At 62.4% G+C, this 48,453-nt stretch carries 44 protein-coding genes; 19 read left to right on the top strand and 25 right to left on the bottom strand.

Annotation, left to right across the window (positions count from 1 at the left end):
• The first annotated feature begins 316 nt into the window (after positions 1 to 316).
• Positions 317 to 1,231, top strand: coding sequence for a glutaminase (locus KFO72_RS26450; RefSeq protein ID WP_054931839.1), 915 nt, complete (start codon positions 317 to 319; stop codon positions 1,229 to 1,231).
• Between the two features lie 266 nt (positions 1,232 to 1,497).
• Complete coding sequence (locus KFO72_RS26445; protein ID WP_060607392.1) at positions 1,498 to 2,157, top strand: DUF6675 family protein; 660 nt, start codon at positions 1,498 to 1,500, stop codon at positions 2,155 to 2,157.
• 219 nt (positions 2,158 to 2,376) lie between these two features.
• Here KFO72_RS26445 and KFO72_RS26440 read toward each other — a convergent pair whose 3' ends face one another.
• The 5 genes from KFO72_RS26440 to KFO72_RS26420 form a co-directional block, all read right to left on the bottom strand.
• On the bottom strand, positions 2,377 to 3,102 hold the full coding sequence (locus tag KFO72_RS26440) for a DUF1223 domain-containing protein (protein WP_225033394.1): 726 nt from the start codon (positions 3,100 to 3,102) through the stop codon (positions 2,377 to 2,379).
• 54 nt (positions 3,103 to 3,156) lie between these two features.
• The gene (locus KFO72_RS26435; RefSeq protein ID WP_225033393.1) at positions 3,157 to 3,774 is read right to left on the bottom strand and encodes a YkgJ family cysteine cluster protein; all 618 of its coding nucleotides are present in this window, start codon (positions 3,772 to 3,774) and stop codon (positions 3,157 to 3,159) included.
• Positions 3,775 to 3,951: 177 nt separating this feature from the next.
• The gene (locus tag KFO72_RS26430; RefSeq protein WP_054931843.1) at positions 3,952 to 4,818 is read right to left on the bottom strand and encodes a formate/nitrite transporter family protein; all 867 of its coding nucleotides are present in this window, start codon (positions 4,816 to 4,818) and stop codon (positions 3,952 to 3,954) included.
• Positions 4,819 to 5,116: 298 nt separating this feature from the next.
• The gene (locus tag KFO72_RS26425) at positions 5,117 to 5,689 is read right to left on the bottom strand and encodes a hemerythrin domain-containing protein (RefSeq protein ID WP_062917757.1); all 573 of its coding nucleotides are present in this window, start codon (positions 5,687 to 5,689) and stop codon (positions 5,117 to 5,119) included.
• A 111-nt stretch (positions 5,690 to 5,800) separates the two neighbouring features.
• Positions 5,801 to 8,083, bottom strand: a complete 2,283-nt coding sequence (locus KFO72_RS26420) for an FdhF/YdeP family oxidoreductase (RefSeq protein WP_225033392.1) — start codon at positions 8,081 to 8,083, stop codon at positions 5,801 to 5,803.
• 181 nt (positions 8,084 to 8,264) lie between these two features.
• Here KFO72_RS26420 and KFO72_RS26415 point away from each other — a divergent pair, with 181 nt between their 5' ends.
• Both KFO72_RS26415 and cydB read left to right on the top strand, forming a co-directional pair.
• Positions 8,265 to 9,668, top strand: coding sequence for a cytochrome ubiquinol oxidase subunit I (locus KFO72_RS26415; RefSeq protein WP_225033391.1), 1,404 nt, complete (start codon positions 8,265 to 8,267; stop codon positions 9,666 to 9,668).
• The gene (gene cydB, locus KFO72_RS26410) at positions 9,665 to 10,693 is read left to right on the top strand and encodes a cytochrome d ubiquinol oxidase subunit II (RefSeq protein ID WP_225033390.1); all 1,029 of its coding nucleotides are present in this window, start codon (positions 9,665 to 9,667) and stop codon (positions 10,691 to 10,693) included. Before KFO72_RS26415 ends, cydB begins: the two co-directional genes overlap by 4 nt.
• Before the next feature lie 164 nt (positions 10,694 to 10,857).
• On the opposite strand, the gene KFO72_RS26405 is transcribed toward cydB, so the two are convergent.
• From KFO72_RS26405 to KFO72_RS26385, 5 genes are all read right to left on the bottom strand, one after another.
• Positions 10,858 to 11,094 (bottom strand): hypothetical protein, encoded by a 237-nt coding sequence (locus tag KFO72_RS26405; RefSeq protein ID WP_146174452.1) that lies wholly within the window; start codon positions 11,092 to 11,094, stop codon positions 10,858 to 10,860.
• 167 nt (positions 11,095 to 11,261) lie between these two features.
• A complete protein-coding gene (locus KFO72_RS26400; RefSeq protein ID WP_225033389.1) occupies positions 11,262 to 11,777 on the bottom strand; it encodes a hypothetical protein in 516 nt (171 codons plus the stop codon).
• Complete coding sequence (locus tag KFO72_RS26395) at positions 11,777 to 11,965, bottom strand: hypothetical protein (protein ID WP_225033388.1); 189 nt, start codon at positions 11,963 to 11,965, stop codon at positions 11,777 to 11,779. The genes KFO72_RS26400 and KFO72_RS26395 overlap by 1 nt, the downstream gene beginning before the upstream one ends.
• A 139-nt stretch (positions 11,966 to 12,104) precedes the next feature.
• Complete coding sequence (locus KFO72_RS26390) at positions 12,105 to 12,617, bottom strand: hypothetical protein (RefSeq protein WP_225033387.1); 513 nt, start codon at positions 12,615 to 12,617, stop codon at positions 12,105 to 12,107.
• 358 nt (positions 12,618 to 12,975) lie between these two features.
• On the bottom strand, positions 12,976 to 13,935 hold the full coding sequence (locus KFO72_RS26385; RefSeq protein WP_060607421.1) for a helix-turn-helix domain-containing protein: 960 nt from the start codon (positions 13,933 to 13,935) through the stop codon (positions 12,976 to 12,978).
• A 284-nt stretch (positions 13,936 to 14,219) separates the two neighbouring features.
• Here KFO72_RS26385 and KFO72_RS26380 point away from each other — a divergent pair, with 284 nt between their 5' ends.
• The 4 genes from KFO72_RS26380 to KFO72_RS26365 all read left to right on the top strand — a co-directional run bounded on the left by KFO72_RS26380 (position 14,220) and on the right by KFO72_RS26365 (position 19,921).
• The gene (locus KFO72_RS26380; protein WP_060610344.1) at positions 14,220 to 15,464 is read left to right on the top strand and encodes a DUF1479 domain-containing protein; all 1,245 of its coding nucleotides are present in this window, start codon (positions 14,220 to 14,222) and stop codon (positions 15,462 to 15,464) included.
• A gap of 78 nt (positions 15,465 to 15,542) precedes the next feature.
• Positions 15,543 to 16,790, top strand: a complete 1,248-nt coding sequence (locus KFO72_RS26375) for an ABC transporter substrate-binding protein (RefSeq protein WP_054931852.1) — start codon at positions 15,543 to 15,545, stop codon at positions 16,788 to 16,790.
• Between the two features lie 55 nt (positions 16,791 to 16,845).
• Positions 16,846 to 17,862, top strand: coding sequence for an aldo/keto reductase (locus KFO72_RS26370; protein WP_318248519.1), 1,017 nt, complete (start codon positions 16,846 to 16,848; stop codon positions 17,860 to 17,862).
• Between the two features lie 166 nt (positions 17,863 to 18,028).
• Positions 18,029 to 19,921, top strand: coding sequence for a beta-galactosidase (locus KFO72_RS26365; RefSeq protein WP_225033395.1), 1,893 nt, complete (start codon positions 18,029 to 18,031; stop codon positions 19,919 to 19,921).
• Here the strand turns inward: KFO72_RS26365 and KFO72_RS26360 are convergent.
• The 11 genes from KFO72_RS26360 to KFO72_RS26310 form a co-directional block, all read right to left on the bottom strand.
• On the bottom strand, positions 19,916 to 21,856 hold the full coding sequence (locus KFO72_RS26360; RefSeq protein ID WP_225033385.1) for an enterotoxin: 1,941 nt from the start codon (positions 21,854 to 21,856) through the stop codon (positions 19,916 to 19,918). The genes KFO72_RS26365 and KFO72_RS26360 overlap by 6 nt on opposite strands.
• A gap of 15 nt (positions 21,857 to 21,871) precedes the next feature.
• Positions 21,872 to 22,186 carry an antibiotic biosynthesis monooxygenase family protein gene (locus KFO72_RS26355; protein WP_054931856.1) on the bottom strand — a complete coding sequence of 105 codons (315 nt, stop codon included), beginning with the start codon at positions 22,184 to 22,186 and terminating at the stop codon, positions 21,872 to 21,874.
• A 110-nt stretch (positions 22,187 to 22,296) separates the two neighbouring features.
• Positions 22,297 to 23,559 carry an MFS transporter gene (locus tag KFO72_RS26350; protein ID WP_054931857.1) on the bottom strand — a complete coding sequence of 421 codons (1,263 nt, stop codon included), beginning with the start codon at positions 23,557 to 23,559 and terminating at the stop codon, positions 22,297 to 22,299.
• A gap of 36 nt (positions 23,560 to 23,595) precedes the next feature.
• On the bottom strand, positions 23,596 to 24,810 hold the full coding sequence (locus KFO72_RS26345) for a YbfB/YjiJ family MFS transporter (RefSeq protein ID WP_225033384.1): 1,215 nt from the start codon (positions 24,808 to 24,810) through the stop codon (positions 23,596 to 23,598).
• Positions 24,811 to 24,937: 127 nt separating this feature from the next.
• Positions 24,938 to 25,648 (bottom strand): SDR family NAD(P)-dependent oxidoreductase, encoded by a 711-nt coding sequence (locus tag KFO72_RS26340; protein ID WP_054931859.1) that lies wholly within the window; start codon positions 25,646 to 25,648, stop codon positions 24,938 to 24,940.
• A 117-nt stretch (positions 25,649 to 25,765) separates the two neighbouring features.
• The gene (locus tag KFO72_RS26335) at positions 25,766 to 26,692 is read right to left on the bottom strand and encodes a LysR family transcriptional regulator (protein ID WP_225033383.1); all 927 of its coding nucleotides are present in this window, start codon (positions 26,690 to 26,692) and stop codon (positions 25,766 to 25,768) included.
• Between the two features lie 94 nt (positions 26,693 to 26,786).
• Complete coding sequence (locus tag KFO72_RS26330; RefSeq protein WP_082433879.1) at positions 26,787 to 27,614, bottom strand: serine hydrolase; 828 nt, start codon at positions 27,612 to 27,614, stop codon at positions 26,787 to 26,789.
• 40 nt (positions 27,615 to 27,654) lie between these two features.
• Entirely contained in the window at positions 27,655 to 28,677 is a 1,023-nt protein-coding gene (locus KFO72_RS26325) for a M23 family metallopeptidase (RefSeq protein ID WP_225033382.1), read from the bottom strand.
• A 299-nt stretch (positions 28,678 to 28,976) separates the two neighbouring features.
• Complete coding sequence (gene petA, locus KFO72_RS26320) at positions 28,977 to 29,597, bottom strand: ubiquinol-cytochrome c reductase iron-sulfur subunit (protein ID WP_225033381.1); 621 nt, start codon at positions 29,595 to 29,597, stop codon at positions 28,977 to 28,979.
• The gene (locus KFO72_RS26315) at positions 29,594 to 30,049 is read right to left on the bottom strand and encodes a carboxypeptidase-like regulatory domain-containing protein (RefSeq protein ID WP_054931862.1); all 456 of its coding nucleotides are present in this window, start codon (positions 30,047 to 30,049) and stop codon (positions 29,594 to 29,596) included. The genes petA and KFO72_RS26315 overlap by 4 nt, the downstream gene beginning before the upstream one ends.
• A 303-nt stretch (positions 30,050 to 30,352) precedes the next feature.
• Positions 30,353 to 30,571 (bottom strand): DUF3563 family protein, encoded by a 219-nt coding sequence (locus KFO72_RS26310; protein ID WP_225033380.1) that lies wholly within the window; start codon positions 30,569 to 30,571, stop codon positions 30,353 to 30,355.
• Positions 30,572 to 30,839: 268 nt separating this feature from the next.
• Between KFO72_RS26310 and KFO72_RS26305 the strand changes: the two genes are divergently transcribed.
• The 3 genes from KFO72_RS26305 (at position 30,840) to KFO72_RS26295 (ending at position 35,110) form a co-directional block, all read left to right on the top strand.
• Positions 30,840 to 32,564: a serine hydrolase gene (locus tag KFO72_RS26305; protein WP_225033379.1), complete on the top strand. Its 1,725-nt coding sequence runs from the start codon at positions 30,840 to 30,842 to the stop codon at positions 32,562 to 32,564.
• A 7-nt stretch (positions 32,565 to 32,571) separates the two neighbouring features.
• Complete coding sequence (locus KFO72_RS26300; RefSeq protein WP_225033378.1) at positions 32,572 to 33,810, top strand: MFS transporter; 1,239 nt, start codon at positions 32,572 to 32,574, stop codon at positions 33,808 to 33,810.
• Positions 33,811 to 34,291: 481 nt separating this feature from the next.
• Positions 34,292 to 35,110, top strand: coding sequence for a flagellin domain-containing protein (locus KFO72_RS26295; protein WP_035995499.1), 819 nt, complete (start codon positions 34,292 to 34,294; stop codon positions 35,108 to 35,110).
• A gap of 186 nt (positions 35,111 to 35,296) precedes the next feature.
• Here KFO72_RS26295 and KFO72_RS26290 read toward each other — a convergent pair whose 3' ends face one another.
• Entirely contained in the window at positions 35,297 to 35,893 is a 597-nt protein-coding gene (locus tag KFO72_RS26290; protein WP_054931866.1) for a nitroreductase family protein, read from the bottom strand.
• Between the two features lie 261 nt (positions 35,894 to 36,154).
• Here KFO72_RS26290 and KFO72_RS26285 point away from each other — a divergent pair, with 261 nt between their 5' ends.
• The 4 genes from KFO72_RS26285 (at position 36,155) to KFO72_RS26270 (ending at position 39,966) form a co-directional block, all read left to right on the top strand.
• Positions 36,155 to 37,651: an MFS transporter gene (locus KFO72_RS26285; protein WP_225033377.1), complete on the top strand. Its 1,497-nt coding sequence runs from the start codon at positions 36,155 to 36,157 to the stop codon at positions 37,649 to 37,651.
• Between the two features lie 113 nt (positions 37,652 to 37,764).
• Entirely contained in the window at positions 37,765 to 38,010 is a 246-nt protein-coding gene (locus KFO72_RS26280; protein ID WP_224100553.1) for a hypothetical protein, read from the top strand.
• A gap of 31 nt (positions 38,011 to 38,041) precedes the next feature.
• Positions 38,042 to 38,872: a CmcJ/NvfI family oxidoreductase gene (locus tag KFO72_RS26275; RefSeq protein ID WP_054931868.1), complete on the top strand. Its 831-nt coding sequence runs from the start codon at positions 38,042 to 38,044 to the stop codon at positions 38,870 to 38,872.
• 182 nt (positions 38,873 to 39,054) lie between these two features.
• A complete protein-coding gene (locus KFO72_RS26270) occupies positions 39,055 to 39,966 on the top strand; it encodes an alpha/beta fold hydrolase (protein ID WP_225033376.1) in 912 nt (303 codons plus the stop codon).
• A gap of 104 nt (positions 39,967 to 40,070) precedes the next feature.
• Here KFO72_RS26270 and KFO72_RS26265 read toward each other — a convergent pair whose 3' ends face one another.
• From KFO72_RS26265 to KFO72_RS26255, 3 genes are read right to left on the bottom strand one after another with little or no spacing between them, the layout of a single operon-like run.
• Complete coding sequence (locus KFO72_RS26265; protein WP_225033375.1) at positions 40,071 to 40,826, bottom strand: ABC transporter ATP-binding protein; 756 nt, start codon at positions 40,824 to 40,826, stop codon at positions 40,071 to 40,073.
• Positions 40,823 to 41,689, bottom strand: coding sequence for an ABC transporter permease (locus KFO72_RS26260; RefSeq protein ID WP_225033374.1), 867 nt, complete (start codon positions 41,687 to 41,689; stop codon positions 40,823 to 40,825). Before KFO72_RS26260 ends, KFO72_RS26265 begins: the two co-directional genes overlap by 4 nt.
• Before the next feature lie 53 nt (positions 41,690 to 41,742).
• Positions 41,743 to 42,774: an aliphatic sulfonate ABC transporter substrate-binding protein gene (locus KFO72_RS26255; protein WP_225033373.1), complete on the bottom strand. Its 1,032-nt coding sequence runs from the start codon at positions 42,772 to 42,774 to the stop codon at positions 41,743 to 41,745.
• 264 nt (positions 42,775 to 43,038) lie between these two features.
• Between KFO72_RS26255 and KFO72_RS26250 the strand changes: the two genes are divergently transcribed.
• From KFO72_RS26250 to KFO72_RS26235, 4 genes are all read left to right on the top strand, one after another.
• Positions 43,039 to 44,223, top strand: a complete 1,185-nt coding sequence (locus KFO72_RS26250; RefSeq protein ID WP_225033372.1) for an acyl-CoA dehydrogenase family protein — start codon at positions 43,039 to 43,041, stop codon at positions 44,221 to 44,223.
• 172 nt (positions 44,224 to 44,395) lie between these two features.
• Positions 44,396 to 45,646 (top strand): SfnB family sulfur acquisition oxidoreductase, encoded by a 1,251-nt coding sequence (locus KFO72_RS26245; protein ID WP_062917783.1) that lies wholly within the window; start codon positions 44,396 to 44,398, stop codon positions 45,644 to 45,646.
• Positions 45,647 to 45,649: 3 nt separating this feature from the next.
• Entirely contained in the window at positions 45,650 to 46,888 is a 1,239-nt protein-coding gene (locus tag KFO72_RS26240; protein WP_060607485.1) for an SfnB family sulfur acquisition oxidoreductase, read from the top strand.
• Positions 46,888 to 48,249, top strand: coding sequence for an LLM class flavin-dependent oxidoreductase (locus KFO72_RS26235; RefSeq protein ID WP_054931876.1), 1,362 nt, complete (start codon positions 46,888 to 46,890; stop codon positions 48,247 to 48,249). The genes KFO72_RS26240 and KFO72_RS26235 overlap by 1 nt, the downstream gene beginning before the upstream one ends.
• The last annotated feature ends 204 nt before the right edge of the window (positions 48,250 to 48,453 follow it).

The raw sequence follows: 48,453 nt of genomic DNA, 5'->3' as shown, positions 1-48,453 counted from the left end.
CGTCATCGTGTTCTCGCTGATCTTCTACTACTGGGGCGTGCATACGGGCTATCGCTCGGCGTATCTCGACGAGCGCAATGCGGCCCACGATAGCGAAGCGTCCGAATACGCGACGAGCGGTTTGCACGGCGAGGAGCGGATGCCGGCGCGCTAAAGCGCACGGCTGAAATATTTTCAGTGCAGAATAGGGCGCGCTTCGTTTCGCCGCTCTGTGCGCAGACCGTGAGAGCGGATCACGCGTGCCGTGATCCGCTTTGCGTTTGCTGAGCCGTCGATGCGTACGACATCGTATGGATTTCACTCACCGACAGCCTCGATGGACTATTCCCGCATCCTCGAACTGATTCACGCCGACTTGCAGCCCTGGCTCGATAAGGGGCGTATAGCCGATTACATCCCCGAACTGGCGAATGTGCCCGCGAACAGCTTCGGCATGGCCGTCGTCACGACGTCTGGCGACGTCTATCGCGTGGGACAGGCCGATACGCGCTTTTCGATTCAAAGCATCTCCAAGCTGTTTGCGTGCACCATGGCCTTCAGGCTGCTCGGCGACGACTTGTGGCACCGCGTCGGCCGTGAGCCGTCGGGTACGGCATTCAATTCGCTGGTGCAACTGGAATCGGAGCGAGGCAAGCCGCGCAATCCGTTCATCAATGCAGGCGCGCTCGTCATCACCGACGTGTTGAGCCGCCGCTTCGTGAAAGCGGAGACGGCGCTCGTCGAGTTCATGCGGCGGGTCACGGGCGAAGCGTCGATCGACTATGACATGCGCGTCGCGCAGTCCGAATTGCAGCACGCACATCGCAATCGCGCGATGGCGCATTTCATGGCGAGCTTCGGCAATATGGAGATGCCGCCCGAAGTCGTCGTCGATGCGTATTGCCGTCAGTGCGCGATTTCGATGAGTTGTGTCGAGCTTGCACAAGCAGCGCTTTATCTGAGCAACGGCGGCGTCGTGCCGTCGACGGGCGAACGCATTCTCGATGCGAGTTCGGCCAAGCGATTGTCGGCGCTGATGCTGACATGCGGAACCTACGATGCAGCGGGCGACTTCGTCTATCGCGTCGGCTTGCCTGCGAAGAGCGGCGTCGGCGGTGGGATCGTCGCGTTGTTGCCGGGTGAAATGGCCGTGTGCGTGTGGTCGCCGGGGCTAGATAGCAATGGCAATTCGCTGGCGGGGGTGATGGCGTTGGAGTGGCTCACCACGTACACGGGGCGTTCGATCTTCTAACGCTCGTCTGCGGACCGGCTTTGGATACAATCCTCCGTCCGCCTCTGCACAGAGGTAGCGGCCTGACGATCGCGATAGAAAGCAATGCGGGTCGGTCTATGAGAATTCGCTGCTGTGAGAAAACTGTGCGTCTTCGGCGTCTGTACTGGCTGAGGGCAGCCGCTCTCTGTACGCCGCTCGCGATGGGCACCGGGTTCGCCGTCGCGACCCCGTTGCCAACGCCACCGTGCGGGACATCACCGGTACCCGCATACGCGTCGTTGGGCGTGCAACCCGCGATCGCGATCCTCGATGCGGAAGAACTTGATGCCAATGCGTGGCGGCCGTCCTCGTGCACTGGATGGCCTGCCAGCTCACGCTCCAGGGTTGTGGTCGCGATCGCAGGTTTGGTCCGCGCCGCTGGGGGGGCCGAGACGCTTTTGGCACGTGCCGGGGCAATCTCCTCTCTGCACACCATGCGCTACTGGTCCACGACGGATCAGCAGTGGCGTCCCTTGTTTCTGGATGCCGCAGCGCTGGCCGGACCTGCCGAGGGCGAGCAACGGCGGGGTGATTTCCGCCCGTCGGAACTGATGGCTGGCCGAACAGCTTACTTCTGGGCAAACGACAGCCGCTCCGGCTCCGTGGTGTACGGGATGCGGGTGCTGGAGCGCAGCCCGCAGCGGATAGTGCTGGGCGAGGAAAATGTGTCGCCGGTCCGTGCCTTGGGACTGACAGTGTTCCGGCCAACTGCGCTGCAGACGGTCGTGTTTGCGCAGCGCCAGACTAACGACGTATGGGGTCTGTATATTCTCGCGCGTATTGATCGACAAGCCAGCAGTTTCGTTGCGAGCGGGCACGAGGCCTCCACGGCGAATCGGGCGCTGGCACTTTTCCGGTATCTGGCTGACATTCCGACCGACGCGGAACCACCGGCTGCGCGATGATCCGGATCGCCACGCAAAGGCACCTCGCAGAACTATCGCAAAGCCTGCGCGAATCGCATCCACGCCATCCCTCGACGTCCGAGCGAACCGGTCGTGATCTATCTAATCGCATGTTCGTGGGCAAGCGCGGCGATGAGGCGAAGCAGGTAAGTGTCATGCCCGCCACCATGATGCCGGTGAAAGTTCGTGTCCACTCACTGGCGAGCAACGACCCATCACTCATCGAGCAGGCGCTTCGCCTGAATCGACAACGCGTGCGGCGCCGACAATTGCGCCGTCATTGTCCTCGAGAAGAACCACTTGATGTTCGCCGGCGTCGGCGTCGGCGTCGGCGCGCAACTCGAGCGCCGTGCCGTACCACTGACCGATTGCCACAATGCTACGCACGACGTTCGATTCAGTGAGCGTATGGCCTGCGTTCTCGCCGCGCCCGATCGCCGTGACGTGACGGGCGTCGTAGCCGACAAGCAGCACATGCGCGCGGCCGGTGCCCGGGCCAATGGATACCGAAACACCGCCGTCCACATGTGTAGCGTGAACCGTAGCGGCCGTCACACCGGCGGACCTGGCGTGGTCGATGGCCGCGCTGGCTGCAGTGCGATTTGAGCCCACCACCTCGGCCTTGCCGTCGATCACCATTTCCGGCGTGTACGCGAAGTCGCGAAACCGTTGGGCGTACCGGGCCTGACGCGCATCGGCGCCGTCGAATGAATACGGGTCTTTCCAGCCGAGCTGATTCCAGTATGTGACATGAAACGCCAGGGGCAGAACGTCGGTGCGTGAGTCGCTCAACTCGGACAGAAAGCGATCCGCCGGCGGGCACGACGAACAGCCCTGCGATGTGAACAGTTCAACGACAACCGGGCGCGGCGCAGCAGCGAACGCATGCGAGGCGAGCAACGCCATAGCGCTCGCAATGATGGCAGTGAGAGAACGGGGCAGCATGTTCAGACTCCAGATAACGACTGTCATGGTAATTTGCTCGCCAGCACGAGCGGGTTACCGTTGAGGCGGACCCGGCGCGCGCGGTGAATCCGTTCGATCCCCATCGCCGATGTCCTCGTCGAAGAAGCCCAGGTACGCCGGGGCCTGTGCCGGACCGGATGGATCTTCAGCCCGCCCAGCGCTCGCACCGATTGACTGCAGCGTCGCGAGTGTCGTCGAGCGATTCGTAATGAAGTGCCAGGGGTGCGATGAGCGCGGCTCCGCATCGTCAAGCGTCGCACCGGGTTGTTGCGCCGCCCGCAGTGCAGCTTCGAGGCGAGGGCGTGCGGGCGCATAGACCGCGAAACCTTCGTTGGCGAGAGCAGCGGTGTCGTATCCGAGCAGCGCACACAGATAGGTCTTGGCGACGCGGTCGCGCTCGTCGGCTTCACGCGACTGTGCGATGAGTGCCGCCGTGTCGGCATTTGCGATCCGACCCGCGCGCATGAGTACCGGACCCGCGTCGGACCACGCATCGGAAGGACAAACCTTCGCAGCCGGATCGAGCGGTAAGAACGGATTGACCTCAGCGGGATAGATGCGGCACACACGCGGACGCCGTTGGTAGGCGCCGCAGGACATGTCCGGGCGAAGGCATCGGCCGCACATGGTGCAGGAAAAGTGAATCGACATTAGCAGGATCGGCGAACGGGTATTGACTGGTCAAGTTAGTTCGTCGGCCAGGGGGTGCCGGTTACACGTCGATAGCCTGCTAGGTGAAAATATTCTTCGCTTTGGCCGTATGGCATTGGGTTGTTCACAGCTGTGCCGCATGGGCGATCTGAAACACGTATCCCGATCTGGCTGCGCCTAGTGACCGCCCGTCATCTCGGGCGCGATGGAAGCGTGGTTGAGCAGGCCGACGAGGGCAATCCCGCCGATCACATTTCCAAGCAGCGTCGGTGCAAAAAATCGCAGCAGATAGTCCTGTATGGCAGCGTGGCCGCGAAGCACGACATACGCAGCTTCCACGGAGCCCGCAATGATGTGTGAAAGCTCGCATACCGCCACCACGTACGTCAGCACGGCGACGATCAGCACCGCCGCGGATCGCGCGCTCGGCAGCAGCCAGACCATCAGCGCAATGAGCCATCCTGCGAGGACAGCCTTGAGCGCCGTGCTGACCAGGGACGAGCCGAGCGATGTTTGCGCGAGCTCGTCCAGCGTGGGGGCAAGGGCGTGTGTGAAGGACGAAGGAGAGGCGAGGATCGCCGCGAATATCCAGGTGCCGGCGAGGTTGGCGGCGAGGACGATCACCCAGAGCCGCAATGCGGCAACAGTCGTGCGTAGGTCTTTGCGTGTCAGCACGGGAAGCACGACAGTCAGCGTGCTTTCGGTGAACAGTTGCTGCCTGCCCAGTACGACGATGATGAAGCCCACGCAATATCCGGCGGGCGCAATCAGCGCAGCGCCCTCGGCCCCGCCAGACGCCTTGCTCTTCAACACTGCTTGCGTCAGAAACGAAAACCCCATCGACAGGCCGGCCGCGAGCGCGGACCACAGTAGCGCAAGCGGTTTGCGTTGGAGCGCGGTTTCCCCCTCCTCCCGGATGATTTCATGGATGACGAGGGCTTGCGGCGAGCTATGGGCGGATGCCTGATCGCGTTCCTTTTCATCGAGGTGCGGCGACGCGTCGCCAGCCGCATTGTTGTCGGTCGTTTCCGGTTCGCTCGCCATCGGACGCTCTCACTGTGGTGCCGCGGCGTCGCGGCGAAGGGCTGATTCGAGGTGCGCAACGAAGGTGCGCGGCGTGGCGGCAGGCGTTCGACGCCCGGATCGTTGCCGGACAATCTGCTCCTCCGGCGCAATCACGGCGGTCCCGCCGGTGCGACGGTGTGGAAAAGACAGCGTCGATGAAAGTGCGCGCCGGGCTCTCGCCGTATCGCAATGCTTCCTTCTCCGACAGAAAGTCGAATTGCTCGGGGAAGGTCGCCATTTTCCGCTCGGGATGGTCGGGAAAAGCGATCGTGCATCGTCACGCCATCCGTGCCGGCCGCCGATTGCCGCCGACGAGCCGCGCCACGCCGCATGCGAGCAAACCCACGAGCACGGCAGTCGCGACGGGGAACGTTCCGGCCGTATTCACCGCGACTTCGACGGGATGTTCGCCAAGCAGCTGGATGCGCCGGCGCGTCATGTCTGCGCCCAAGGTGCGCAGCTCGGGTCCGAGCGCGCGTTCCGCGAGGGGCAGGAGCCTTGTTTCTTCATCGGCGACATGGTGCAGGGTGTCGCGCATCAACTCCATGAACAGCGAGTCATAGGCCGCATTTTCGGGGCCCATTCCGCGCAGCTTCGCGATCACTTCACGCAGTTCGTCATGCTCGGGCCGACTCTTCTTCAGGGTCTCGTCAGTCGGTGCGATGCGCGCGAGGGCTGGGTAGAAAATCTCTTCTTCGAGCTGGGCATGAATTTCAAGCGCTCGGCAAACAGAGTTGACGATCGCACGTTTGCGCCACCATGCGGTCTCGCTGCCGTAACGATGAAAGGCTGCAACGACGTGCGTGTGATCCAGACGAATCATCGTCGTGATGGTGGGTACGTAAGGCATGGTATGGACCTCTCATGATTGCGGACGCGGGCAATGGACCGTTCCCTGTACCGGCAGCATGTCCTGTTCCCGCGTGCGTCTTCGGTAGCGCTTGTGCATGCTGGCGATCACTCACTGGACGATCCTCACGGGGATCGACTTCGCACCCGGTACCTTGCTTTCCTTTGCGTAATGCCAAAGCGGCAGCAGTACATTGCATTCCGGGAAGTAGCCGCCGATACAACCTTCCGGTATTTCATACGCCTTGATTTCGAGTCCTTCGAGGCGCCGATCGATTCCGTCGTCGGCGATCGTCTGGAGCGTCACCTTCTGCCCTTCGTGCAGACGGCGCTTTTCGATGTCCGCTTTATTCATCAGGATGACCATGCGCGTATCTTTTACGCCCCGGAAACGGTCTTCGATGTGGTAGATCGTGGTATTGAACTGGCTATCGCTGCGCAGCGTCATCAGGCGCAGTGCTTCGGGCACTTTCTCCGGCATGTCGGGATCTTCGCCCAACGAATGCGGCGTGAGAAACTCCGCCTTGCCTGATTGCGTTTTCCACTCGCGATGTCGCGCAGGAATGGGCCGGTGGAAGCCGCCCGGCTGCCACATCCGTTCATCGAAGTCGTGGAAGATGTCCGGATACGTCGTCGCGATTTCGCCGCGCACCAGCGAATAATCGTCGCGCCATGCATCCCAGTCGACGGTGGAGCGCTCGCCGAGCGTCGCTTTAGCGATGCCTGCCACAATGTACGGCTCCGCGCGGGCCTTCTCGCTGGCGGGTTCGGCGGCGCCTTTCGAGCCATGCATGCAGCCCGTGCTGTCTTCCATCGAAACGGCCTGGTCGCCGAGTGGCGTACGGTGAATTTCGATCCGGCTCAGGCACGGTAGTACATACGACACTTCGCCGTGAACGAGATGGCTGCGATTGAGCTTGGTCGCCACGTTGACGGTGAGTCGCAGGCGCGCCCACGCGGGCTCCGTTTGCAGCCGGTCCGGCACGGACCGTACCAGATTGCCGCCCAGATTGACGACGGCTTTCACGGTGCCTTTTACCATCGCTTCGAATGCTTCGACGGTGTTCAGGCCTTTCTTTCTCGGAGGCTCGAACGAGAACTGCTTTGCGAGCTGATCGAGCGGGGCGAGTTCCGGCTTCTCGGTGATGCCCACCGTGCGCTGGCCCTGAACGTTGGAATGTCCGCGCACGGGCGAAGGACCGGCGCCTGGCTTGCCGATGTTCCCGCGCAATAGCAAGAGGTTGACGAGCATGCGCACGTTCTGCACGCCCAGCCGATGCTGTGTCAGTCCCATTCCATAGTGCGCCATCACCGCGTTGGCCCGCATATATTCACCCGCGGCATCGAGCAGCGCAGCGCGCGTCAGGCCGCTGACACGCTCGATCTCGGTCCACTCCGTTGCGCGCGCGCAGGCGGCGAACTCTTCGAAACCGCTCGTGTGCTGGTCGACGAACGCCACATCGATGACACGAGGCAAGCCTTGGGCTTTTGCATGATCGTCGGCTTCGATGACCGCCTTGCACATGCCGAGGATCGCGGCCGTGTCGCCGCCCGTCTTGACCTGATGATATTGCGTGCTGATCTGGGTCTCGGCGGGCGTCAGCATCTGCACGGGTGACTGCGGGTTCGCGAACGAAACGAGACCGGGCTCGCGCAGCGGATTGAAGGTAATGATGGGCACGCCGCGCTTGCGTGCGTCCTGCAGCTGATGGAGCATCCGCGGACTATTGGTGCCGACGTTTTGTCCGAAGAAAAACATCAGGTCGGTTTTTTCGAAGTCTTCGAGTGTGATCGTTCCGACGCCTACGCCGATGGCTTCCTTCAGTCCGACGCTGGTGCTTTCATGGCACATGTTGGAGCTGTCGGGCAGGTTGTTGCAGCCGTACATCCGCACGAAAAGCTGATACATGTACGACGTTTCGAGCGACGCCCGCCCTGACGCATAAAAGACGACGCTTTCGGGATCGAGCGCGCGCAGTTCCCGGCCTATCTCACGGAACGCCTCCTCCCAACCGACCTCGATGTATCTGTCCGTCGCGGCGTCGTATTTCATCGGTGCGGTGAGCCTGCCTGCTTCCTCCAGATCATGATCGTGCCAGTTCAGGAGCGACGTCACGGTGTTGAGTTCGAAGAACTCTGGCGTCATGCGCTTCGCAGTCGTGTCCCATGCGGTCGCTTTCGCGCCGCTTTCGCAGAACTCGAATGTATGAGGGTCGGCTGGCTTGGCCCACGAACAGCTCACGCACATGAAGCCGTCCGGCTTGTTCTGCTTGAGCAGAATCGTGCTGTCTTTCAACGCGACCTTTTCCTGCGCCAGTATCGTCGTGACGGACTTCAACGATCCCCACCCACCGGACGCGAACGGGTAGGACGGGTTCTTGCTGATCTTGCTCATGGCGAGTTGCTCCAGGGAAATAGCACGATGTGATATAGCCAGCAAGCCTCATTCCCCGCCGCCGCTTGTTTTGCGGCAAGCGCGAGTGGCCAGGCGCGGCTGGTGGCGGAAAGCGGAATGACGCTTGCTAGAGACCGGGCAGCGGACGGCCGCTGTGGCGCGTCACTCCCTGGAGCGGCCAATGGAAGCAGGTATTGATCTGGCGCGATCGCAGTTCGGATTCACGATCGGGCTGCATATCGTGCTAGCGGCCTTTTCGATCGGACTCGCCAATTATCTGATGGTCCTCGAGGCGCTATGGCTATGGACAGGGCGGCAAGTCTACATCGACATCTACAACTACTGGCTGAAGCCATTTGCGCTGACCTTCGCGGTCGGCGCGGTGTCGGGCATCGTGATGGAATATCAGTTCGGCACCAACTGGGGAGCCTTCGCGGTGCGCACCGGGCCGGTTATCGGTCCAATGATGATGTACGAGATCGTGGTCGCGTTTTTCCTTGAGAGCGGCTTTCTTGGCGTGATGCTGTTCGGCATGAAAAAGGTGGGGCGGAAGTGGCATTTCGGCGCCACCGTCCTCGTCGCGATCGGGTCGATACTCAGCGCGTTCTGGATTCTCTCGGCAAATTCGTGGATGCACACGCCCGCTGGCTACGAGATGGGCGCAGATGGCCGCTTTCTTCCCGTGGACTGGTGGGCCATCGTATTCAATCCGTCGTTCCCCTATCGCCTCGTGCATATGACACTCGCTGCGTTTTTGTCCACGGCGTTCTTCGTCGGCGGGGTCGCAGCATGGCATCTGCTGCGCGACCGCCATGCACATGGCGCGCGCGCCATGCTGTCGATGTCGCTATGGATGGCACTGTTCGCTGCACCGTTGCAGCTGCTGGCCGGGGACAAACACGGCGAAAACACACTCGAGCACCAGCCGCAGAAAGTCGCCGCGATGGAAGGCGATTGGGACGCTCGCGCGCCGGGGAGCGGGGAACCGATGGTGCTCTTCGCCGTTCCCGACATGCGCGAGCGCCGCAACCACTACGAAGTTTCTATTCCGCGCGTCGCGTCGCTCTATCTGCGCCACGATCTGTCAGGCACGATACGCGGCCTGAAAGAGTTTCCACCGTCCGATATTCCGCCCGTGCCGACCGTGTTCTTCGCGTTCCGTGCGATGGTCGGGCTCGGGTTGCTGATGATTGCGGCCGGCATTGCGGGGCTCGTGCTGAGATGGAAACGCCGTCTGTACGATGCGACATGGCTTCACCGCGCGATGGTAGCGATGAGCCCCGCAGGCTTTGTCGCGATGCTTGCTGGGTGGACGGTTACCGAGGTCGGACGTCAGCCTTGGACCGTTTACGGCGCATTGCGTACCTCGCAAAGCATCTCGCCGCAAATCGGCTGGCAAACCGTCGCGTGGTCGCTCGCGGCGACGGTTGCGCTCTACGTCATGATGTTCGGCGTCGGGCTTTACTACCTGGTCCGTCTGCTGGCGCGGCCGCCTGAGGAGGGCGAGCAGGGCCCTCATCCGTCGCTGGTCCAGCACATCCGGCCGCGTGCTGGGACAGCGCCGGCGCACGGGGCGGGCAAATGATGAACGCGCTCGTCCACACCAGCTGGCTGTCGCTCGCGGCCGCGGGAACGCTGGCCTTTGCCGTGCTGATGTATGTGCTGCTCGACGGCACCGACCTGGGCGTAGGCGTGCTGTTCGTCAGCGAGCGGAACCCGGAGCATCGGGAGATCATGATCGATACGATCTTGCCCGTCTGGGACGGAAACGAAACGTGGATCGTGCTTGGCGGTGGCGGGCTCATTGCGATGTTCCCGCCCGTCTACAGTGCGCTGCTCACCGCCATGTACCCCGTGATTTTCGCGATGCTGTTTGCGCTGATTCTGCGCGGCGTCGCGATTGGGTTTCGAGGCGAGGCGACGGCGCGGGCGAAGGCGCGTTGGGACGCGGTCATGCTGACAGGGTCCACGATGGCCGCATTCTGCCAGGGCGTTCTCGTCGGTTCGCTCGTGCAGGGCATCCGTACGGCCCGAGGCACATATCAGGGCGGACCTTGGGACTGGCTCGGCGCATTCGCGCTCTTTTGCGGCGTCGCATTGGCGCTCGGTTATGCGTGGCTGGGTGCAAGCTGGCTGATATGGCGCACCGAAGGCAGCCTGCAGCAGCGCGCGAGGCGCGCAAGTCTCGCGCTTGGGACTGCGACGGCGGCATCTACCGCGATTGTTTCGCTGTGGACGCTGCATCTGAACGACTACTATGCGCGTCGGTGGACGGATGACTCTGGAGGAGTGGCGTTGCCCGTCGCAGTGTTCGTATTTGCGTCGTTGGCTGCGGGCTTCGTCTACGGCATTGCCAGACGGCGCGCGTTCGCGCCGCTCGTGTTCGCGCTGATCTGGTTCGTGTTCGCACTGTTTTGCGTGCTGTACACGATATTCCCTTTAGTGTTGCCGCCGTCTATCACCATCGCGCAAGGCAGTTCCCCGCCGCGTACCCAGGCGTTCGTGCTTGGCGGAACGTCAGTGCTCGTACCCGCCGTGCTCATTTACAGCACCTTTGCTTTCTGGGTCTTTCGGGGGAAGGTGACCTCCGCCCGTCGACCAGACCAGTAGGCATGCGCAGGGCGAGCCCCGAGGTTACTCGCTGCTTCCCCGTTGATGCGGACGTGTGCCCGCTGCTGTCGCGCCGCCTCGAGGAGGCGGCGACGAATGTAGCGAGGCAGGTAGTGTTATTTCCGGGTTCGCGTGACCTGAAACTGGCCGGCCAGGCGAATGCGTCAGGCGACCATGGCAGGAAGTTCATCGGCCGGCAGCGCTTTCTTCAAACGCTCGATACGCGCAAGATGATCGGCAACGGCGGCCTGCCGCGATAACCCCGCGACTCTCGCTTCCCAGTAGGCGGGCGGAAATTGCGCAGCAGCGCCCATGTGCAAGATAAGCTGTTCAAGATGGGATAGCTCCCACTCGACGAAGTGCGTATGGTTCATCGCGTTTTTATGAGCGGTTACCGTCATTGCTGACATCCGCCTTGTTAGTTGTCGGTAAAGGGCTGGCCGTCGGCAAGTCGCCGTGGTCGCCAGCACGCGGCCCTCGTCTCGGCCGTGAGCGGCGTCTTACGAGCGGGCGAGCGCCAAGGCGAACCAGCAATGCGCGTGCCTGGCGGCGGCGAGAGGCGCGTGCGTCAGCGCTTGCGAGGAAGCTGCGCGTTCACCAGCGGATTGAAGCCTGTCGAAACGGCGGAAGCGACTGGCGGCGCCGCGGCGCGCTTGCGCTCAGGTGCTTTGCCCGTACGGCGCTTTGGACGGCTTGCGGCGTGAAGCTGCTCGACCAGCGCTTCATCGTCGCCCGACGGTTCTTCACGGTCGCGACGGGTTTGACGTTTCGTCGGCGCAGTGCCCGCATCGGAGGACGGGGCGCCCGTCGCTTCGCCAGCCGCCAACTGCGCGATGATTCGCGCAAAATCGCGCGCGGCATCTGTCGGGGTATGCGCTGGCATCAGCGTCGACACCACGATCTCATGAAAAGTACGGCCGTCGACGGATCGAATGTCGACTGCCGTATCCCACTTCACCCTCGCATCGGCAAATGCGCCCAGCACGCGCTGAAGGACGGCTGGCGACAGCACGCCGCCGTCGTACAGCGCCACCACGGCGCGTTCGGCGACGCGAAACAGCAGCGAGGCCTCGCGTGCGGCCATTATCCGCGGCCCGCGCGAGCATCGAGCCTGACGGAGCGCAGGCCGTTTTCTTCTTCCGGTTCGGCCGTGGTTGCGAGCGGGTCCATGTCCGGCGGCAAGCCGGGCGCAGGACGAGGTTGTTGCCCAGCATCGTCGACAGGCTGCTTGACCGGGTCCGCGACCGGGTCGATTGTCGGGTCGGTTTGCATCGCGTGATTTCCTTTCGCAAATGGAAAAGCGCGCCTCGCTCGATCTGTCTGCGGATCGAAACTGCGGGCATCGCCCGGCGTGCTTCGCCGCGACCTGCTGGCATAACCTGCGGCATGCAGCGGCGTAGGCGCCCGGATGCTATCCCCGCACTACGGCTTGTCCTCTTGCGGCGGACAGCGCCGCACCCGTCATTTCCGACGGAGGGCGGGGAAATCCGCTGCGAGTGGTGTAGTCTCGCGACGTACGCGTGTGGCCGGAATTGCGCTCGCTATCGGTACGCTTTACTGCGCGTGCTGCCGCATATGCATCGACTGCCGCGATGCCCGCGAGCCCAATGCCTGTGAGCAAGGCACGCGAGCGACGACGCCGTCGATCGTGCGCCACCGCGACGGTAAGGAGGTCGAGCATGTCGCCGCCCGTGCGCGCCAGCAGGAACGGTGCGGGATTTTTCGAAGAGAGCAGTCCGACGCCGCATGCGAGTTCGCGGGCGCCATAGGCGCGTACGAGCGTGTCTCTTCGCTCAACGCCCGCTAATTTCGCCGCTGATCGCGGCGCGAGAACTTCGACAACGCCGAGTGCAAGGCTAAACCAGCCGAGCGCACGCGCGGCCGAGTCCAGATGCGACGACGCACGTTCCGATCGAGTCTTCATGGCGTTCACCTATTCCATGTGATGTTGCTGACCCAGGGGCGTCCGGGCGCCTGTGAGTTCGGCAGTGGGTGCCAGTCGGGTTGAGCAAACGGTGTTCCGTGCAGGGCTCATATGCGTTCCGCAGAGATCACCGCGCTCACAAATCGCCGGATGAGCACGCCCCTCACCTGGGCCTTGACGGCGTTGCGAAGCACCGCGCGTTGGGCCGAGAGTCGTTCGATTGACCTCGGTGCTCTTTCTGCAGTTTGCCGATCGCAGACGATTCGTTTGAAAGCATCGCCTGCAAAACAGCAGGCGAATTCACATCTGAAGATCAGGTTGATACTCAAATCGCCTTGTAGCGCCCGGTCCATCAAGGTTACGTGGGAGAGCGGCTGCGTTGTTTCGACACGCGTTGCTTCGAATCAAGAGAAGGTGATCGCTCTGTGAGCGACGGTGAAGCATCGTTCTTCGTTCCGGAAAACTGCTTCCTATAAACGACTGGAGTCATCTGTTTCGCCATCTTGAACTGGCGGTTAAAGTTTGCCAGATTGGGAAATCCCGATCGACTGGCGACTACCGATATTGGCAACGCGGTATCTGCCAACATCCGACACGCGTGACCGATGCGCACGCGAGCAATGTATGCGCTTACGCTTTCCCCGAGGTGTTGAGTAAAGTGCCTCGTCAGCGTTCGTTCAGACATCCCGGCGGCCTTCGCGAGGGTCCCGAGTTTCAGTGGATGCGTAAATTGCGTGTCGATCAACGACAGCACGCGGTTGAGCCGGTCCGGCCCGTATGCCGAAGTCGTGCCTGCGCGCGCGTCGAAGGCGCTCGGCGACGTTAGCGCTTCGCCTGGAAAGTCCGCGAGCAGCATGAGAACATCGAGCACGGCGGTCAGCCGTTCTCGTGCGTTGGCCGAGAGCAACCGGTCAAGTTGCGCACGCATCTGCGTACCGGCGCCTTGCTGGAAACTCAGCCCGCAAGTGGCGCGCCGGAGAAGGTTGCGCAGGTCGGCGTACTCCGGGCACAGGTCGGTCAGTCGTTGTACCCACGTGCCATCGAACCATACGACGATAGCCACTTGCGGCTGTAACGGGTCGATAGAGCGGTTCGACGACCATGTGTGAGGCAAATCTGGCGGGACCAGCACCAAATCGTCGTCGCCATAGACCGCGACCGAGTCTCCGATGTAGCGCTTGCCTTGGCTGTTCATCGTCAGAGTCAGCTCGTACTCGGGATGGTGGTGCCGCTCAAATGGAATTCGAGGCAAGCGGCGGTTATACACCCTGACTGAACAGCTTGCACCGAAATCAACGTGTTCGTAGATGGCTTTCATGGACGGAAGTGCAGCTGCAATTGACCGTCGTTATGAGAGGCAGCGTGTCTCAGCCTGTTAATTTGCGATTGGAGCCTGCCTGGAGGCTGTAGCGCCACAGGATTTCTGTACATTTGCTCCCTCTCGCTCCGATGGTAAACCCGGACCGAACAGCCCTCGTCAAACTCGACATGTTCGCAGGCTGGTTTCATGGCCGAAAACGCAAATGAATTGCCTGAATAGTATCACTACGTCTTGCGTGCGCGGCATATGCTACCGGACACGAATTGCAAACGGAGACGATCATGGCGCTGGAAATCGAAGACTTGCCGGGCGCAATCCGGCAGGCAAAAAAGGAACTGCGCGCGGCATTGCCGAATTACCGGGAGGTCTTTGCCGAAGTCGAAGCGGCGATCGGCGAAGAGGCGAAGCGCATTGCAAGCGAGCGCGATCGCGGGGAAAACGTCATTCCTGAGATTCAGTTCGCCGACATTACCGCAGGACATGTGACGGCCGAGCAGATCGCACTCGTCAAGGCACGCGGCGCATGTGTGATTCGTAATGTGTTCCCACGCGCGCAGGTGCAGCGTTGGGACGACGATATCGCCGAATATGTCGAACGAAACAACCTCGACAAGCGCCTCGAAAATCGCGCCGAGGACAAATATTTTGGCCAGCTGGCCTCGAGCAAGCCGCAGATCTACGGCGTGTACTGGTCGAAGCCCCAAGTGCTGGCCCGTCAGTCGGAAGCGCTGACGGCGGCCCGTGTATTCCTCAACAAACTCTGGCGAAACGAGAGCGACGGACGCGTTCACTTCGATCCGGAGCAGGTGCCCGTCTACGCTGACCGTCTGCGTCGGCGGCCGCCTGGCTCGGCGTCGCTTGGCTTGTCGGCGCATTGCGACGGCGGGTCGGTCGAGCGTTGGATCGAAAGCAATTTTCGCAAGGTGTACCGCCACGTGTTTGCCGGCAACTGGCGCGACTATGATCCTTTCGACGCCGCGTTCCGGCCTGACGTGGAAGAGATCGCGTCGCCCGCTGTCTGTTCGATGTTCCGCACCTTCCAGGGCTGGACAGCGTTGACGCCGCAGGGGCCGGGTGACGGCACGCTGCAACTCGTACCCATCGCCAATTCGATGGTGTACATCCTGCTGCGCGCACTTCAGGACGACGTCGCCGAAGACGACCTTTGCGGGGCCATGCCCGGTCGGGCACTCTCGATCAAGCCGGAATTTCATGCGCCATTGTTCGAGGCGTTGTCGTCGATTCCCAAAATGGAAGCGGGCGACACGGTGTTCTGGCACAGCGACGTCATTCATGCCGTCGAAGACGAACATAAGGGCACGGGGTACAGCAATGTGATGTATATCGCCTCGGTGCCGGCGTGCGCCAAAAACGACGCTTATCTGAAACGCCAGTTGCCGAGCTTCCTGAAGGGCGAGAGCCCGCCTGATTTCCCGACTGATCATTTTGAAGTCGATTTCACCGGCCGTGCAACAACCGACGACCTGACGCCGCTTGGCAAGGCACAACTCGGGTTTGATCTGTAATTGAATCGGGCACGCATGCACAGTCGCTCTGATTGCGAATGCGTTGCGCCAACCATAAAGAAAAATTCGGAGACTGCAATGAAACGATCACTGACATCGGTGGCGACGGCTGCCGCGCTGCTTATCACCGGTACTCACGCCGCACTTGCTGCCGAACAGATTTCGGTATTGCACTGGTGGACCTCGGGCGGCGAGTCGAAAGCCATCCGGGTGCTCAAGGACGACATGAGCAAACAGGGCTACGAGTGGAAAGACTTCGCTATCGCGGGAGGTGCGGGCGCGGCGGCCATGACGGCGCTGAAGACGCAGGTGATCTCGGGTAACGCGCCGTCGGCAGCACAGATCAAAGGGCCGCTGATTCAGGATTGGGCGGAGCAGGGATCGCTGGTCACGATCGATCAGGCCGCGACCGACTGGAAAGCGCATACGCCTGCGCGAATCGACAGTGCCGTGAAGGCGGGCGGGCACTACGTGGCCGCGCCGTTCTCCGTGCATCGCATCAACTGGCTGTGGATCAACAAGGCGGACCTGGACAAAGTGGGCGGCAAGCCGCCGACGACCTGGCCGGAGTTCTTTGCGCTCGCCGACAAGTTTCGCGCCGCGGGCATCACGCCTGTCGCGCATGGCGGTCAACCCTGGCAGGATATGACCATCTGGGAGACCGTCGTGCTGTCGCAGGGCACGGACTTTTATCGCAAGGCACTCATCGATCTCGATCAGAAAACGCTGACCTCGCCGCAGATGGTGCAGGTGTTCGAGACGGTCCAGAAGATCCGCACTTACTTCGACAAGGGCTACCACGGCCGCGACTGGAATCTCGCTACGGCGATGGTGATTTCCGGCTCGGGCGGCATGCAGTTCATGGGCGACTGGGCGAAGGGCGAGTTCACCAACGCGAACAAAAAGGCGGACGTCGACTATGTCTGCGCGGCGGCGCCCGGCACGTCGAATGCCTACACATACACAGCCGATACCTTCGTGTTCTATCAGCAGAACGGCAAGAAGGATGCGACGCCAGGACAGATTGCACTTGCCAAAACGATCATGTCCGTTGATTTTCAGCAGCAGTTCAGCCTCTACAAGGGTTCCATTCCAGTCAGGCTGGATGTACCCATGGACAAGTTCGATAGCTGTGCCAAAAAATCACGCGCAGACGAGCAGGCGACGATTCAATCCGGCGGGTTCCTGCCTTCGTTGGCTTTCGGTGAACTTCAGTCGCCCGTCACAGCGGGTGCCATTAGCGACGTCGTGACGAATTTCATGAACTCGAATGAGGACGCGAAAGAGGGTGTACGCAAGCTTGCAGCTGCTGCAAAGGTCAAGTGAAGATGCGACTGGACCATCACATGACACGCGACTCCACCCATGAGAAAGGGCAAAAATGAATCCCATAGCAAAGCGTAAATGGCCACGTTCAGGGCTTGAGACAACCATGATGGGATTCGGCGCGGCGCCGATCGGCAACATCTTCAGGCCGATCAGCGAGGAGGATTCGGCTACCCTGATCAAGGCGGCGTGGGACGCGGGCGTACGCTACTTCGATACCGCCCCGATGTATGGTCATGGTTTGAGCGAGGCGCGGTGCGGACAGGGGCTGCGCTGGTATCCGCGCGACCAGTACGTGCTGTCCACCAAGGTAGGGCGCATTCTGAAGCCGCGCAGGCGCGCCGAAATCAACTTCGAACCGTGGGTCGACGGGCTGCCGTTTGAACTCGTCTTCGACTATAGCTACGACGGCACGATGCGCTCGATCGAGGACAGTCTGCAGCGTCTCGCGCTGGAGCACATCGATATCGCGTTGATCCACGACATCGATGTGTTCACGCACGGAGCGCGTCAGCCCGAGATGTTCGAGGCTGCGATGGCGGGTGCGTCGAAAGCACTGTTGAAGCTGCGTGACGAAGGCATCGTGAAGGCGGTGGGGCTCGGCGTCAACGAGTGGCAGGTCGCGCACGAAGCCATCCGCAGGCAGGATTTCGACTGCCTGCTGCTGGCCGGCCGCTACACGCTGCTCGAGCAGGACGCGCTGGACGGTTTTCTGCCGCTCTGCGCAGCGAAGCAGGTGTCGGTTATTCTGGGCGGCGGCTACAACAGCGGCATTCTCGCGACGGGTGCGGTGCCCGGCGCGAAATACAACTACGCCCCGGCGCCGGAATCGATTCTGGAACGCGTGCGCAAGATGGAGCAGGTGTGCCGGGATTATTCTGTGCCGCTCAAGGCCGCCGCACTGCAATTCGTCCTCGCGCATCCCGCGATTCCCACCAGCATTCCGGGTGTGCGCACGGTGGCACAACTCGAAGACAATCTTCAAACCTTCCGCACCGAGATCCCCGCGGAGTTCTGGGTCGAACTGAAGCGCCGCCAGCTGATTCGCGAGGATGCGCCGACGCCTCGATAGCATTCGTGCCAGAAGGACCGGCTCGTCTTCCCGGCCGGTTCTATCATTGACGTGCACGGATTTGCGCTATCTGGCTTTTACAGATCCAGTACAGCCGTTGCGGAGTCGTTTATCCTTATACGCAGTTCAAATATTCTCAGCCTTCCGTCTGCGGAGCAGCGCGCACATGAAAAAGCGAGCGTCCAGGCAAGCGCCCAACACGGTCGAACCGACTGGCCCGCATGTGTTCAGTTTCGCTGCGAATGGCGATGGCTTTCTGCTCGACGGCAAACCGTTTCAGATCCGAAGCGGTGAATTGCACCCGGCGCGTATTCCCGTCGACTACTGGCGGCATCGCATCCAGATGGCGAAGGCAATGGGGATGAACACCATTGCGTTGTACGTGATGTGGAATTATCACGAGCCAACCGAGGGTACGTTCGACTTTCATACGGACAATCGCGACATCGAGGCATTCATCCGTCTTTGCCAGGCGGAGAGCATGTGGGTGCTATTCAGGCCAGGTCCTTATGTGTGCGCGGAATGGGATCTCGGCGGCATTCCGTGCTGGCTGCTGAGGTATCCGGATATCCGGCTGCGCACGGATCGCGCTAACGATCCGCGCTACATGCACGCCGTCGAGCGCTACATCGCCGAACTCTTGCCACGCGTCAAGCCCTTGATGGCTGAAAGCGGCGGTCCGATTCTGATGATCCAGATCGAGAATGAGTTTGGATCATTCGACAGCAATCAAGCCTATCTGGAGGAGATCAGGGAGATCTGGATTCGCGGCGGGATCGATGGGCCGTTCTATACGGAAGATGGTCTCGTTCAATTGCAGCAGAGCCAGTCGTATGTCGCCGGCGGCGCGATAGCCTTGAGCAACGGCAACGCGGCGCAGATCGAAGCCGTGCGCAAGGCGTTTCCGTCCGTGCCTGCGATGGCGGGAGAGGTGTATCCAGGTTGGCTCACGCATTGGGGCGAGCGTGCTTTTCAAGGCACCTCAGTCGATCTTTGCGCGACGCTCGATGAATTGATGCGCAAGAACCTGTCGTTCAATCTCTATGTCATTCACGGCGGGACGAGTTTTGGCTTTTATGCGGGCGCGAACGTGGATGCCGACTCGGGCGAGTATCAGCCCGACATCACGAGCTATGACTATGCCGCGCCTGTCAGCGAGCAAGGTGTGGCCACACAACGCTATATGCAGTACCGCAGCATCATTGCCGGATATCTGTCGACACCTCTGCCGCCAGTGCCTTTGCCAATCGATACGCTTACAGCGAAGGACGCAAATGGTACTCGCCGGTTGATGCCGCAACGCTACGCGTCCATTTGGGACAATCTTCCTGCCGCACTTCCTTCGGCGCAAACAACGCATCCGCAGCCATTCGAAATGTACGGGCAGGGGTTTGGCTTCGTGCTGTATCGGAAGAGACTTGGGCGCTATGAAAGCGGTTCGCTGGATATAGCCAATGTTCACGACTACGCGACCGTGTTCATCGGCGACCAATATGCGGGCGGCGTGTCGCGCGCACGTATGCCGGAAGAACGCGCATTGCCGCTGAACGTGGTGCATCGCAAGCCGTTGGCGCTGCCTGGTGCCTCGTCGGTTCAGGATGATGCGCAAGTGCTGGAGATCCTTGTCGAAGGCATGGGACGCGTGAATTACGGGCATTCGATGATCGACCGAAAGGGCATTGTCGACCCCGTTGTTCTGCATCATGCGTCGGGCGCACGCGAGGTTCTGACAGGCTGGGAAGTCGTGCTGCTGCCAATGGATGAATCGTTTGTCGAGAACTTGCGACCGCTTTGTTCAAATCCCGATAAAGCCGGACTCTTCTTCATTGCGACACTGTCAATCGACGCTACTGGCGACGTCTATTTCGACATGAGCGAGTGGACCAAAGGCATCGTCTGGGTCAATGGGCATAACCTCGGTCGCTACTGGAATATCGGCCCGCAGACACGGCTCTATTGCCCGGCTCCGTGGCTCGAGCCCGGAGACAATACGGTGTTGATCTTCGATCAACATCAATTGGAAGCCAGGGCGGTCGGCCTGGCATCGACGCTTTCATAGGCCGCCAGACAATACTGGCGACAATTCAATCGTCAGAACCTGAAATGGATCGAGGCGAATTGCTTGCGGGCGGTCTGCGTCCCATAGCGCCGGCAGATTCGTATCGCCGTCGACAAACGGAAAGCGTGCGCGGAACGGACCTTCAATGCCACCCGGCAGTTCGAGATGCGCTCTTAGATCGAGCGTGAAACCGTTCGCGCGATCATCCGGATTGCGCAGTGTGACGATTGCTTTCGATGGCGCCCACGCGGCCCATCCGTAGATTTCAAGCTGATCCGGTGCGCCGCCGATCCAGTGGCTATCGCCCAGCACGTCGGCATGAGCGCGCGCCCAGCGAGCCGCCTGCGCGAGCACGTCCCAGTCGTGCTCACCGAGCAACGACGGCGTGACGTACAGTTCCTGCAATTGTGTGCCGCTGCCGAAGTACGATTGCACTTCATGCGCAAACGCATGACTGGGATCGGAATTGAGGCGCGCATTCTCCTGCGCGTAGATGATGCCGTGAAGCATCAGCGAATTGAGTGGGAACAGCGGACTTCGACACACGACATTGCGATACGTTTGCGCATCGCGATACGTGATCCAGCGCTCCCGGTCGCTGCCCGTGCCGGCGAACCCATAGTCTGCGCCGTCGCGCCAGATCGAATCGACATGGCGCAGCCAGAACGGCGACGCTTGCGTGCCTGTCGACAGATTGACGAACACATCATGCTTGACGCCACGCATCGCTTCGATGAGTTCGACAGCCGCGTCCCAATCGCTGTTGAAGTGGCTGCCGGGCACGACCCTGTTCGCGTTTCCCGTGCCGTCGAGCTTGAAGTGATTGACGCCATGCCGGGCGAGCAGGTCCATCGCGACATCATGGAAGCGGCGATAGTACCTTGGGCCCGAGAGCGCGAAGCCGTCGCCGATGGTCTCGTATCCGGCGGCCTGGCCGCGCGTCACGCGTTCCGTCCGCGGCGGTCCGTAGCCACCCCATGGCGACAGCCAGACGCCCGGGGCGGCGCCATATCGCGCAGCGGCGTGTTTCAAAGGCTGGAAGCCGTCGGGAAACGCAGGGCTGAATGACCAGTTGCCGCTATAGTCGTCCCAGCCATCGTCGAACAGGAATGAATCGAGTTGCACGCCGCGCTTTTCGTGCAATTCATGACCGACTGCGTGGATGCGTTCGATAGCCTGCGCCTGCGTGTATGTCGTCAGAAAGCCGATGTCGTACCAGGAGTTGTAGTGCAGAAACGGACAGTAAGGACGCGCCCGTTCGCGCTCGACATAGGCCGCGAAATCGCGCCGCAACTGGCCATCGCGGAACACCCCGGCAACAGCCGAGTAAGCGAGTGTTTTTCCTTTTTCGAGCGGCAGTGCACCACTAACGCTGAAGCGGGCGACGCCGTCGCGCACTTCGCTTTCGGACATCGGAAGCTCGAAGCCCAGATAGAAATTGCCGTCGACAACCGGCACGGCTGCGAGGTCGCCGGCCTTTCTTGCGTTCGGCGCTCGCGCTTGCAGCAGCGAAATCGACGCGATGGGTTCGTCCTGCAAGAGCGCCGTTATCGACAGATGCTGACGAAGATAGCGCGAGCCCTCGCGCTGCTCCACGCTCCATTCGACACGCAAACGTCGCTCGCTATCGCCGAGCGTGGCAATCACGCGTTTGCCAGCAACACGCCCGGCTTTGCGTAGTGCATCGGGATTGGCAGGCAGTGCTTCCTCACGCAACGGCGCGACCAGCCGCAAACTGGCTGCGTCGAGCGTGCGCCCATCGGCAAAGGTGAGAACGAACGGTGCGTCGATAGCCAGCGTGCGGCCGTGCGCGCGATCCGCCACGCAAACGCCGCACAGAGAACGGTCGGCAATCGTCCAGTGCAGCGCAATCGCGCCGTTGCCGAACGCGTAGTGATCGTCGTGCGCCTGAAAAACGGGCGAACCCGCGTGCATGACGCGCCCCGTCCGTTACTTCACGGTCTGGAGTACCTCGAAGCCCTCGAACTCCGGATGACCGAGATAGAGCGCGCGCGACTCGCTTCCTGCGTTCCGGTGCGCGGCGCGAAACGCCTCGGACTGCGTCCACGCCTCGAACGCCGGTCGATCCGCCCACACGGTGTGACTCGAATACAGCACGTGGTCGTCGCGTTGCGGTCCCTTCAGCAGATGAAACTCGACAAAACCGGGCACGTCCTTCAGATGCGTGTCCCGCGTCGTCCACACTTCCTCGAAGGCGCTTTCCGAACCCAACGCCACCTTGAACCGGTTCATTGCAATGAACATGACTGTCGCTCCCGAATGACTGCGATGTCGCGAAGTTGCGAATGCTTCGAAAGTCTACCGACGAAGTATACGCACAAGATCGCCAACGCGTGCATCGGGAGCGAACCCGGCTACCGCCCGCGCGCCCACTGCGCGAACCCCGCGCATACGACCAGCAGGGAGCCGGTGACGAAGAACACGGAATGCATGCCGAAATGGACGGCAATCTGTCCGCCGATCACGGGGCCGATCACCTGTCCGCTGAACTGCGCGGATTGCAGATAGCCGAGCATCTGACCCGTCTTGCTCTCGTCGACGGCGTGACGCGCGAGCTTCGCAATGGCGGGCAACAGCCCCGCGAGCGACATGCCCATCAGCGCGCGCAGCGCAGCGAGTTGCCACCATTGATGAACGAACGCTTGCGGCAGCATCACCAGGCCCGTGACGATCAGGCAACCGATGATCACATTCCACCCGCCGATCCGGTCCGCGAGCGCGCCGAGCCGCGCTGCCGTCAGCATACTGCCGAACGCGGAGCAGGCCATCACGACACCCGCAATGCGCGCCAGTTGATCCGGCCCGACGCCGAGGCTGCCGACGTACACGGTAATCACCGGTTCGATCGACATGTTGGCGAGCAGCACCATCATCGCCGTGGCGAGCAATGCGCCGATTGCCGCATAGTGAGTGCGCGCGGAGGGCGCGGCTGTCGTGCCGCTGGTGGCTTTGCGCTTCGAATCGGTGGCGGGGCGGAAGTCTTCCTTGACGACGAAGATCGTCAGCAGCGCCGCCACCGCGATCACCGCGCCGCCCGCGAAGAACGTGCCGCGGATGCCGATCCAGCCCGGCAGCAAACCGCCGATCAACGGCCCGACCAGTGCGCCCGCGAGCGCGCCCGTCGACAGCAGCCCGAGGGCCCAGCCGGCGCGTTCGCGCGGCGCCTGCGTGCCGACCATGACCGTCGAGGCCGACGCATACCCGCCCACCAGACCCGCGATCAGACGCAGCCCGACGAGCTCGTACACATTGTGCGCGATGCCGATCAGCGACATCACCACGGCCATGCCGACGGCGGCGCGAATCAGCATCGGCTTGCGGCCATAGCGGTCGGCGAGGCGCCCCCACAGCGGCGCGGTGACGGCGGTGCCGAGGAACGTCGCGCCGAACGCGACGCCCGACCACTGGATCACATCGGCCTGCGACTCGACGCCGAGCTGCTTCACATAGAGCGGCAGAAACGGCAGCAGCATGCTGAGGCTGACGAGTGTCGTAAACGAGCCGAACACGCAGACGAACAGATTGCGCATCCAGTGCTGCTGATTGCGCTCCGTGTAGCCAGGTGAGGCGACTTCCGGCGCGGTGCGCATCGCAACGGCGGTCGTGGGCTGGTTCATGCTGTGATTCCTTTGTTCAGGTATGGCAGGAAAGGCTCAACCGTTCTCCGGGCTTCCGCGAAGCGCGGCGAACAGGTCCACGGACAGCGCAAGCGCAAGCGCCGCCGCGCCGATCGCGAACAACATCCGGTAGTTGCCGCCGTTCTGTGTGAAGAGGAACGACATGCCGTATGCAGCACCTGCCTGCAACACCGCGAAACCGGTCGTGGCCGTGCTCCAGGCGCCTTTTTGCGCGGCAGGGTGATGCGCGAGTAGTTCGTTCACGCGGCCGAGCGCGAGCGGCACGATGCCCGGCACGGCCGCACCCATCAGCACGCTGGACGCGATCAGATGCGCGGGACTCGTGCCCGTCAGCGGCAATACGACCGCGACGATCTGTATCACGAATGCGACGCGCAGCGCAGGGCGGAAGCCCGCACGGTCGGCGAGGTGTCCGCTCAATAACGGCCCGGCGATTGCGCCGAGGCCGAACAGTACCCAGTATTGCGCGCCCGTATCGAGCCCCTTGCCGAGTCCGCGCGATACGAAATCGACGAGAAACAGCATGTGGGGAACGAGGCCGATTGCGTTCAGCGCGTACTCCGCATACAGCGCGCGTAACGTGAAGCCGCTGTGTGTTCTGCGCTTCGCATGATGCGCGGGCGTAGCATGTGCATGTGCATCGTGCTTCGGCCAGCCGTTCCATGCTGCGACGGTCAACAGCAGCGCGATGGCTGCGAGACCGAGCCACGTTTGCTTGACGCCTTGAAGCAGCAACAGCGGAACGAGCGTCCCGGATGCCGCAATGCCGAGGCCGATGCCTGCGAAAATCGCGCCGCTCACGAGGCCGCGGCGCGATGGCGGCACATGCGCGAGCACAGTCGGCGCGGCCAGCACCATGAGTGCGCCGCCCGAAAGACCCGACGCGAAGCGCCACACGAAGAACCACGCAAACGACAACGGAAAGGCGCAGGCGACGAAGGCAATCGTGGCCAGCAGCATCATCGCGCGCAATACGTGCGTTGTACTCGCGCGCTTCGCGATATAGCCGCCGAGCAGCGCGCCCGCCAGATAGCCGCCCAGATTCGCAGCGCCAAGATACGCGGCTGTCGATGCCGCAAACCAGTGCGCGTCGATGATGGCGGGAAGAAGCGGCGTGTAGGCGAAGCGCGCGAGGCCGATCCCGACCAGACTTGCGCTCGCGCCCGCCACCGTGCCACGCGTGATGTTGAAGACGGGTGGCTTCGTGATCCGGATAGCTGTGTCCTGCATTCTTATCTCCGTGCTGCTGTCGCTACTGCTGGCTGCGACTCCTCGAATAAAACGTTGATTTTAAAAAATACTACGGCATCCAAAATAATAAATATCGAGGCATGCCATACGGTCAATCTCCGATCTTTCAGGAACCGACGTTACTGCCGCCGTCGACGTGCAGTATCTCGCCCGTCACGAACCCCGCCGACTCCAGGTAAAGCACGGCTTCCGCAATATCCGTCACTTCACCGAGGTGCCCGATTGGATGAAAACGTGCGAGTGCTTCGTGCCGTTCGCGCGGGTGCATCGGCGTTTTGATCACGCCTGGCGCGACTGCATTCACGCGGATGCCGAGCGGTGCGTACTCGATTGCCAGCGATCGCGTCACGGCATTCAGCCCGCCTTTGGTCAACGCGGCCATCGCCGCGGGCAGTCCGGCGCGCGGCCGGTCGACGAGGCTTGCCGTGATGTTCACCACATGGCCGCTGCGTTTCTTTTTCATCTCCGTCAGCACGCGCTGCGTGATATGAAAGAAGCCGTTGACGTTGGTCGCCATGACGGCGTCGTAGTCTTCGGGCGTGTAGGCGTCGAAGGGCTTCGCGATGAAAATGCCTGCGTTGTTGACCAGCGTGTCGATCCGGCCAAAGCGCTCCAGCGCGATGGCGACGATCTGCTGCGCGGTCTGCGCGTCGGCGATGTTGCCTGGCACGGCGGCAATGTCTGGATCGTCGCCGGGTTGGATCGAGCGCGACGTCGCGACGACGCGGAAATTGCGGTCGCGATACGCTTTGACCAACCCCGCGCCAATGCCCTGCGACGCGCCCGTCACGATCACCACTTTCTGTTCGGCACCCATGCTCCTGCTCCTTTATCCCGTTGGGCCGCGCGGCCCGATGTCGATGGAGCAAGTCTAGATTGAGTCGAACGCAGAGAGAATCCACGTCTGGCGGCAGACATTCTTCCGCCGGGCGGTTCAATGGGCGTCGGTGATGCGCTGTAACTGCTTGAAATGCCGGCGCAAACGCGGCGTGGCGAAATCGACGAAGGCGCGCACTTTCGGCACCGACAGGCGGCCGTGCGGCGTCAGAAGATGAACGGGCAAGGGCGCGTGCTCGCTGTCGCGCAACACGATGCGCAGTTGGCCGTCCTTCACCTGCTGCGCGATGTGATACGAGAACATGCGTGTGACGCCGCGTCCTTCGACGGCGGACGCCACGGCGGCGTCGATACTGTTGACGATCAGGCGCGGCGCGAAATGAACGACTTGCGCGACGGTGGAGCCTTCGGCGGGTGGAAAGCTCCACGAGTCGACGCCGAAGTGGGTCATCGAAATGATCTGATGCTGTTCGAGGTCCGCGGGCTCGCGAATCTGCGGGTGCTTTGCCAGATAACGCGGCGATGCCGTGACGACGCGCCGCACTTCGCCGACGGGAATCGCGATCAGCGTCGAATCGGGCAGATGCGCGATGCGCAACGCGACGTCGATGCCTTCGTCGACGAGACTGACGGGGCGGTCGAGCATATGCAGGCGCACGGATACGGCGGGGTATTCGTCGATGAAGTCGTCGAGGATCGAGCGCAGCATGTCCTGGCCTGCCGCGACGGGCGCAGTGATGTTCAGCAGGCCGCGCGGCGCGGAACGCTCGCCCGCGACCAGCAGGTCGGCTTCTTCCAGATCGGTCAGGATGCGCCGGCACGCCGCCGCATAGCGTTCGCCCGCCTCGCTGAGCTTGATCGTGCGGGTGGTGCGGTGCAGGAGCGGCGAGCCCACGTGCGCTTCGAGAAAGGCAATGGCGCGACTCACCGCGGCGGGCGAACGGCCGAGCCGGCGGCTTGCGCCAGCCAGACTGCCTTCGTCCAGCGTCGCGACGAACACCTTCATTGCGTCGATGCGGTCCATGATGAATTGCCCGGGAAATCGCCGGCGAGGCGACGTTGCCCGGAAGTGTACAGCGGCGCGTCTGTTCTGGCCCTTCAGAGGCCGCGCGATGCGTCTACTGGCGCTGCGCGGTGACGAGCCAGCGGCGCAGAGTGGCCGCGTCCTGGAAGTGCGCCTGTGCGTTGGGATCGCCGAGCAGCACGATCAGCACGGGATGGCCGCGCACCATCGTGACGATGATCAGGCAGTGCCCGGCTTCGTTGGTAAAGCCGGTTTTCTGCAATCCGACTTGCCACGATGCGCGATGCACGAGCGGGTCCGTGTTCCGGTACATCAACGGGCCGTCGCCGCCCAGCACCAGCTTCTGATGAGCCGTCGAATACTGCCGGATGACCGGGTAGCGATACGCGGCGCGCACGAGGCGCGTGAGATCGCGGGCCGTCGATACGTTGTGCGGCGACAGGCCCGTCGGATCGACGAAATGACTGCGCGTCATATGCAGACGCTGGGCCGTGTGGTTCATCGCGCGCACGAAGCCGGGCCGCCCGCCCGGATAGTCGCGGCTCAATGCAAACGCCGCGCGGTTTTCCGAGGACATCAGCGCAATATGCAGCAGCGTGCTGCGCAACAGCAGCGAATGAACGGGCAGGCGCGAGCGCGACCATTTCAACCGGTCGACGTCGGCATCGGTGATGCGCAGCGGTTTGATCATCGGGCGCTTCGCGTCGAGCGCGACCATCGCCGTCAGCAGCTTGGTCAGCGAGGCGATGGGCCGGCGTTCGTCGGCGTGTTTCGCGTAGAGCGTGCGGCCCGTCGTCATATCGATGACGATGGCGGCGCGTGCCTGCACGGCGGGTTTGAAGGCGGCGCGCTTCGCGTGCGCAATCGCGGGCACCATGCTCGCGATCAGCAAAAGCATGAGGAACAGATGAAGTTTCAGCACGTCGGTCGGAGGTTGGTTGCGAATGAATGGATGCGCTCGCTCAAAGCAGCGCGGCGAGACGGTCGGCTTCCTTCGCGAACTGCGCGCGTTCGGTCGCATCCAGCGGATCGTTGCCGGGAAGCGCGACCGTCAACGGGTCCTTCGGCACGGAATCGACGTGCACCTCGTAGTGCAGATGCGGACCCGTTGCCCAGCCCGTCGAGCCGACATAACCGATCACCTGGCCGGGATGCACCTGCGCGCCCCGATGCAGGCCTTTCGCGAAGCGCGACAGGTGCGCGAACACCGTCTGATACGGCGGCGGATTGCGCAACACGACCACCTTCCCATATCCCGTCTGCCGTCCGATGAACGCGACCGTGCCACGCGCCGTCGCATGCACGGGCGTGCCGGCGGGCGCGGCGAGATCGACGCCGTCGTGGCTTTGCCAGCGGTGCGTCACGGGGTCGAGCCGACGCAGCGAGAAATCCGACGACACGCGCTCATAGGCGAGCGGATAGCGCGTGAACGCAGGCGCCGTGCTTGCGCCATCCTTTGTGTAGTAGAACGGCTTGCCGTCCAGGTTGCGATACAGAAACAGATCGTGCGAGGTGGTCGCCGTTGCGATGCGCACGGCGAGCGGTGTGCCTGTCGAAGACGCGGGTCCGGGTTGTTCGCCTTCCGGCGGATCGACGATGAGGCTGATCGTGTTGCCAGACTTCAGATCGCGACGAAAGTCGATCTCGCCGGAGAACGCACGCGCGAGCAGCGCGGTGGTGTGGCCATCGAGACCAAGACGCTGCGCCGCTTCCGCAAAGCTGCTCTTGACGGTCGCCGATCTGACGACGGGTTGCGGCGCGGCCTCGACAGCAGAGGCCGTCGATGCAGGCTGCGCACGATGCGTCGTATCGGCGGCCGGGCGGTTCAGCGATGCCGATTGCGCGTCGGGCGTGTCGTCCAGATCAGCGGCATGCTTCGCGCGATCCGGCGAAAAGATCAACGCTGCGCAAACGGAGCTGAGCGCGCACGCCAGAATGACTTTGCCACTACGCGCCGACGGCGCAACGAATGCGGGTAAGGGCATGATCGAAAAAGCAGAGCGAGGGGTACGGCGAGGGCGATTGCGGGAAGCGGAGCATGCGTGCGCGATCGCGCTGACAGACGCGTTGCGTCCAGGTGAGGAGAAGAAGCGGGTGTTGCCGTTATTCGAGCTGCAAGCAGAGCGCAGTAAAAATGACGGCAAACCTGAAGGGCATTTCAAGCGGCATGTAAAAAGTGCGGCGAGGCAGCCTTGCAGTGACAGGCGACGGAGCGGACACCATAGCGGCCGACACTTAAACGAATCTTAAAGGGGCCGTTGACGAACATCAAAACCGCGCGCGATCAGGCTTCGCCCTGTTCGTCTTCGCCGATCACGACAACATGCGCGGACTCGAAACGATAGCGCGGCACGTCGAGATTCTGCGGCGCGGGTTTGTCCTTGAACACGCGGCCAGCGAGGTCATACGTCGAGCCGTGACATGGGCAAAGAAATCCGCCAGGCCAGTCGTCGGGAAGACTCGTTTGCGGGCCCGGCTGAAAACGCGGGCTTGGTGTGCAGCCAAGATGCGTGCATACGCCGACCACCACGAGCAGATTGCCATGCTCCGTGCGCGAGCGAAGCTCGTTGTTGCAGTAGGGCGGCAACGGCATCGAGAAGGGCCGTGTCGTGTGCGGGTCGGCGACGAGCGGATCGGCAGCGCGCACGTCGGCGAGCATGGCTTCGGTGCGATTGACGATGAACACGGGCTTGCCGCGCCATGCCGCCGTCAGCATGTCGCCGGGCTGCAAGCGGCTGATGTCGACGGACACGGGCGCGCCCGCCGCCAGCGCCGAGGCCGATGGTCTGAACGATTCGACGAACGGCGTGGCGACGGCTACGCCCGCCATGCCGCCCGCCACCGATGTCGCGATCATCCATCGGCGGCGCGCTGCGTCGACGGGCGCGTCCGCGTCGGCGCTCATGAGGTGCTCCCTTCAGGGGGCGTCGGCCATACGAACATTGCGCGGACGTGGCCCGACGATTTGACGTCGACGACGCGCTGCTGGGTCTTGCCGTCGTGGCTCGCAGTGACTGTGTAGCGCCCATCCGGAAGCGATGCGAGCATGAATGGTCCGTCCGAAGTCGCATTCAGGAGTGTCTTGCCATTCATGTCGGCGATATGAACGGGAACGTCGGCGAGGTACTCGTTTCCGTGACGCGTCGCGCCCGTGAATTCGAGTGTGAGCGGATAGGTGTGCATGACCTCCTTCAGCGCAGCCGATTGATCGCTGCCGACGCCACCCGAAAGATACGTGACCGCGCCCTGCTGATGAAGGGGCGGCAGATTCGCGGGCGCCGCAAAAGCGACACTGGTTGCGGATTGCGCGAACACGAGCGCGACAGCAACGAGACCTGCCTTGGTGAATGTGTTCATGACGGTTCTCCATCTTGAAGATCAAAGCCGTTCATTGCAGATGCTTTGGAACGGACAGCGTGGAACGCGTGACGCCCGGCGACGCTCAACGAACGTATCGTCTTCGTCCAGGCCGGTGAGCGCCGGACCGGAAGCATTGCGAACGCAACCTTGCCCGTCGATAGACCGGTCGGATGCGCGCAGACGAAGCGCGCAAACGCGTGTGCACAACGCGACATCGCAAGGGTTTGAGATTCAAGGCATTCACGATGCAACCTCAAAGTCTTCGTGTCTGCAATGTAGGCGGCGCGAATTAAAGGAGAATTAAAGCGCGTGCACTAGCCCATCAGTTCGGAAATCTCGATCAGGTTCAGCTGTGACAGCCTGGTCTGCCGCCTTGATCTGCCGCATGCGGCGTTCGAGTTCGAAGATATCGGCGGACGACGAGAGATACGCATCGCGGCGGTGGTGCTCGGCGCGGTCCAGCAGTTCTTCTGTGCGGTCCAACAGTTCGAAGATGATGCGGATGAAGTATGCGAACATGGGTGCTCCTGTTGCGTCGGTTCTCGCACAACCCTGTGCCGAGCGTGCCATTTCGCAGAAGTCCTTATCGGGCGGTCTTGCGCGTTATCCAGATGCCGCCGGAGGAGGCGAAAGTGTTCGGATAGAACCCACTTTCGCCCGGCAACAGTTTGCTTTCACGTGCTTCCATGCGGATAACGGTTTCGCGGAGGCGGCCGTATTCGACGGCACGCCTTGATGCGTGCAGAAAGCCGGTTCATGAACATTCGAGGCAAGGAGAATCCGATTGATGCCGCTGGAAAGACTCGAAGGCTTCGACGACCACGTCGCTTCGCTACTGCAGCAATGGAACGCGCCCGCTGTCGGCGTCGCTGTCGTCGTCGGCGACACACCTGTGCTGACGCGCGGATACGGCTTTCGCGACTATGACAAGCGCTTGCCGTTCGATGCGTCGACGCTCTTTCCCATCGCGTCGAACACGAAGCTGTTCGTCGCGCTGGCGGCGGGCATGCTCGTCGACGAAGGCAAGCTCACCTTCGACAAGCCGCTTTGCCAGCATCTACCGGAACTGCGGTTTCATGACGATATCCTGACGCGCTCCGTCACGCTGCGCGATCTACTCGCGCACCGCACGGGCATCACGCGTCACGACATGATGACGTTCGGCGCAAGGGCGACGTCGAAAGACATATTCGACCGCCTGCACTTGATGAAGCCGAGTGCCGGCTTGCGCGAGACGTTCATCTACAACAACGTGATGTACTACGCGGTGGCGCACGTAATCGAGCGGCTGGGCGGCATCTCATGGACCGAACTGGTTCGCGAGCGCATGCTCGAACCGGCGGGCATGCGCGACACGTCATTTCTCTATTCGGCGCTGCTGGATGAGCCGAATCTGGCCATCGGCTACACCGAGTACCGAAACCGCCGCGAACTGCGCAAGCTCGAGACGACGCGGAAAAACGATCTTCCGTGGCCGTCCGGCAGCATGGTGTCGACGCTCGGCGACATGTCGCGCTGGCTGTCGTTGCTCGTCAACGACGGCAAGGTTGACGACCGGCAAGTGGTATCGAAGACCTTGCTGCGCGAGACAATGGCGCCCGCGATACCGCTGCCGAACCTGGCGCCGGAACTGTATGGCTGGTGGGAATCGCTCAACGGCGCATATGGTTTGGGACGGCAAACGGAAGTGTATCGCGGGCATTTGCTGGCCTCTCATGGCGGCGATATCCGCGGCTTCCATTCGAAGGTCTCGGTCATGCCGAAAGAGCGGATCGGCGTCAGCGTGTTTGTGATCGGCGATCATTGCGCGGCATTGCGCGACGTCGTCCACTATCAACTCTATGAGCGTTTGCTGGGCCTCGAACCGACGCCCTGGAACGAGCGTCTGTTCGGGCTGCTGGAGCCCGCGCGGCAAGCGATGTCGCAGGCGCGTAACAGCCGGTACGACGACCGGATCGGGGACACGAAACCATCCCATCGGCTCGAAGACTACGCGGGCGATTTCGCACATCAAGCCTATGGCACGATTGCGATCGCATTTGAGAACGGCCATCTGCGCCTGAAGTTTCGCGATCAGGATTTGCCGTTGGAGCACTACCACTACGACCGCTTCGACGCCGAAGCAGACGATCCCGAAGACGACGCGCGCTGGCGCATCAACTTTCAGGCGACGCACGAAGGCGATATCGACCGCTTCGTCACGAAGATCGTCGAGAACGAAGTGGTGTTCGTACGCAAGGAGTTTGCTCATGCGCCCGTCTTGTTGCAGCGTTTTTCGGGAACCTACGAAACGGCCGCCGGCCTGTGCGTCGAGGTGTTCATGCGCGACGACGGCACGTTGTGGCTGCGCGTGCCGGGACAGCGTGACGAGCGCTTCATTGCAGCGCGTGATCGCGTGTTTCGCATGGCATCCGCGCCGGGCTCGACCTTCGAGTTCATCGAGCGCGACGGTCAGCTCGTCTCGCTCGATCAGATGACAGGGGCAGGGCGTTTCATTCTTCGCAAGGTGTGACGCGTATATGGACGAGCGTCCCGCTTCCGCTGACAAGCCGGCATCCGGCCCGTCCCGCGTCGGCACCCTGCGGCAGATACCCGGCGGCGTCTGGGTGTTGGGTTGCGTGAGCCTGTTGATGGACATCTCATCGGAGATCGTTCACAGCCTGCTGCCGATGTTCATGCTGGCGGGCCTCGGCGCGAGTGCAACGACGATCGGCTTGATCGAAGGCATCGCCGAGGCCACTGCGCCCATCGTCAAGGTCTTCTCCGGTGCGCTCAGCGATTACCTCGGCAATCGCAAATGGCTCGCTGTCGCGGGTTATGGACTCGGCGCGCTGAGCAAGCCCTTGTTCGCGATAGCGCCGACCCTCGGTCTCGTCGTGACGGCGCGCGTGATCGACCGGATCGGTAAGGGCATTCGCGGCGCGCCGCGCGATGCGCTGGTCGCCGATATCACGCCGCCGCCGCTACGCGGGGCCGCGTTCGGCTTGCGGCAGTCGCTCGATACAGTGGGCGCTGTTCTCGGGCCGTTGCTCGCGGCCGCGATCATGCTGACCTGGGCGAACGACTTCCGGCTTGCGTTCTGGCTGGCCGTCATTCCTGGCGCGCTGGCCGTCGCGTTGCTGGCGGCCGGCATCAACGAACCCACGCGCCAGGCCGGCGCGAAGCGTGTCAATCCGATCCGGCGCGACAGCATGCGCCAACTGGACGGCGCGTACTGGTGGATCGTCGCAATCGGGGCCGCGTTCGCACTCGCGCGCTTCAGCGAGGCGTTTCTCGTGCTGCGTGCGCTGGACAGCGGCGTGCCCGTCGCGCTGGTGCCGCTCGTGATGGTCGCGATGAACGTCGTGTATTCGCTCTCGGCCTATCCGTTCGGCAAGCTCGCGGATTCGACGAGTCATGTCAGGCTGCTGGTTGGCGGGCTGGTGATACTTGGCGTGTCCGATGTCGTGCTTGCGTATGCCGTTCACTGGAGCCTCCTGCTCGCGGGCGTCGCGCTGTGGGGCCTGCATATGGGCATGACACAAGGGCTGCTCGCGACGATGGTGTCGCACAGCGCGCCCGCGCATTTGCGCGGCACGGCGTTCGGTCTGTTCAATCTCGCGAGCGGACTGGTGACGCTGATTTCCAGTGTGATCGCGGGCGCTTTGTGGGACACGATAGGCGCGGCTGCGACGTTCCATGCGGGCGCCGTGTTTTGCGTGGTCACGATCGTCCTGCTGCTCGCACGTCCCGCGCGACGCATCGAGGCCCGCAGCTAAACGGCGCGCGAGAAAGGGGCTTGCGTCGCCTCGCCGTGAAATATGTTGACCAGCCCCGCGCGGCAAACGACAGGTTGTCTGCATGAAAGATTCGCGGACGCAATGGCAACCGGACTGTCAGTAAAAGTTATTACCGCGTCAGCGATAAACGAGGTTCTACCGATTACCCCTTTCATGAGGCTATAAAGCTTGCATAATTATTCGTAACATTAAAATTAGAGTGGCTCTCTTTGTAATGCCGGTTAATGGAAATGGAAGAAGTATGGATTGGTAAAAAAATATCCATGCATATCAATAGGTTGTAGCGATGTTGGGCGGTATTTCCGCACCGCAATTCCGCATCGTTCTTAAACGGAAATTACCTGAAGAAACCTAAAGCAATATTTAGAGCCGTCGTAAACCCCGTCGAGTGGCGGCGCGAAGTACCGAATAGACCGCATTGCCGCTCATGTCGATCTTTCCAGAACCGAAAGGGGTTGAAATGCTTAACATCAATACGAACATCATGTCGCTGACGGCGCAGAACAACCTGGAGGGTTCGCAAAACGCGCTCTCGCAGGCCATCAACCGTCTGTCGTCCGGCAAGCGCATCAACACGGCCGCTGACGACGCAGCGGGTCTCGCGATCGCGACGTCGCAAACGGCATCGATCAATGCGTTGACGCAGGGGGCCGCAAACGCGAACAACGGCATTTCGATGGTGCAGACCACGAACGGCGCGCTGCAATCGATCGTCGACAACCTGCAGCGCATCCGTCAGTTGGCCGTGGAAGCGGGCGACGGCTCGCTCGACTCGAACGCGCTCGCCAATCTGCAGGCAGAAGTGTCGACGCGTCTGACGGAAATCACGCGCGTTGCACAACAGACTACGTTCAACGGTCAGGCCGTGCTGAACGGTGTCGGCTCGGTCAACTTCCAGATCGGCGCGTTCAACGGCCAGCAGATCACTGCGGACTTCGGCACGCAAAGCTGGGACGCGAACTCGCTGGGCATCAGCGGCTTGAGCGTGGCGACGGCTTCGGGCGCGCAAGCGGCCATGAGTTCGATCGATAACGTGCTGACGAGCGTCAACACCTTCCAGGCGACCCTCGGCGCGACGCAGAACACGTTCCAGGCCGCCATTTCGACGACGCAAACGGAAGCGACCAATATGAGCGCCGCCGAATCGCAGATCACCGACGCGGACTTCGCAACGGAAACAGCGAACCTGTCGAAGGCCCAGGTGTTGCAGCAAGCTGGTATCTCGGTACTCGCGCAAGCGAACTCGATGCCGCAGCAGGTGCTGAAACTTCTGCAGTAACGGCAGCGTGCATCCTGTGCTGGGCGAGCAGGATGCACGGTGTCCGCCTTGCAGATCGTCTCTGCGTTCGCCACGGCATGCCTCATCCGCCTAAGGTCTCGAAGGTTCGAGCGACGGATAAAGACGCACGAGCATTGCGTCGAAGGCGTCTCGACAAGAATCGCGAAGACGTGCTCGCGCTCGCGATCAGAACACGAACTGTCCCTCTGCGGCAAACGTGGAGAGCGGATTGCGCGGACTCGGCGTTTCGCGCTTTTGCAGTCCTTCAGGCAGTGAAGACTTGTCGCCGGGGCGGCCGATCGCGATCGCCGCTTCGACGGCATAGTCGTCGGGAACAGCCAGTTCGGCACGGATGCGCTCGCGGTCGATGCCGGCAAGACCATGAGCCTTCCATCCGGACAAACTGGCCTGCAGCGCGAAATAGCCCCATGCTGCGCCCGTATCGAATGAATGGGACGCCAGCGCGACCTCGTCGGTTGCGCCCGGCGGCGTGAATGTCCGTTTCGACAGCACGATCAGAATGGCGGCGGCATGTTGCGCCCAGCCCCGGTTGAACTCGTTGAGAAAGCCGAGAAAGCGGGTCCAGTGCTCCGTATCGCGCCGTGCATAGACAAAGCGCCACGGCTGCGAGTTGTACGAAGAAGGCGCCCAGCGTGCCGCTTCGAGGAAGGTCAGCAGCGACGCTTCCGGAAGCGTGTCTTGCGCGAAGGCGCGCGGCGACCAGCGCTCCAGAAATTGTCTGTCGATGGGATGCTCGGCCGTACGTGAATTGGATGAAGTCATGATGGTGATGTGTCGCGTTTGCTGATCGGAGTTTCGTGCGTGAATCGGGATATTCCGGATCACGACGTTAAGTGGCTATACGTGCGGATCCAAACAATGTTTGCGCATATCGAAAGCATCAATCGTCGATACGCAACGCGCACAGCGCGAAGCGAAGCGCATCGTAGCAACGTCAATTTGCATATATTCAATCGTCGTTTGGAAGACGCGATGGGCGTCGCTAGCATGCAGGAACTTCTGACTTCCTGTTCGACATCCATCATGTCTACCGTCGCTATTCCAACCACTGCGCTGGACTCGTCCGTTGCGCACGACACCACGCGCCCAGCCGTCATCCGGTCCGCGCAGGATGTCTCCCGTATCGTCAATGCAGGCGCGGTGAAGGGCAGCAATGCACGCATCGTCATCGCGATTGCACTAGGCGGGGTGTTTCTCGATGCCTATGATCTGACCTCGCTTGCGTACGGCATCAAGGACATCGCGAAACAGTTCGCACTGTCGCCCGTGCAAGTGGGCTTCGTATCGTCGGCGATTACGTTCGGCGCGATTCTCGGCGCGTTGTTCGGCGGCTATCTGACGGATCGGATCGGCCGCTATCGGGTGTTCATGGCCGACATGCTGTTCTTCGTCGTCGCCGCGATTGCGGCCGGTCTCGCGCCAAACGCATGGGTGCTCGGCGGCGCGCGCTTCCTGATGGGATTCGGTGTCGGACTCGATCTGCCCGTTGCGATGGCGTTTCTGGCCGAATTCTCGCGTGTGGCGGGCAAGGGCAACAAGGCGGCAAGCGTCGCGGCGTGGTGCCCCGCGTGGTATGCCGCGACGAGTACATGCTATCTGCTGATTCTCGGTTTGTACGCGATCCTGCCCGAGCACCAGCTCGGCTGGCTGTGGCGGCTCACGCTCGCATTCGGTGCGGTGCCCGCGATCGTCATCATTCTGGTGCGCAGCCGCTATATCAGCGAATCGCCTGTGTGGGCAGCGAACCAGGGCGACCTGGAAGGCGCTGCGCGCATCCTGAAGCGTTCGTATGGCGTCGATGCCGTCGTCGAACGGACCACGGCGCCCGTCGCACAACCGCGCCGCGCTTCGTGGCGCAACTACGGCGTGCTGTTCAACGCCACCTACCGCCGACGCACGATACTCGCGGCCGTGATCGGCAGTGCGTCGTCGTTCGGTTACAACGCGATCATCTTTGGCTTGCCTGTCATCATCACGAGCTTTTTCGCGCAGGGACCGCTGACGACAATCGTCGCATCGCTCGCGCTCAATCTGTTGTTCGCGTTCGTGGGCGGGCTGATCGGCGTGCGAACCGCACCGACGGTCGGTGCGTGGAAAATGACCGTGCTCGGTCACTCGCTGCAATTCGCGTCGTTGATCGGACTCGCGCTGATCGGTCGTCCGGGCGGCACGGCGCTGGTGGTGGCGGCGATTCTGCTATTGGGCGGTTATCTGTTCGGTCAAGGCTTCGGGCCCGGGTCGCATTCGATGACCTACGCGTCGCTCAGCTACCCGACGTCGCTGCGCGGTATCGGTGTGGGGTTCAATCAGACGCTCGTGCGCACGGCATCGACGATCTCACTGTTTCTGTTCCCGGTGCTGGCAGGCGCGCTCGGCACGAAGGTGTTCTGGGTCATCGCGATTGCTCCGCTGACGTCGCTGCTGGTGCTGCTCGCGATCCGCTGGGAACCGTCTGGTTACGATATCGACGGCGAGGACTATGCGAGCGTGCCGTCCGTGACAGGGCGGGCGGACGCCTGAGGGCCGGTTCATTCATCGGCGGTGCGTTGCAAAGCATTGCACAAATGCTTGTTTGTGCAATGCGCCGCCACTGACTAGATTCGATGAATATGCCACGAGCAGGAGGATGCATCATGTCGATGAACCTCGCATCGTTTTATCGTCAGGCCGTATTTCATCCGTTCCAGGCTGTCCGTCATCGGTTGCAGGCGCGCTCCGCCTACGCCGCCGAAGCACGCACGGGCCCGCAGCTGGAGCACTCGCCTTGCGATGCGGGAGAACGCCTCGAGCGTATCGCCGTCTATGCGCGTGCGGGCTACTTCAATATGGGCTACACGTTCGAGATGTTTCATGTGATCGGCGAAATCGCGCCGGACTAGTTGAGCCGCGGGCTTGCATGGAGCGTAAGCAATGAGCGATATCGTCGTCGAACAGCCAGCCGTTGTCGAAGCCGCGTTGAACTATCTCGTCGCGACGGGAGAAAAGCCCGCCACGTATGCGTATGAGCCGCCTGCAGGCGAGCCGCAGCGCAGCGGCGTGTATCGAACGCAGCGCGTGAGCATCGTCAATGCGCGCGTGTCGCCGCCGCCGGGTGGCCTGTCGCTGGACCGCAATGGCTTCGAGCTGCGGCAGCACGCGAGTGCGCTCAGCGATTTCTCGGACCCTGCCGCGATCGAACGGGTTTACTACCCTGAGGCGGAAGCGCTGCTCAAACGCTGGACGGGCGCGAAGCGCGCCGTCATCTTCGATCACACGCTTCGCGACGGCCAGGCGGCGCGAGCGAGCGGTGTACGCGAACCTGTCAAATTCATTCACAACGATCAGACATTCGTCTCGGGTCCGCGCCGCGTGCGCGATCATCTGCCGCCGCATGAAGCGCAAGCATTGCTGAAAGGCAGGGTCGCGATCGTCAACCTGTGGCGTCCTGTCGGATCGACGGTCGAGTCGTCGCCGCTCGCATTGTGCGATGCGCGCAGTATCGCGCTGACCGATCTCGTGCCGTCGGATCTGATCTATCCGGACAAGGTCGGCGAGACGTATGCATTCGTTTTCAATCCGCGGCACCGCTGGTACTACTTTCCGTTGATGACGCCGGAGGAGGTCCTGCTGCTGAAAATCTACGATTCCGCGGGCGACGATATCGCACGGCTGACGGCGCATACCGCATTCGACGATCCGTCGTCGCCGCCCGATGCCAGGGCGCGCCGCAGTATCGAACTGCGCTCGTTGCTGTTCTTCTGAGCTTGCGCGAGCACCCGGACGACGTCGATCATCCGTCGCTAACCTCGTTCACGACCTGAAGCGTGTGGACGTCGACGACGCCACCCCGCAAAACAAAACCATCACGATCGCTTAAGCTTCCTCTGGCGCGTCGGTGTGTTCGTCCCGTTTGAGTGCCTGCCACGTCGCATAAGGAGGTGTCCATGACGCATGGCAATGCTCAGCCTGCCGAAAGCAGTTTTTTCCCCGGCTTCGCAAGACTCGACGTTGATACGGATGACGTGTCGTTCAGTGGCGTGACAGGCGGCTCCGGCCCGCCCGTCGTGCTGTTGCATGGCTATCCGCAAACCCACATCGCGTGGCGAAAAATTGCGCCGAGGCTCGCGCAATCCCACACGGTCATCGTGCCCGACTTGCCGGGATACGGCGACAGCCGCACGCGAAACGACCAGCCGCGATGGACCAAACGGCGCGTTGCACAAGCGCTCATTGGCTTGATGGATCGTCTGGGGCATGAACGGTTCGCCGTGGCCGGGCATGACCGTGGCGCGCGCGTCGGATACCGGCTGGCGCTGGATCACGCCGCGCGCGTAGCCGCCTACGCTTCGCTGACGGTCATCCCCACGCTGGACGCGTTTGCGGATGTGGATAGAACCTTCGCGCTGAATGCGTGGCACTGGTTCTTTCTCGCGCAACCTTTCGATCTTCCGGAGCGCATGCTCGACGCGGACCCCGACGCGTTCATCGATGCGGCACTGTCGAAGATGGCAGGCGGACTCGACGCGATCGACCCGCTAGCACTCGATGCCTACCGCGCTGCGTTTCGCAAGCCCGAAGTGCGTCATGCCATCTGCGAGGACTACCGTGCCGCGACGGCAGAGGACCTTCAGTACGACACCGCCGATTTCGCGGCAGGGAAGAAGCTCGCATGCCCAGTACTGGTGCTGTGGAGCGAGCGGGAGCAGAGAGCACGAAAGACGCTGCCCATCGACGTGTGGTCGAAATGGGCCGCGCGCGTGACGGGACGGTCGCTGCCAGGCGGTCATCTGCTGCCCGAGGACGCGCCGGACGAGGTGCTGTCAGCGCTAGTGCCGTTTCTTGCCGAAGCATGGTAGCTATCTGACATGCGCTGGGGGCCATGCGTCCTGGCCGCTGCGATAGCCGGAAGCGCCCGTCGTCGTGCGTTGCGCGGTTCAGGATGCGGGTCCGCCCGACACGATCAGATCGGCGTTGACGCGATACCGTCCAGCAGCGCATCTCGCAGTGCGTCCATCGCGGGATCGCGGAGATTTCGGGGCCGTGGCGCGGCGACGTGAATCTCGCGCGCGATGTGGCTTGGCCCGTCATTGCCCGGCGGCGACAGCAATAGAACACGATCGGACAGAAGAAGCGCTTCGTCCAGATCGTGCGTGACGAGCAGGATGGTCGTTCCGTGCGAGTGCGCGAGCGCAAGCAGGACACGCTGAAGCCGCGAGCGCGTGATGGCGTCGACGGCGCTGAACGGTTCGTCGAGCAACAGCAGGTCCGGTTCCCCGAAAAGTCCGCGCGCGAGGGCGACACGCTGGGCCATGCCGCCCGACAGCTGTTTCGGCAACGCGTCGCGCACACCCGACAGACCCACTTCCGCCAGTAAGGTATCGACGCGCGGATCGTGTCCCTGCCGAGGGCCGGCGGCGAACGCGACATTGTCGGCCACACTGAGCCAGGGCAGCAGCCGTTGCTCCTGAAAGATCATGCCGATCCTGTCGGATGGGCCGCGCTGCGAATGCTGCTCCAGCAGCACAGTACCTTCCGAGTGTCTGTCGAGGCCTGCAATGGCCCGCAGCAGCGTGCTTTTTCCACATCCGCTCGGGCCGACCAGACTGACGATCTCGCCGCGTGCCAGTTCGAACGACACCTGTTCGAATACCGTGCGCGGCCCGAAGCGCCGCGCGAGGCCGCGCACTTGCAGCAAGGGGGCGGAATGCGGGCTCATGGCGCGTCTCCCGAGACGTGGCGCGCATCGCGCCAGGACAACACGCGCGTTTCGATCAGCTTGAACGCGCCGTCGCTCAGTTTGCCGAGCAACGCCAGCAGCAGGATGGCGCCGAACACGAGATCGGGTCTGCCCGTCTCGCGGCCGTCGCTGAGCAGATAGCCGAGGCCGCGCGTTGCGGCGATCAGTTCGGCGGCGACCATGAACATCCACGCAAGGCTCAGTCCCGTGCGCAGTCCCGTGAAGATCTGCGGCATCGACGCGGGCAGCAGAATGCGCGCGAACATTGCACGCGGCGTCAGCCGGTTGAGTTCGCCGAATTCGATCAGCTTGCGGTCGACACCGTGAATGCCGGCGACCACGCTGAGTTGCACGGGAAAGAACGCGCCAATCGCGATGAGCGTGATCTTGGGCGCTTCGTCGATGCCCATCCACAGCAGCAGGATCGGCACCCATGCGAGCGAAGGAATCGCGCGCAGTGCCTGAAACGCAGGGTCGAGCAACGCATCGACGCGGCGGCTCAGTCCCATCGCCGCGCCGATCAGCAACGCGAGCGCCGAGCCGAGTGCGAAGCCCGCATACACCCGCGCGACGCTTGCGCCGATGTGTCGTGCCACGCGTGCGCCGCCGAGATCCCACAGCGTTTGCGCGATCGTGCTGGGAGCCGGGACGAGATGCATCGGCAGCACGGACGCGCGCACCAGCGCTTCGATCAACGCGAGAAAGACCACGGGCAACAAATACCCTGCGTAGCGCCATAAGCGCATGGCGTCGCGGGGTTGTTTGCGCAATGTACGTTCGCTTGCGGCCCGCGCGTGTGAATCGCGCGTGTCGAGCGCGAGTGTCTGTTCAGTGGCGGCCATGATTCAAGCCTGCGCCAGTGCAGGTTGCTCGCATGAGTGGAGTTGCGTGCGAATCATTTTGCGCCATTGCTCGCGATGACAGGCTGCGCGATTTTCGGATCGATCAGCGCGTCGATGACCTGATTGAGATCGGTGCCGCTTTTCACCAGCTGTTCATCGACGAGAATCGGCGCCGCTGCCTTGAGCGCAGTGATCTGTTGCGCGCCGGGCTGCGGACGGCTGAAGTCGTTGCGGCTCAGTTGCAGCTTCGCGACCGCGAGCGAAACCTTCGATTCCTCCGAGACGATCTTCGCCGTATCGTCGGGATGCGCGGCGATCCACACTCGTGCTTTTTCATAAACCTTCAACACGCGGGCCAGTTGCTCCGGATGCTCGCGGATGAAGTCCTCGCGTGCATTGAGCAGGCCCCACGTGTTGAAATCGACATTACGGTAAAGCAGGCGCGCGCCATCGTCGATCTGCGCGGCGGCCATGTGCGGATCGAGCCCCGCCCACGCATCGACCTGGCTGTTCGCGAGCGCCGTGCGGCCGTCCGGATGCTGCAGATTCACGATTTCCACGTCGTCGCGCGAGAGGCCCACGGTGTGCAGCGCGCGCAAGGTGAAGAGGAAAGGATCGGTGCCCTTGGTGGCGGCAATCTTCTTGCCTTTGAGATCGGCGAGACTCTTGATGGGCGAATCCTTGCGCACGACGAGGGCCGTCCATTCAGGCCGGGAAAACACATACACCGCACGGATCGGATTGCCGTTTGCCTTGCCGAGCACAGCGGCGAGACCCGCTGTCGAGCCGATATCGACCGCGCCGCTATTCAGATACTCGAGTGCGCGGTTGCTTCCCAGGCTCAGTACCCACTTGACCTGCGTATGATCGGCGGCGAACTCCTGTTCCAGCCAGCCATTGCGTTTGATGACGAGGCTTTCCGGCGAGTAATACGCGTAGTCGAGCTTCAGTTCGGCGAGCGGCGCGGCCTGCGTGCTCCCGAAATAGCACAGCGCCAGCGCGGCGGCCGCCGTCGTCATGATGTTGCGCAGAACGTGTGCGCGGCGCGCGCGTGCGAAGAATGCAAAGCCCCGAACCGATGCCATCGATGGTCCTTATGGTCACGTGTGATTTGAGCTTCAATGTAACGAAGCCGATCGCATCTGCGAACCAATTAAAGTTCAGAATCAAAGCAGTCCTGGCGCTATTGCAGAAGCGGATTTCTGTTTTAGCAGACAATGTGGTGCATCATTCGCAGTGGCGGTTCGGGTGTTAAGAAGAAATTCGCATAAGCATTCAAGCACTCGTTGGTAGGTCTTGTCGTCGTGGCTTTCTTAAACTTGCCCGTTATCTTCTCGACTCTGCATACCATGTCAGCACACGTTGAATCCAATCCCGCTTCGCCGCTCCAGGCCGCGCAGGCGCTTACGCGGCAACTTGCCGCGAGCGCAGTCGAACGCGATGAAAGGGGCGGCACGCCCAAGGCCGAGCGCGACGCGATCCGGGCGAGCGGCCTGCTGTCGCTGTCGATTCCCCAGCAATACGGTGGAACGGGCGCAAGCTGGGCGCAGACGCTCGATGTCGTCAGGACCTTCGCGCGAGTCGACAGTTCGATTGCGCATGTGTTCGGATTCCATCATCTGCTGCTCGCCACCGTGCGGCTGTTCGGACGTCCGGATCAATGGGAGCCGTGGTTCGAGCAGACCGCGCAGAAGAACTGGTTCTGGGGCAACACGCTGAACCCGTTGGATACGCGCACCGTGGTGCAACGCGTCGACGACGCCTACGAATTCTCCGGCAAGAAGAGCTTTTGCTCAGGGGCACTGGATTCCGACATGCTGGTCGCGTCGGGGCTGGACGCCGTCAGCCGAAAATTACTGATCGCGGCAATACCCACTTCCCGTTCGGGTATCACGTTGAATCACGACTGGAACAGCTTCGGGCAGCGGCAAACGGATAGCGGCAGCGCGCTCTTCGAGCATGTGCGCGTGGCAGAAAGCGAGCTGCTGCTGGAGCCTGGCCCATTGAGCACGCCGTTCGCGTGTCTGCGTCCGTTGTTGGCCCAATTGATTTTCACGCAGATGTTCCTCGGCATCGGCGAGGGCGTGTTTGCGGAGATGAAGCACTACACACGGAACGAATCGCGCCCCTGGTTCAAGTCGCCGGCGGAGCAGGCCAGCAAGGACCCCCATACGCTGCGCCACTACGGCGAGTTCTGGGTCGGGCTGGAAAGCGTCCGTTTGCTCGCCGGGCGCGCGGTGCAACTGTTCGACGAGGCCTGGGCGCGCGGCGCGGAACTCGACGAGACAACGCGCGGACACGTCGCCGTTGCAATCGCGACGGCCAAAGTTGCCGCCACGCGCATCGGTCTCGATCTGAGCACCCGCCTGTTCGAGGTGGCGGGTGCGCGCGCCACGCACGGCGCGCTGCGGCTCGACCGGTTCTGGCGCAATCTGCGCACGCAAACGCTGCACGATCCCGTCGACTACAAATTGCAGGAACTGGGCGAGTGGGCAGTCAACGACGAACTGCCCACGCCATCGTTCTATTCCTGAAGAGTCGATGCTGCCGTCCGTGTTCGAAAACCGGAACCTGTCATAAGCAATGTCAAATTCGATAGTAGGCCAGGCTCGCCTGGGCTGATCCAATACAGGATTGGCCCTGTCCGCAGCGAGCCGCGACGGTTGCGTCGCGAGCGTAGGGCTTTACCCGTTCGTATGAGCCACCATGTCTATAGTCGACTCCTCCCTGGCCGCAACGCAATTGCCGCGGCGGCCGGACCCCGCGCGCGTGAAGCGCATCGCCGACGATTCCGGGGCGCTCGCAGCCGCCCATGCGCTAGCGGCTCTCTTCGCACGCGGTGCGGCTGAGCGCGATCGCCAGCGCATTCTGCCTTGGGCCGAACTCGATCTTTGGTCCGAAAGCGGACTGGGTGCGATCACGGTGCCGGCTCAATACGGCGGCGCGGACGTATCGTTCGCGACGCTGGCCGAAGTGTTCGTGATTCTTTGCAGCGCCGATCCTGCGTTGGGCCAGATTCCGCAGAATCATTTCGGCGTGTTGGGTGTGTTGCGTGAAATCGGTACGCCGGCGCAGAAAGCGCGCCTGTATGGCGAAGTGCTGACGGGTCATCGGCTCGGCAATGCGGGCCCCGAACGGCGCTCGGCCGCTGCGTCCACGGTGTTGCAGGGCACGACGCGGCTGCGCGCGACAGCAGACGGGCTGCGTCTCGACGGCAAGCGTTTCTATTCCACCGGCGCGCTGTTCGCTCACCGTGTGCCCGCGCGTGCGACCGACGATGCAGGACATGCCGTCCAGGTCTGGGTGCCGCGCGACGCGCCGGGTCTCACGGTGATCGACGACTGGAGTTCGTTTGGTCAACGCACGACAGCGAGCGGCACGGTGATCTTCGACAACGTAGCCGTCGATCCGCAGGATGTGCTGCCGATCTGGCAGCTCGCCGACCGTCCCGGCCTGTTCGGGCCGACGTCGCAGCTGATCCAGGCAGCCATCGATCAGGGCATTGCCGAGGCAGCGGTAGCCGATGCCCTTGCCTTCGTGCGCGAGCGTGCGCGGCCGTGGATCGATTCGGGTCTGGAGCGCGCGACGGACGATCCCTACATCATCGCCGACGTCGGCCGCCTGCAGATCGAATTGCACGCCGCACGCGAGGTGTTGCTGGAGGCAGGCCATACGCTCGATGCCGTCGCTGCCGCGCCCATCGATGCCGAGGCCAGCGCGCGGGCGTCCGTTGCGGTCGCGGAGGCCAAGGTGCTGACCACACGCATTGCCCTCGAAGCAAGCGAGAAGCTGTTCGAGCTGGCGGGTTCGGCCTCGACTCGCGCCGTCCATCAACTCGATCGTCATTGGCGCAATGCGCGCACACATACGCTGCACGACCCGGTGCGCTGGAAACTGCATCTGCTGGGCAACTATCACCTGAATCATGTGCTGCCTGCGCGGCATTCGTGGAACTGAAGCATGAGCCTCGATATTTCTGAAGAGACGCGCGATACCACGCGCACCGGTCGGGTGATGCCCGACCGCATTGCCGACGACGCGCACGCGCTGCGTATCGCAAAGCAACTCGCTGAGGCGTTCGCCCCCGATGCAGCATTACGCGATCGCGAGCGGCGTTTGCCGTGGGCCGAGCTTGACGCGTTCGTGGCGAGCGGGCTGTGGGGCATCACCGTGCCGCGCGACTTCGGCGGCGCGGGCGTGAGCAGCGGGACGCTCGCGGAAGTGACCGCGACGATTTCCGCGGCAGACGGCTCGCTCGGCCAGATTCCGCAAAATCATTACTACGCGCTCGAAGTGCTGCGCGTCGGCGGCAGCAGCGAACAGCAGCGCTTTTTCTACGATCGCGTACTGGCTGGCGAGCGCTTCGGCAACGCGCTCGCCGAAACCGGCCACAAGGACTTCAAACGCCGCACGCGGCTGGCGCGCACGGCGGCCGGCTGGCATATCGACGGCCGCAAGTTCTATTGCACGGGTGCACTGTACGCGCACTGGATTCCCACGCTGGTGATCACGGAGGAGAAAGGGCGCGACATCACGTGGCTCGCTTTCGTGCCGCGCGACGCCGACGGCGTCGAGGTGATCGACGACTGGGATGGCTTTGGTCAGCGTGTCACGGGCAGCGGGTCGGTGCAGTTCAATCACGTGCGTGTCGAGCCGGAATGGGTCGTTCCGTTTCAGGCATCGTTCGAGCGTCCGACGACGATCGGACCGCTCGCGCAGATCATTCACGCGGCGATCGATCTCGGCCAGGCGCGCGGCGCGTTCCAGGCCGCATTGCAGTTCGTGCGTGAGCATTCCCGACCGTGGATCGACGCAAAGATCGCGCGCGCCGCCGACGACCCGCTGACCATCGCGCAGTTCGGCGACCTCGCAGTGCGCCTGCGCGCGGCGCAGGCATTGCTGCGCCGCGCGGCACGCTTTGTCGATGCCGCGCAGGCCGGGCCGACGGAGCGCTCGGTGGCGCAGGCATCGGTTGCCGTCGCGGAGGCGCGTGCGCTCACCACGACCGTATCGCTGGATGCGGGCTCGCGTCTGTTCGAACTCGCCGGTACTTCCGCGACGCTCGATGGTCTGGGGCTCGACCGTTTCTGGCGCAATGCCCGCACGCATACGCTGCACGATCCGGTGCGCTGGAAGTATCACGCGGTAGGCAACTACTATCTCAACGACACGCTGCCGCCCCGGCATGGAGCCTTGTAATGGCGAGGAAACAGATTCTGCTCAACGCGTTCAATATGAATTGCGTGGGTCATATCAACCATGGGTTGTGGACGCATCCGCGCGACCGGTCGACCGACTACCGCCTGTTGCCGTACTGGACCGATCTCGCTCGCACGCTGGAGCGCGGATTGTTCGATGGTCTCTTTCTGGCCGACATCGTCGGTGTGTACGACATTTATCAGCGCAACGTCGACGTGACCTTGCGCGAGTCGATCCAGTTGCCCGTCAACGATCCCTTGCTGCTTGTTTCGGCGATGGCTGCCGTGACGGAGCATCTGGGCTTCGGGGTGACCGTCAATCTCACTTATGAACAGCCGTATCTGCTCGCACGCCGTTTCTCGACGCTCGATCATCTGACACAAGGGCGCATCGGCTGGAATATCGTCACGGGGTATCTCGACAGCGCGGCGCGCGCGATGGGGCTGAGCGAGCAGCTTCCGCACGACGAACGCTACGAGCGCGCGGACGAATATCTCGAAGTGCTCTACAAGCTGTGGGAAGGCAGTTGGGAAGCGGATGCCGTGCGGCGCGACAAGGGCGCGCGGGTGTATGCCGATCCCGCGAAGGTGCATAAGGTTCGGCATGCGGGGCGATACTACGACGTCGAAGGCTACCATCTTGCGGAGCCGTCGCCGCAACGCACGCCTGTGCTCTTTCAGGCAGGGAGTTCCGGGCGTGGTCAACGTTTTGCAGCGCGTCATGCCGAATGTGTGTTTATTTCGCCGCCGAACCGGAATGCTGCGCGAGAAACGGTGAAGGCGCTGCGAGAGCAGCTTGTGCTTGCCGGTCGCCGGCCGGACGACGTTAAGGTGTTTGCCGGAGCGGCCGTTGTTGCGGGCACTACTGAGCGTGAAGCACGTGAGAAGTATGCGGACTATTTGCGATATGCGAGCCGTGAAGCGGGGCTTGCGCATTTTGCTGCCAGTACTGGCATTGACTATGCGCAATACGATCTTGACGAGCCTGTCGATTATGCGCCTGGCAATGCCATCGAGTCCGCGACGCGGACGGCGAAGCAGCATGGGTGGACGCGGCGGAAGTTGCTCGAGATGTTCGAGTTGGGCGGGAGGTATCCGGCGATTGTGGGCAGTGCTGCCCAGGTCGCGGATGAGTTGCAGGGCTGGATCGAGGAGACCGGGATTGATGGCTTCAATCTGAGCCGGACGGTTGTGCCGGAAAGCTATGAGGACTTTATTGATCTCGTTGTGCCTGAGTTGCAGAGCCGGGGTCTTTATAAGACTGCGTATGGGGATGGGTCGTTGCGGAACAGGCTGTTCGGGGAGGGGGATTGTTTGCCTGCGCGGCATGCGGGGGCGGGGTTTAGGAGGGGGGCGGCGTAGTCGTTGCCGTTTGGTGTTTTTTTTGGCCTTTTCGGCCTTTGCGCAGGCATCTGCGGATTGGCTTTTTGCTTTGCGCTGGCGTCCGCGGTTTGCTTTTGCTTTCGCTGGCATCCGCGAATTGTCTTTTCGCTGGCATCCGCGATTCGTTAGCGTGCTCCACGCGTCGCCCCTGTGCGGGGCGGCACCTACTTTTCTTTGCCGCCG

The sequence above is a fragment of the Paraburkholderia sp. XV genome (genome assembly GCF_020177535.1).
In the GTDB taxonomy this organism is placed as follows: Bacteria; Pseudomonadota; Gammaproteobacteria; order Burkholderiales; family Burkholderiaceae; genus Paraburkholderia; species Paraburkholderia caribensis.
This window is presented reverse-complemented; position numbering and strand designations above follow the sequence as displayed.

Coding starts and splice junctions, on each gene's coding strand:
- KFO72_RS26450 (WP_054931839.1), top strand. CDS start 317: ATGGACTATTCCCGCATCCTCGAACTGATTCACGCCGACTTGCAGCCC.
- KFO72_RS26440 (WP_225033394.1), bottom strand. CDS start 3,102: ATGCTGCCCCGTTCTCTCACTGCCATCATTGCGAGCGCTATGGCGTTG.
- KFO72_RS26435 (WP_225033393.1), bottom strand. CDS start 3,774: ATGTCGATTCACTTTTCCTGCACCATGTGCGGCCGATGCCTTCGCCCG.
- KFO72_RS26430 (WP_054931843.1), bottom strand. CDS start 4,818: ATGGCGAGCGAACCGGAAACGACCGACAACAATGCGGCTGGCGACGCG.
- KFO72_RS26425 (WP_062917757.1), bottom strand. CDS start 5,689: ATGCCTTACGTACCCACCATCACGACGATGATTCGTCTGGATCACACG.
- KFO72_RS26420 (WP_225033392.1), bottom strand. CDS start 8,083: ATGAGCAAGATCAGCAAGAACCCGTCCTACCCGTTCGCGTCCGGTGGG.
- KFO72_RS26415 (WP_225033391.1), top strand. CDS start 8,265: ATGGAAGCAGGTATTGATCTGGCGCGATCGCAGTTCGGATTCACGATC.
- cydB (WP_225033390.1), top strand. CDS start 9,665: ATGATGAACGCGCTCGTCCACACCAGCTGGCTGTCGCTCGCGGCCGCG.
- KFO72_RS26405 (WP_146174452.1), bottom strand. CDS start 11,094: ATGACGGTAACCGCTCATAAAAACGCGATGAACCATACGCACTTCGTC.
- KFO72_RS26400 (WP_225033389.1), bottom strand. CDS start 11,777: ATGGCCGCACGCGAGGCCTCGCTGCTGTTTCGCGTCGCCGAACGCGCC.
- KFO72_RS26395 (WP_225033388.1), bottom strand. CDS start 11,965: ATGCAAACCGACCCGACAATCGACCCGGTCGCGGACCCGGTCAAGCAG.
- KFO72_RS26390 (WP_225033387.1), bottom strand. CDS start 12,617: ATGAAGACTCGATCGGAACGTGCGTCGTCGCATCTGGACTCGGCCGCG.
- KFO72_RS26385 (WP_060607421.1), bottom strand. CDS start 13,935: ATGAAAGCCATCTACGAACACGTTGATTTCGGTGCAAGCTGTTCAGTC.
- KFO72_RS26380 (WP_060610344.1), top strand. CDS start 14,220: ATGGCGCTGGAAATCGAAGACTTGCCGGGCGCAATCCGGCAGGCAAAA.
- KFO72_RS26375 (WP_054931852.1), top strand. CDS start 15,543: ATGAAACGATCACTGACATCGGTGGCGACGGCTGCCGCGCTGCTTATC.
- KFO72_RS26370 (WP_318248519.1), top strand. CDS start 16,846: ATGAATCCCATAGCAAAGCGTAAATGGCCACGTTCAGGGCTTGAGACA.
- KFO72_RS26365 (WP_225033395.1), top strand. CDS start 18,029: ATGAAAAAGCGAGCGTCCAGGCAAGCGCCCAACACGGTCGAACCGACT.
- KFO72_RS26360 (WP_225033385.1), bottom strand. CDS start 21,856: ATGCACGCGGGTTCGCCCGTTTTTCAGGCGCACGACGATCACTACGCG.
- KFO72_RS26355 (WP_054931856.1), bottom strand. CDS start 22,186: ATGTTCATTGCAATGAACCGGTTCAAGGTGGCGTTGGGTTCGGAAAGC.
- KFO72_RS26350 (WP_054931857.1), bottom strand. CDS start 23,559: ATGAACCAGCCCACGACCGCCGTTGCGATGCGCACCGCGCCGGAAGTC.
- KFO72_RS26345 (WP_225033384.1), bottom strand. CDS start 24,810: ATGCAGGACACAGCTATCCGGATCACGAAGCCACCCGTCTTCAACATC.
- KFO72_RS26340 (WP_054931859.1), bottom strand. CDS start 25,648: ATGGGTGCCGAACAGAAAGTGGTGATCGTGACGGGCGCGTCGCAGGGC.
- KFO72_RS26335 (WP_225033383.1), bottom strand. CDS start 26,692: ATGGACCGCATCGACGCAATGAAGGTGTTCGTCGCGACGCTGGACGAA.
- KFO72_RS26325 (WP_225033382.1), bottom strand. CDS start 28,677: ATGCCCTTACCCGCATTCGTTGCGCCGTCGGCGCGTAGTGGCAAAGTC.
- petA (WP_225033381.1), bottom strand. CDS start 29,597: ATGAGCGCCGACGCGGACGCGCCCGTCGACGCAGCGCGCCGCCGATGG.
- KFO72_RS26315 (WP_054931862.1), bottom strand. CDS start 30,049: ATGAACACATTCACCAAGGCAGGTCTCGTTGCTGTCGCGCTCGTGTTC.
- KFO72_RS26310 (WP_225033380.1), bottom strand. CDS start 30,571: ATGTTCGCATACTTCATCCGCATCATCTTCGAACTGTTGGACCGCACA.
- KFO72_RS26305 (WP_225033379.1), top strand. CDS start 30,840: ATGCCGCTGGAAAGACTCGAAGGCTTCGACGACCACGTCGCTTCGCTA.
- KFO72_RS26300 (WP_225033378.1), top strand. CDS start 32,572: ATGGACGAGCGTCCCGCTTCCGCTGACAAGCCGGCATCCGGCCCGTCC.
- KFO72_RS26295 (WP_035995499.1), top strand. CDS start 34,292: ATGCTTAACATCAATACGAACATCATGTCGCTGACGGCGCAGAACAAC.
- KFO72_RS26290 (WP_054931866.1), bottom strand. CDS start 35,893: ATGACTTCATCCAATTCACGTACGGCCGAGCATCCCATCGACAGACAA.
- KFO72_RS26285 (WP_225033377.1), top strand. CDS start 36,155: ATGTCTACCGTCGCTATTCCAACCACTGCGCTGGACTCGTCCGTTGCG.
- KFO72_RS26280 (WP_224100553.1), top strand. CDS start 37,765: ATGTCGATGAACCTCGCATCGTTTTATCGTCAGGCCGTATTTCATCCG.
- KFO72_RS26275 (WP_054931868.1), top strand. CDS start 38,042: ATGAGCGATATCGTCGTCGAACAGCCAGCCGTTGTCGAAGCCGCGTTG.
- KFO72_RS26270 (WP_225033376.1), top strand. CDS start 39,055: ATGACGCATGGCAATGCTCAGCCTGCCGAAAGCAGTTTTTTCCCCGGC.
- KFO72_RS26265 (WP_225033375.1), bottom strand. CDS start 40,826: ATGAGCCCGCATTCCGCCCCCTTGCTGCAAGTGCGCGGCCTCGCGCGG.
- KFO72_RS26260 (WP_225033374.1), bottom strand. CDS start 41,689: ATGGCCGCCACTGAACAGACACTCGCGCTCGACACGCGCGATTCACAC.
- KFO72_RS26255 (WP_225033373.1), bottom strand. CDS start 42,774: ATGGCATCGGTTCGGGGCTTTGCATTCTTCGCACGCGCGCGCCGCGCA.
- KFO72_RS26250 (WP_225033372.1), top strand. CDS start 43,039: ATGTCAGCACACGTTGAATCCAATCCCGCTTCGCCGCTCCAGGCCGCG.
- KFO72_RS26245 (WP_062917783.1), top strand. CDS start 44,396: ATGTCTATAGTCGACTCCTCCCTGGCCGCAACGCAATTGCCGCGGCGG.
- KFO72_RS26240 (WP_060607485.1), top strand. CDS start 45,650: ATGAGCCTCGATATTTCTGAAGAGACGCGCGATACCACGCGCACCGGT.
- KFO72_RS26235 (WP_054931876.1), top strand. CDS start 46,888: ATGGCGAGGAAACAGATTCTGCTCAACGCGTTCAATATGAATTGCGTG.